The sequence below is a fragment of the Streptomyces sp. cmx-4-9 genome (assembly GCF_046548835.1).
Taxonomy (GTDB): Bacteria; Actinomycetota; Actinomycetes; order Streptomycetales; family Streptomycetaceae; genus Streptomyces.
Genome location: NZ_JAEBEE010000001.1, coordinates 1 through 55,665 on the forward strand (window position 1 = coordinate 1; position 55,665 = coordinate 55,665).

Consider the following 55,665-nt stretch of genomic DNA (forward strand, 5'->3'; position numbering starts at 1 on the left):
TCATGCCCGACCCGAAGCCCAGCTCGGCCGGCAGCCACTCCCACCGGATCCCGGTGTAGAGGACGAACAGAATCCCGCACAGCACCTGACGATCATCCAGAGCCTTCCGGCCCGGATACCGATGCCGACGATGCCGCACCGGCAGCAGAGGCCTGATGCGAGCCCATAACTCGTCGTCCACCACCCACGGCTGAGGATCGCGCTTGCCCACGCACACCCAACGGCGTCACCCAGTCAGAGGACACGCCCAGCCCATTTTGTTAGGAGTTCTAAGCCGCCCACCGTCCACTGCCCTCCGGCGCCCGGCTTGGCGACTGCCGGTCGCCTGGGGTTGGGCATAAACCGCAGTCTCCCCGCTGCCCTCTGCCACTCAGCTTGGCGGCCGCCGGTCGCCGGTGGCTGGGCATAGGCCGCCCACCGTCCGGTGCCCTCCGGCGCCCGGCTTGGCGACTGCGCGTCGACTCGGGTGGGCGCAGGCCGCAGGCTCTCCGCTGCCCCCTGCCACTCGGCTTGGCGGCCGCCGGTCACCGGTGGCTGGGCGGAAGCCGCAGGCTCTCCGCTGCCCCCTACCACTCGGCTCGGCGGCCGCCGGTCGCCGGTGGCTGGGCATAGGCCGCCCACCGTCCGGTGCCCTCCGGCGCCCGGCTTGGCGACTGCGAGTCGACTCCGGTGGGCGCAGGCCGCTAATCCTTCGCGGGTCGTTGCGGCGAGCAGCTGGCGAGCGGGCGGGCGGCGAGCGAATCGATGTGGAAGGTGAACAAGCCACCTCCGGCGCCCATAGGGGCCGTGAACAGCCATCGACCGTTGCGCGAAGGCGCCTGGGGGCTCAATTAGGGGCCCATAAAGCCACGTTGAGAGCAGCGGGCGCTCTGACGGAGTCAGAAGCCACTTCGCTCGCTGTCACACTCCGGCGAGACGCCATCCACGCCCAGACCGGCACCCAAAAGGGACAAACAGGGGGAGGTGGCTCCCCTGGGCCGCGAACGGCCCGTGCCCGCTCACGAACCGCTCGCAGACGCCCGCGACGGGGACCCCACACCCCGCCTACGGCGGCCCGCACCTCGGCCACGGACGAGGTGGCAGCCGCCAAGCCGCGCAGCAGAGGGCAGCGGGCAGCCTGCGGCCTATGCCCAGCCCCAGGCGGCAGGCAGTCGCTACCGGGCGCCGGAGGGCACCGGACCGTAGGCCGCTTATGTCCAGCCCCAGGCGACCGGCAGTCGCCAAGCCGGGCGCCGGAGGGCAGTGGGCGGTGGGCGGTCTATGCCCAGCCGCAGACGACCGGCGGACGCCAAACCGGGCGCCGGAGGGCACCGGACCGTAGGCCGCTTATGTCCAGCCACAGGCGACCGGCGGCCGCTAAGCCGAGTAACAGGGGGCAGCGGGGAGCTTGCGTGCCTATGTACGGCCACAGACGGGGCGCAGACGCTATGCCGAGCCGCAGGGGTCATGGTCTGATGCGTCCCCCGACCTCCCGCCCATCGCTGGCCGGCCCGAATGTTGACCGGTCCCCGGTGAGCGTCCTTTTGGGGGGTTCCCGACAGTCCTTGTCTTTCCGGGGCGGGACGGCCGGTCAAGGGTGGCCGAAGGCCATCGCGCAGCGACGCGACGAAGGAGCGCCCTTGAGGGGACGGCCCGACCCGGAAGGACCCTGGGACTGACGGGAAACCCCCACCCTTCCCTGATACCGCCCAGGCACCACACAGCCCCCCGAAGCCCCCGCCCCACCCACCGACACCGTCCCGCCGCCCCCAACCCCCCGAAGCCCCCGCCCCGCCTCCAGCGCCCCCGCCCCGCGGGCGGCCCCACCGCTCCCCGCCCGCGCCGCGGCCAACCCACCCCACCACCCCCTTGATTGAACTTGTTCAAAAAGAGGGCTACAGTCAGTTCTGCCAGCAAGTTGAACACGTTCAAGGGGGCTGAGGGCCATGGACCTCACCGTGGTTGCGTACGTCATCTACCTGCTCATCAGCATCGCGCTCACCGTGTGGGTGGCCCGGACGCTCAGCCGCAACGGGCGCGTCTTCATCGGGGACGTCCTCCAGGGGAACGAGAAGCTCGCCGACGCCGTCAACCAGCTCCTGGTGGTCGGCTTCTACCTCGTCAACATCGGCTTCGTGACGCTCTACCTGCGCTCGGGCGAGGACATCCTGCAGGCCCGCGACCTCTTCGAGGCGCTCTCGGTCAAGCTGGGCGTCGTCCTGCTCGTCCTCGGCTTCATGCACCTCGGCAACGTGTGGGTGCTGAACAAGATGCGCCGCCGCGGCATCATGGAGCGGCAGCAGACTCCCCCGGCCGCCCCGCAGGGGTGGACCGCACCGGTCGGGGCCTGACCGGTGGCCCCCGTGGCTGCGCAGGCGGTCCGCTCACTGACGGTGCTGTACGACGCCAACTGCCCGCTCTGCGTGCACATCAGGCACTGGCTCAACGTCCAGCACCAGACGACCCCGATCGCCCTGGTCCCCGCCGCGTCCGTCGAGGCGCGGCGGCGGTTCCCGCGCCTCGACCACGCTTCGACGCTGCGGGAGATCACCGTGGTCTCGGACGCGGGGTACGTGTGGACGGGGACGGACGCCTTCATCATGTGCCTGTGGGCCCTGACCGAGCACCGGGCCAGGGCGGTCTGGCTGGCCAGTGCGGCCGGCCGCCCCTTCGCCCGGGCTGCCATGTACACGGCTTCCAAGTGGCGGCAGGCGGTACGGACGGACGGCGTCGGGGAAAAGGCCTGTGACGACCTTTGCCCCGCCCCCCGATAGGCTCATCCACCGTGACTGATCAGAAGGCTCCCAAGAGCGAGCAGACCCGCACGCTCATTCTCGAGACCGCGCTCCGGTTGTTCCAGGAGCGCGGTTTCGACAAGACGACGATGCGGGCGATCGCGAAGGAGGCCGGCGTCTCGGTCGGCAACGCCTATTACTACTACGCCTCCAAGGAACACCTGGTCCAGGGGTTCTACGACCGGATCGGCAGTGCGCACCAAACGGCGGTGCGGCCCATCCTGGACAGTGAGACCGATCTGCAGAAGCGGCTCGCGGGCGTGCTGACGAGCTGGTTGGACATCGCGGCCCCGTACCACGAGTTCGCCTCGCAGTTCTTCAAGAACGCCGCCGATCCGGAGAGTCCGCTCAGTCCCTTCTCCCCGGAGTCGGAGCCCGCCCGCAAAGCGGCGATCGACATGCACCGCGAGGTGCTGGCGGGGGCGAAGACCAAGGTGCCGGCCGAACTGGCCGACGTACTGCCGGAGCTGATGTGGCTTTCGCAGATGGGCCTGGTCCTCTACTGGGTCTTCGACCGTTCGCCGGACAGTGAGAAGACCCGGCGGCTCGCCGAGCGCGGCGCGCAGCTGACGACGCGGGGCATCGTCCTGGCCCGGTTCCGGGTGCTGCGGCCGCTGGTGCGGGAAGTCCACGAGTTGTTCGCGGACTTCCTGCCGGGGATGGCGCAGACGGCCGTGTCGCGCAAGAAGGCCTCGGCCCCGTCCGAGGACGAGGACCAGGACGGCGACGGCCACGGCCACGGCCACGGCGACGGCAACGGCAACGGCAAGGGCAACGGCGACGACGCCCGCTGATAGGCCCGGCGGCCAAGCGGTCAGCGGCCGGACGGCCCGGCGGTCCTAGAGCCAGTTGAGTTCCCACAGGCGCCAGACGCCGGTGCCGTCGGAGAGGTACTGGGCTCCGGCGACGGCCTCGCGGGACATCACGTAGTCCTTCTTCTGCCAGATCGGCACCATCGGGGCCTGCTGGGTGACCAGTTTCTGCAGTTCGCGGAAGTCGGCGGCGGCCTCTCCCCGGTCCGAGTGGGACTGGGTACGGGCGATCAGGGCGTCGATGTTCTTGTCGGAGAAGCCGTTGTTCATGGAGGAGTCGGCTCCGACGAGCGGGGCGAGGAAGTTGTCCGCGTCGGGGAAGTCGGCGATCCAGCCGATGGTGTAGGCGTCGAACTCCCCGGCCGCGTAGGCCTTCTGGAAGTCGCTCCACTCCTCCACCGGTTTGACCGTCAGCTGGAAGAGCCCGGTGGACTCCAGCTGCCGCTTGATTTCCTCGGCTTCGGCGAGGTTCGCACCGCGGGTGTTGACGCCGAGGTTCACGGCGACGGGGGTGGTGATCCCGGCGTCCTTGAGGAGCTTCTTCGCGGTGGCGCCGTTGGGCGCCGGGTAGGTGTCGAAGAACGGCGTGCCGTGGGCGGCGATGCCGGCCGGGACGAGGGAGTAGAGCGGGGTGACCGTGCCCTTGTAGACGCCGGTCGCCACCTTGGACCGGTCGAGGACGGCGGCGACGGCCTGCCGGACGGCGGGGGCGGCGGTGGTGGACCCGGGCCGGACGTTGAAGACCACGGAGCGGGTCTCGGTGCCGCCGGAGGCCTGGTAGCGGGTGTCCTTGAGGCCGGGGTTGAGGGCGGCGAGCACCTCCGGGGGCATGTCGCGGTGGGCGACCTCGACTGCGTGGTCCTTCCAGGCCTGGTTGAGCTGCGCCGAGTCCTTGTAGTACTTGACGGTGACCGGTACGTGGGCGGGCCTGCCCTGGCCCTTGTAGCCGTTGTTGGGCTTGAGTTCCGCGCTCGCGCCCTGCTTGTAGGCGGCGAGTGCGTACGGGCCGGAGCCGTCGACCCGGCCGTCCTCGCGCAGGGCCTTGGCCGGGTACTTCTCCGGGTCGACGATCGAGGCGGCGCCCGTGGCGATCTTGAAGGGGAAGGTGGCGTCGGGGGCGGAGAGGTTGAAGGTGACCGTGCGGCCGTCGGCCTTGACCGAGTCCAGGGTGTTGAAGAGGGGCGCCGGTCCCTGCTCGGAGTTGATCGCCTTGATCCGGTCGAAGGAGTGCTTGACGTCCTCGGCGGTGATCGCGCGGCCGTTGGAGAACTTCAGGTCGGGGCGCAGCTCGCACTGGTAGGTGGTGAGCTTCTGGCCGACGAAGTGGCATTCGGAGGCCGCGTCGGGGACCGGGGTGTCGGAGCCGGGCTTGATGGTCAGCAGGGACTGGTAGACGTTGCTGAACAGGGCCCAGGAGCCGGCGTCGTACGCGCCGGCCGGGTCGAGGGAGGACACGACGTCGCTGGTGCCGACCCGGATGGCGCCGCTGCCGTTGCCGTCTTCGGGCAGAAGCTGCCAGGCGGCCACTCCGGCCAGGCTGAGGACCAGCCCGGCCGCGATGATCTTCGAGCGGACAGACCGCATCCCTGAACCCCACCCCTGTACCGATGACAGCGGTGCGCTGTCCGATTACCGGTCATCCCATCACGGAATTTCGGCCACCGGAAGAGTTCTTGCACGGCCGCAGAGGGTCGTTTGCTCCGCGTCACGCCTGATATGAGGCGAGTTCCACGACGGTGATGTCGGAGGGCGCACCGACCCGGACCGGGGGCCCCCACGCTCCGGCGCCCCGGGACACGTAGAGCTGGGTGTCCCCGTACCGCTCCAGGCCCGCGACCGTCGGATTGGCGAGTTCGGCGAGGTGGTTGCCCGGCCAGAGCTGACCTCCGTGGGTGTGCCCGGAGAGCTGGAGGTCGACGCCGTGCCGGACCGCGTCGTGGATGACGACCGGCTGGTGGGCGAGGAGCACCGCGGCGCGGGTGCGGTCCCGGTCGCCGAGGGCCGCCGCGAAGTCGGGCCCCTGCCCTTCGGCCTCGCCCGCGACGTCGTTCACCCCGGCGAGGTCGAAGTGCGGCAGCGCGCGCCGGGCGTTCTCCAGCGGGGTCAGGCCGAGCTCGCGCACGTGGTCGATCCAGGGCTGCGCCCCGGAGAAGTATTCGTGGTTGCCGGTGACGAAGTACGCGCCGTGGCGGGCGCTGAGGTCGCGCAGTGGTTCGGCGGCGGGCCCGAGGTCGTGGACGGTGCCGTCGACCAGGTCGCCGACGACCGCGATGAGGTCGGGCTGGGTGCGGTTGACGGCGTCCACGATGCGCCGGGTGTGGGCGCGGCCGAGGATCGGGCCGAGGTGGACGTCGCTGACGACGGCGATCCGGAACCCGTGCGCGGCGCGCGGCAGCTTGGCGAGGGGCACCTGGACCCGTTTGACGCTCGGGCCGCGCAGGACCCCGTACGCCCCGTTCCCCACGGTCGCCACGGCGACGGCCGCGGCTGCTCCGCCGACGGTGCGTGCGACGAACCTGCGGCGGGTCAGCCCGGCCGGCTCCGGGTCGGCGGGGGCGTCCGCGCCGGGGTTGGCGGGCTCGGGGGCGGGGGCCGGAGCCGGTTCCCCGGGGCCGGGCTGCGGCGCGCCGGCCGGGACGGCCGGGACGGCGGCGGGTCGGGTCTCGCGGACACCTTCGGAGGGGGCCCGGTGGGCCAGACGGCGGAGCAACAGCGCGCGGATCGGCTCCGCCACCAGCATCGTCAGGGTCAGGTAGAGGAGCACCGCCAGCCAGAGGAACCCCGGCCAGGCCACCGTCTGCTGGAGCCAGAACGGGGCCCCGGCGCGGCCCGTGGTCAGGGCGGCCACAGAAAGGAGGGGCAGGGTGAGGGCCAAGGCCGTGCCGATGCGCCGGGGTGTGCCGCCGGGAGCGGTGGTGTCCCGGACCAGGCGGACCCAGAGCCAGCGGTGCACGAGGACCAGCAGGGCGAGGACCGCCAGCGCGATCAGGACGAAGAGGACCGTCTTCATGCCCCGGCCTCCGTGTTCGATCCCGAGCCCGGGTTCGCGCCCGAACCCGAGCCCGTCCCCGAACCCGAGCCCGTCCCCGAGCCCGCGCCGGGCGCGCGCCGCAGGGCCCGTACCCCGCGCCACCCGATCACCCCGACGGCCGTCCCCAGGAGGAAGGAGGACACCGCGAGTGTCAGGTGCACCCAGAAGTAGGACGTCGGGTCACCCGCCGCATCGAACGCGAGGCCGCTGCCGTTCTTCCACAGGTTCCGGACGAAAGACACCCAGATGAACCAGCTCCACACGCCGAAGGCGAGCAGGAACCAGGAAGCGGCACGGCTGAGTCTCATGCCCTCAGTATCGGATTCCTCCCCGGTGTGGACGCGCCGGGGTGGGCTGTCCCGGCAGTGGTTGCGGCGACTTGGCCGGTCCGCGCCGGTATCCAGCTCATCGGGAGGTACTTTCACCTGCGTGTCTGCAAAGAAGACCGCGCTGACGGTCCTTTCCGCCGCGCTGCTGGTCCCCGCCATGCTCACGGCGCCCGCTCACGCCGCTCCGGGGGCTCCCGTGCGGCCGGCGCCCCCGGCGGACGGCAAGAGCCGGCTGCCGAAGAGGGCCCCGGCGGCTCCCGCACCGCCCGCCTCGATGTCCACCGTCGGCGGATCCCTGCTCGGGCAGCCGGGTACGCAGGTGAACCTGCTGCCGGGTGCGCCCGCGCTGCCGGCGAACCTCTCGGGACGGTCCTGGATCGTGGCGGACGCCGACTCCGGTGAAGTGCTGGCCGCGCACAATGCGCACTGGCGGCTGCCGCCGGCCTCCACGATGAAGATGCTCTTCGCGGACACCGTGCTGCCGACCCTCCCCAAGGACCAGGTCCACAAGGTCACCGACGAGGACATGGAGGGCGTCGGCCCGGGCAGCAGCCTGGTCGGGGTCAAGGAGGACCACGAGTACAGCGTCCACGACCTGTGGCTCGGGGTGTTCCTGAGGTCGGGCAACGACGCGGTGCACGTGCTGTCGGCCATGAACGGCGGCATCGACAAGACCGTCCGGGACATGCAGGCGCACGCCGAGGAGCTCCAGGCCCTGGACACCCATGTGGTCTCCCCCGACGGGTACGACTCCCCGGAGCAGGTCTCCAGCGCGTACGACCTGACCCTGATCGCCCGCTCGGGTCTGCAGAAGCAGGACTTCCGGGAGTACTGCGGGACGGTCGAGGCGAAGTTCCCCGGTCTGCAGCTGGAGGGCAGGGCGCGGGACTTCTTCGAGATCCAGAACACCAACCGGCTGATGACGGGCGCGGGCGGCATCTCCCCCTACAAGGGCATCGCGGGGGTGAAGAACGGCAACACCACGATGGCCGGCTCCACCTTCACCGGCGCGGCCCAGCAGGGCGCCAGGAAGTTGCTGGTCACGGTGATGAACCCGGACGAGGGCGGGGTCAACTCGGTGTACGAGGAGACGGCGGCGCTCTTCGACTGGGGCTTCGCCGCGGCCGGCAAGGTGAAGCCGGTGGGCGAGCTGGTGCCGCCGAAGGGCGCGGACACCAAGTCCCACGGTTCCCCGGCCGAGTCCCACGAGAACAGTGCCTCGTCGGAGGGCGGCGGCGCCGGCGGCAGCGGGGCGGGTACCGCGCTCGGTGTGGCGGGCGGGGCGCTGGCCGCCCTCGCGGGCGGGGCCTTCGTGGTCAGCCGGCGCCGGCCGCGCGGCCGGCGGAACCGGGACGAAGAGCTGGTCTAGTGCGGTGACGGGGAAGGTGTGCCGGTCACGGCACTAGACGGTGCCAGGCCGTGCGGTGCGGCCCGGCGCGGAGTCCGGCGCGGAGTCCGGCCCGCCGCCCGGGCCGGTCCCGGCGGGACGCCCGTCCGGGTCCCGGGTCGCCTCCGGGTCCCGGGTCGCGTCCGAGTCCCGGGTCGCGTCCGGGTCCCGGTCCAGGTCCTTGCCCAGGTCCGTGCCCGGGTCCGGGTCCTTGCCCCGGTCCGGGCCCCCGCCGGTGTCGCCGTCGCGGTCGGTGTCCGCGTCGCCCTCGGTGTCGCCGCCGCCGTCGGCCTCGGCGTCGGCCTCGGCCTCGGTGTCGCCGTCCCCGTTCGTGCGCGTCGCCGTCCAGGACGCCACGAACAGCAGCAGCTTCGCGGTGAAGTTGATCCAGAGCAGCAGGGCGATCGGCACGCCGAAGGCCCCGTACATGCTCTTGGCGGCGACCTCCCGCATGTAGCCGCTGAGCAGCAGTTTCAGCAGTTCGAAGCCGGCCGCGCCGATCAGGGCCGCCTGGATCAGGCGGCCGCGCGGCGGCTCCACGCCGGGCAGCAGGGTCAGTACGTACAACAGCAGCAGGAAGGCGGCCAGGACACCGACGAGGAAGGCTCCGGTGCGCAGCAGGGCCCCTCCCGCCCCCTCGCGCGGGATGCCCAGCCATTCGGCGGTCTTCCCGACCGCGCTGGACCCGAAGATCGAGGCGGCGGCCGAGGCCAGTCCCACGCCGCCGAGGCCGAGCAGGACGAGGCCGTCCTTGCCCTTGCGGACGATCGGGTTGCCCTGGTCCTCGTCGTCCTTGTCCCAGACGGCGCGCAGGCAGTCCCGCATGGAGCCGACCCAGCCGATGCCGGTGAAGAGCAGCAGCGCGCCGGCGACGAGGGTGACCGTGCCCGCGTTGGCGACGAGGGCTTCGAGGTTGAGCTGGTCGGAGATCCCGGGGACCTGTTCGGCGAGGTTCTCCTGGAGCCGGTCGAGCTGGTCCTGGCTGAGCAGGGCCGCGCCGACGGCGGCGGCGACCGTGATCAGCGGGAAGAGGGCGAGGAAGCTGATGAAGGTGATGGCCGCGGCGAGCCGGGTCCAGTGCACGCGGTCGAGGCGTTCGCAGGAGCGCCAGGCATGCGTTTTCATGGCCCGGCCCGCCAGCGGCCCGATCACCGGAATCTTCGTCAGCCAGTCCATGGCGTCACCGTAATTGAGCGGCCGGAAATAGCCGGGATTGTCGGATTCGGGGACTACGGTCGTCGATTGTGACTTTTCGCGAAGCGGACCCGCTGGGCCGCCCGTTCCACGCCCTGGTCCTGCGAGGCCTCAGGTTCCGGACCCGCCGGGCCCTGCGGCCGCTGCGTCAGGAGGGCCGTGCGGTCGCCCCGGCCGGGGCGTCGGCGGCCGAGCCGGTCTGCGGCGGGACACCGGTCGGACCGGTTCCGAAGGGGTACTCGCGCAGTTTGCGCCACACCCCGTCGGGGCCCTGCTCGTAGAGCGCGAAGCCTTCGCAGAGCCACTCGGCGGCGTAGTCGGCGAGGGTCGCGTAGGCCAGGTCCATCGCCTCCTCGGAGATCCCGTGGGCGACGGTGACGTGGGGGTGGTACGGGAAGGCCAGCTCGCGGTCGAGCGGGCCCTCGGCGTCCCGGACCCGGCTCTGCAGCCGGGTGCAGCCCGGGGCGCCCTCGACGACCTGGACGAAGACCACCGGCGAGAGGGGGCGGAAGGTGCCCGTCCCGGCGAGCCGCATCCGGAAGGGGCGGAACCGGGCCGCGACCTCGGCGAGGTGCGCCCCGATCAGCGGGAGCCGCTCCGCGTTCACCTCGGTGGGCGGTACGAGGGTGACGTGCGTGGGGATGCCGTGCGCGGCTGCGTCCCCGAAGCCCGCGCGCAGCTCCTGGAGCTGGCTGCCGTACGGCTCCGGGACCGCGATCGAAACGCCGAGCGTTACGGTCCCCACGAATCTCTCCTCCGCTTGTCTGCTTGGGTGCTGCCGCCCAGTGTGGCGCCAGCACCCCCGGTCCCGCCAGGGTCCTTGTGTCCTCAGTGCTTGGCGGGCAGGAACCCGAGCCGGTCGTACGTCTGCGCGAGGGTCTCGGCGGCGACCGCGCGGGCCTTCTCCGCGCCCTTGGCGAGCAGGGAGTCCAGGGTCTCGGGGTCGTCGAGGTACTCCTGGGTGCGCTGCTTGAACGGTGTGACGAAGTCGACCATCACGCCGGCGAGGTCGGTCTTGAGCGCGCCGTAGCCCTTGCCCTCGTACTGCGCCTCCAGGGCGGGGACGGTCTGGCCGGTGAGGGTGGAGTAGATCGTCAGCAGGTTGCTGACGCCGGGCTTGGCGGCCGGGTCGAAGCGGACCTCGGCCTCGGTGTCGGTGACCGCGCTCTTGATCTTCTTCTCGGTGGCCTTGGGCTCGTCGAGGAGGTTGATCAGGCCCTTGGGCGAGGACGCCGACTTCGACATCTTGATCGCCGGGTCCTGGAGGTCGTAGATCTTGGCGACCTCCTTGACGATGTGCGCGGCGGGGAGGGTGAAGGTGGGGCCGAAGCGCTGGTTGAAGCGCTCGGCCAGGTCGCGGGTCAGCTCGATGTGCTGGCGCTGGTCCTCGCCGACCGGGACGGCGTCCGCCTGGTAGAGCAGGATGTCGGCGACCTGGAGGATCGGGTACGTGAACAGGCCGACGGTGGCGTTGTTGACGCCGCCCTTGGCGGACTTGTCCTTGAACTGCGTCATGCGGCTGGCCTCGCCGAAGCCGGTGATGCAGTTCATGACCCAGCCGAGCTGCGCGTGTTCGGGCACGTGGCTCTGGACGAAGAGGGTGCAGCGCTCGGGGTCCAGGCCCGCGGCGAGGAGCTGCGCGGCGGACAGCCGGGTGTTCGCGCGGAGTTCCTTCGGATCCTGCGGCATGGTGATCGCGTGCAGGTCGACGACCATGTAGAAGGCGTCGTGCGTCTCCTGAAGGGCGACGTACTGGCGGATGGCTCCGAGGTAGTTCCCGAGGTGGAACGAACCGGAGGTGGGCTGGATGCCGGAGAGCGCGCGAGGACGATCAGAAGCCATGGCTTCATTCTCTCAGGTGCGGGGGCGGGCTCGGGCCCGCCGCTGGCCGGATCCCTGCGGGCCGCCCCGGTCCGGCCCGTGCCGCGCACGGGTACCCGGCGGTAGCGGGGCGTCCGGATACCGCCCCGGCCGAGCGACCGCTTACGCGGCGGGCGGGCGGGGCGGGCGGGGCGGCGCCCCGTGGGGCGGGCGCCGCCGGCCGGTGTCCGCAGCCGTGCTCCGGACACCGGCCGCCGCGGGTTCAGGACAGCGGGAGGCCCGGCGCCGGGAAGGCGGCCATCAGGTCGGTGACCTCGGCGCGTACGGCGGCCAGGGCCTGCTCGTCGCCCTTGGCGGCTGCGTCGACCCCCCGCGAGATCCACTCGGCGACCGCGGGCATGTGTCCCGGGGTCAGGCCGCGCGAGGTCAGCGACGGGGTGCCGATGCGGATGCCCGAGGGGTCGAAGGGCTTGCGGGGGTCGAAGGGGACCGTGTTGTGGTTCACGACGATGCCCGCCCGGTCCAGGGCCTTGGCGGCGGTCTTGCCCGGGACGGCCTTCCCGGTCAGGTCGATCAGGATCAGGTGGTTGTCGGTGCCCCCCGAGACCAGGTCGAATCCGCGCTCCAGCAGGGCTTCGGCGAGGGCCTTGGCGTTGGCGACGACCTGGTGTGCGTACGCCGTGAAGGAGGGCTGCGCCGCCTCGTGCAGGGCCACCGCGATGCCGGCCGTGGTCTGGTTGTGCGGGCCGCCCTGCAGGCCGGGGAAGACCGCCTTGTCGATGGCCTTCGCGTGCTCCGCGCGGCACATCAGCATCGCGCCGCGCGGGCCGCGCAGCGTCTTGTGGGTGGTGGTGGAGACCACGTCCACGTGCCCGACCGGGGAGGGGTGCGCGCCGCCCGCGATCAGGCCGGCGATGTGCGCGACGTCGGCGACCAGGACCGATCCCGCCTCCGCGGCGATGGAGGCGAAGGCGGCGAAGTCGATGGTGCGGGGCAGGGCGGTGCCGCCGCAGAAGATCAGCTTGGGCCGTTCGGCGAGCGCGAGGTCGCGCACCGCGTCGTAGTCGATGAGCCCGGTCCCGGCCTGGACGCCGTACTGCACGCCGCGGAACCAGGAGCCGGTCGCGGAGACCCCCCACCCGTGCGTGAGGTGGCCGCCCATCGGCAGGGCCATGCCCATGACGGTGTCACCGGGCTTCGCGAAGGCCAGGTAGACGGCGAGGTTGGCCGGGGAGCCGGAGTACGGCTGCACGTTGGCGTGGTCCACGCCGAACAGCCCCTTGGCCCGTTCCACGGCCAGGGCCTCGACGCGGTCGATGTTCTGCTGGCCCTCGTAGTAGCGGCGGCCGGGGTAGCCCTCGCTGTACTTGTTCTGCAGGACCGTCCCGGAGGCTTCGAGGACGGCTGCGGACACGTAGTTCTCGCTGGGGATCAGGCGCAGGGTCTGCGCCTGGAGGACTTCCTCGGCGGCGACGAAGGACGCCAGCTCGGGGTCGGTGGCCCACAGGGAAGGGTGGCTGTGGGCGGGACGGCGGCTCGCGGACATGGCGGGCTCCTCCGGGGTCGATGTGATCGGTACCCCGCGAAGCCCAGGCGAGCGGCCTTGTGTGCGGTCGAACGCGCACGGCTCCCCCGGAGTTGGTTCCCCGTACGCCAGTCGCCGTGCGTACCGTCCACCATAGCGGGCGTGTCACGGGAGAGGTTTCTGCGTCCGGCATACGAGCGACGATAGGAAGGTGACGCCACTCTCGTCACCGGCCCACCCGGCAAGAAGGACGATCGGAGACCCCGTGTCGACAACTGCTGATGCCATCCGCTCCGCCGAAGCGCACAGCGCGCACAACTACCATCCCCTGCCCGTGGTGGTCGCGTCCGCGGAGGGCGCGTGGATGACCGACGTGGAGGGCCGCAGGTACCTCGACATGCTGGCCGGGTACTCGGCGCTCAATTTCGGCCACGGCAACCGTCGGCTGATCGACGCCGCCCGCGCGCAGCTGGAGCGGGTCACCCTCACCTCGCGCGCCTTCCACCACGACCGCTTCGCCGAGTTCTGTACCGAACTCGCCGCGCTGTGCGGCAAGGACATGGTGCTGCCCATGAACACGGGCGCGGAGGCGGTGGAGACGGCCGTGAAGACGGCCCGCAAGTGGGGGTACGAGGTCAAGGGGGTGCCGGACGGGCACGCCAAGATCGTGGTGGCGGCCGACAACTTCCACGGCCGGACGACGACGATCGTGGGCTTCTCCACCGACCACGACGCCCGCGACCACTTCGGCCCCTACACGCCGGGCTTCGAGATCGTGCCGTACGGGGACCTCACCGCCCTCGCCGCGGCCGTCACGGAGAACACCGTGGCCGTGCTGCTGGAGCCGATCCAGGGGGAGGCGGGGGTGCTGGTGCCGCCGGCCGGCTACCTCCAGGGCGTACGGGAGCTCACCCGCGAGCGGAACGTCCTGTTCGTCGCGGACGAGATCCAGTCGGGTCTGGGGCGAACCGGCAAGACCTTCGCCTGCGAGCACGAGGGGGTCGTCCCGGACGTGTACCTGCTCGGCAAGGCGCTGGGCGGCGGGGTGGTGCCGGTGTCGGCGGTCGTCGCCGACCGGGACGTGCTGGGGGTGTTCCGGCCCGGCCAGCACGGGTCCACCTTCGGCGGGAACCCGCTCGCCTGCGCGGTGGCCCTGGAGGTCGTCGCGATGCTCCGGACCGGCGAGTACCAGCAGCGCGCCACCGAGCTCGGCGAGCACCTGCACCGGCAGCTGGGCCTGCTGGTGCGCGGGGGCGCGGTGACCGCCGTGCGGGGCCGCGGGCTGTGGGCGGGCGTGGACGTCGACCCCTCGCGGGGTACCGGCCGGGAGATCTCCGAGAAGCTGATGGAGCTCGGGGTGCTGGTGAAGGACACCCACGGGTCGACGATCCGGATCGCGCCGCCGCTGGTGATCGACAAGGAGGACCTGGACTGGGGCCTGGACCAGCTCCGGTCGGTCCTCGGCGCCTAGGCCGAATCCGCGCCCGCGCGCGCCCGCCCGCGCCCGCCCGCCCGGGCAGGCGCGGGCCGGGCAGCGCGGGCCGGGCGGCGGCGGCCGGTCGCGGGCCCGGGCGGTCAGAGGATGACGTGGGGCAGGAAGCGGGCGTACTCGTCCGTGACCGGCCCCGCGGATTCGCGGATGCCCAGGCCCGCCGCCTCGTCCTCGACGACCCAGGCGCCGAGCACCACCCGGTTGCCGTCGAAGTCGGGCAGCGGGGCGAGGGCCTGGAAGCAGTACCGCTCCCCCTCCTCGGGCACGAACGGCTCGCCGGCGGCGCCCGCCTCGTGGAGGGTGACGCCGGCGCCCTCCCGGCCGAGCAGCGGCTTCGCGACGTAGCCGGGGCCGCCGGGCTCCGCCAGTTCACGGGGGCCGTCGAGGTAGGCGGGCAGCAGGTTCGGGTGCTCCGGGAACAACTCCCAGAGGATCGCCAGGAGCGCCTTGTTGGACAGCAGCATCTTCCACAGCGGCTCGATCCAGCAGGTGGTGCCGGAGCCCCCGCCGTGGTCGTAGGTGCCCAGGACCTGCGGGCCGAACTCGTCCGTGGCCAGCCACTCCCACGGGTACAGCTTGAAACAGCTGCGGATGAAGCGGAGCTTCTCGTCCACGAACCGGCCGGAGAGGCTGTCCCAGCCGATCCGCTCGACGGACAGCGCATCGGTGTCCAGACCGGCCTGCTCGGCGGTCTCCTGGAGGTAGGCCACCGTCATCAGGTCCTCGCCGAGCTCGTCGGTCTCGGAGTGCGCGAAGTGCACCGGCCCGGCCGGGAGCAGTTCGGCCTGGCGGCGCCAGGCGTCGACGAGCCGCTCGTGGAGGGAGTTCCACTGGTCGGCGCCGGGGAAGCGCTCCTCCATCCAGAACCACTGCGGGCTGGCCGCCTCCACCAGGGAGGTGGGGGTGTCGGCGTTGTACTCCAGCATCTTGGCCGGGCTGGCGCCGTCGTAGCGCAGGTCGAAGCGGGCGTACAGGGAGGGCTGCTCGGCGCGCCGCCGCCACGACTCGGCGACCTGCGCGGCGAGGGCCGGGTCGGTGATGCCGAGGTCCGCGAAGCGGTCGTGCTCGACGATGTGCGCGGCGGCGGCCAGGCACATGGCGTGCAGCTCCTCCACGACGTTCTCCAGCGCCTCGACCTCGGGGAGGGAGAAGGAGTAGTAGGCGCTCTCGTCCCAGTAGGGGCGCAGGGAGTCGTCGGGGTAGCGGGTGAGGGGGTAGATCAGCCCCTGCTCCTCGACCGTCTTCTGCCAGTCGGGGCGGGGTTCGATGGTGTGCCGCTTCATCAGTGCGCAGTTCCCTCGGGTTCGCTCAGCCGCCGCTGGAGCCGGAGTGGCTCTTGCCTATGCCGCCGCGGGTGACGGCGGACTTGTCGAAACTCCCGCCGGACGCCCTGCCGTTCACGACGGAGCCGCCGTAGTAGTAGGCGCCGGTGCCGCCCTTCTTGCAGTCCTTGTCCCTCAGCTTCTCCATCGTGGAGCGGGACACGCACCTGCGGTCGGGCTCGTCGCTGCTGCCGCAGGCCACGAGCGTGGCCGCGAGCAGGCCCATCCCGCCGAGGACGACGGCGCCGGACCGCATGCGGCGCGTGTTGGTGCTGCTGCTGTCCATGTCTGCTGCTCCCCCTGGTTGCGTGTGCCGAACAGAGTAGATCGCGGCCCCCTGCCGATGGAATCCGGCCGCCGTGAGACCGGTGACCTAGAGTCGCTTTGTGCTGATTGGGATGATGTGCGCACTCGGTGCGGCGGTCTGCTTCGGTACGGCGTCCGTCCTCCAGGCCATGGCGGCGCGGGCCGCCGAGCCGGGGACGGGCTCCGGCGTCGACCCGGCGCTGCTGCTGCGGGCCGCCCGGCAGTGGCGCTATCTGCTGGGGCTCGGCCTCGACGCGGCGGGGTTCGTGCTGCAGATCATCGCCCTGCGGCACATCCCGATCTACGCGGTGGGGGCCGCGCTGGCCGCCAGCCTGGCCGTGACGGCCGTGGTCGCCGCCCGGCTGCTGCGGGTGCGGCTCTCGGGTACGGAGTGGGCGGCGGTGGCGGTGGTGTGCGCCGGGCTGCTGATGCTGGGGCTGGCCTCCGGGGAGGAGGGCTCGGGGACCGGTACGCCCGCACTGGAACTGGGCCTGCTGGCGGTCGCGGTCCTGGTGCTGCTGGTCGGCGCGGCGGCGGGCCGGCTGCCGGAGCGCTGGCGCCCGCTGGTGCTGGGGTTCGCGGCGGGCACCGGCTTCGGGGTGGTGGAGGTGGCGGTCCGCCTCATCGACGGGTTCTCCCTCGCCGAACTGCGCAGTCCGGCCCTGTACGCCCTGCTACTGGGCGGGGGCGCGGCCTTCCTGCTGCTGACCTCGGCCCTGCAGCGCGGCTCGGTCACGGCGGCGACGGCCGGCATGGTCCTCGGCGAGACGGTCGGGCCTGCGGTGGTGGGGGTGGTCTGGCTGGGCGACCGCACCCGGGAGGGGCTGACCTGGCTGGCGGTGGCGGGCTTCACGGTGGCCGTCGCCGGAGCCCTGTTCCTGGCCCGGTTCGGTGAGCCCCCGCCGCCGCGGCCTGCGGAAGCCCCCGACCCGGTCTGACCGGGCGGGGCGCCCGCTACGGCAGGACCGCGGACAGGGCGGCCAGGGTCGGGGCCCAGGCGCTGTCCGGGGGTGTGCCGTAGCCGACGACCAGCGCGTCCCGGGGCGGCAGGTCGGCGTCCGGGTGCCGGAAGGCGGACAGGCCCTGGAGGGCGAGGTCCTGCCAGGCCGCGGACTGCAGGGCGGTGCGTTCGGTGCCGGGCGGGAGGTCCAGTACGGCGTGCAGGCCCGCCGCGATCCCGGAGACGGCGACGCGGCCCGACACGGCCGCCACCATCGCGTCCCGGCGCCGCCGGTAGCGCAGCCGCATGCCGCGCACGTGCCGGTCGTACGCCCCGGAGGTGAGGAACTCCGCGAGGGTGAGCTGGTCCAGGACGCCGGGGGTCCCCCCGAGGCCGCCCATGGCCGCCGTCACCTCGTCCAGCAGCCCCGGCGGGACCACCATCCAGCCCATGCGCAGCCCCGGCGCCAGGGACTTGCTGGCCGTCCCGAGGTACACCACCCGGTCGGGGTCGAGCCCTTGGAGCGCCCCGACGGGCTGGCGGTCGTAGCGGAACTCCCCGTCGTAGTCGTCCTCCAGGACGAGCCCGCCGGTGCGCCGGGCCCAGTCGACGGCCGCCGCCCGGCGGGCGGGGGTCAGCGCGGCGCCCGTCGGGAACTGGTGGGCGGGGGTGAGCAGGACCGCGCCGGGGCCGGCGCCCAGGTCGCCCGTGCGGGCTCCCTCCCCGTCGACCCCGAGGGGGCGTGTCCGCAGCCCCGCGCGGGCCACCAGGTCCCGGTGGATGTCCAGGCTGTACGCCTCCACGGCCACCTCGCGCACCCGCCGGGCCCGCAGCACCGCGCAGAGCACGCGCAGCCCGTGGACGAACCCCGCGCACAGCACGATCCGCTCGGGGTCGGCGTACACACCGCGGGCCCGGGCCAGGTATCCGGCCAGCGCCTCGCGCAGCTCGATCCGCCCCCGGAGGTCGGCCGCGTACCCGAAGGCCTCGTTGGGTGCGGCGGTCAGCGCCCGGCGGGCCGCCGCCAGCCAGGCGGTGCGCGGGAAGCCGCCGAGGTCCGGGGAGCCGGGCAGCAGGCTGTACGCGGGCCCCCGGCGGGCGGGGCGGCGGACCCGGGCACCACCGGCGGGCCGGAGCGGCGTGGCCCGTTCGGCGACCCGGGTGCCGGAGCCCTGGCGGGCCGTCAGCCATCCCTCGGCGACGAGTTCGGCGTAGGCCTCGGCGACCGTGTTGCGGGCGATCCGCAGATCGGCGGCGAGGGTGCGGGAGGACGGCAGCCGGGTGCCGGGCGCCAGCCGCCCGCTGCGGGCGGCCTCGCGCAGGGCGTCGGCGAGCCCCGCCTTCAGACCGCGGCCGGCGGACAGCTCCAGGTGCAGGTCGCCACCGGAAGTGGCCCAGGATTCCGTCATGGAGATGGACCATATCGGCGGGCCGCCCGGCTCGTACGGTGGGGCCATGACGACGACTGCCGAAACCCCCGTACACGCCCCTGAACAGCCTTCCCGCCTGCAGTGGCACCAGCTCGCCCCCGCGGTCTACAAGGCCATGGTGGCCTTGGAGACGGCGGCCCGGAAGGGCTTGGACCCGGTGCTGGTGGAGCTGGTGAAGATCCGGGCCTCGCAGGTCAACCACTGCGCGTTCTGCCTGGACATGCACACGAAGGACGCCTTGGCGGCGGGTGAGAGCGTCGAGCGGATCGTGCAGTTGGGCGCCTGGGAGGAGTCGCGGCACTTCTACACGGAGAAGGAGCTCGCGGCGATCGAGCTGACGGAGGCCGTCACCGTCCTGACGGACGGCTTCGTGCCGGACGAGGTGTACGAGAGGGCCGCCCGGCAGTTCGAGGCGGCCGAACTGGCCCAGCTGATCGCGGTGATCACGACGATCAACGCCTGGAACCGGTTCGCCGTCTCCACCCGCATGGTGCCGGGCCACTACACGCCGGGCGCGGGCAAGCCCTGAGCCGTGGACGCGCCGGCCGTCGTGCGCTGTGGCGCGTGCGTCACGGCTCACGCGTTACGGCGCGTGCGGCACGGCTCGCGTCGCGGCTCGCGCGTCACGGCTCACCCGCTGTGGGAGACCGCCGCCCGAGCCGCCCAGGACACCGCTCGATGACCCGGTCGCGGTAGGCCGCGTCGAGGTAGGTGCCGGCGCACAGCAGGCGCCCGGCTTCGCTCAGGGACGGCTCCACCGGAGCTCTGCCACCCGCCGTGTCTGTCACCGAATCCCCCTTCCGGTGTGCGGAGGGAAAATGTAGAGGCCGCCGGGCCCCTACGACAGGCGTGAACACGCCAAAAGGCCCCGGCGCGCTGCGCCGGGGCCTTGGGGGCCGGATCGGCCCGTGGCTCAGATCAGGCCGAGCTCGCGCACCGCGTCGCGCTCCTCGACGAGCTCCTGCACGGACGCGTCGATGCGCGTACGGGAGAACTCGTTGAGGTCCAGGCCCTGGACGATCTCGTACGAGCCGTCCTTGGTGGTGACGGGGAAGGAGGAGATGATGCCCTCCGGGACGCCGTAGGAGCCGTCCGACGGGATGCCCATGGAGGTCCAGTCGCCCGCCGCGGTGCCGTTGACCCAGGTGTGCACGTGGTCGATGGCGGCGTTGGCGGCCGAGGCGGCGGAGGACGCGCCGCGGGCCTCGATGATCGCCGCGCCGCGCTTGGCGACGGTCGGGATGAAGGTGTCGGCGAGCCACTGCTCGTCGCCGACGACCTCGGCGGCGTTCTTGCCGGCGATCTCCGCGTGGAAGATGTCCGGGTACTGGGTGGCCGAGTGGTTGCCCCAGATGGTCAGGCGCTTGATGTCGGTGACGTCGGCGCCGGTCTTCTTCGCGAGCTGCGAGATCGCGCGGTTGTGGTCCAGGCGGGTCATCGCGGTGAAGCGCTCGGCCGGTACGTCCGGGGCGGCGGCCTGCGCGATGAGCGCGTTGGTGTTGGCCGGGTTGCCGACGACGAGGACCTTGATGTCGTCCGCGGCGTGGTCGTTGATGGCCTTGCCCTGCGGCTTGAAGATCCCGCCGTTGGCGGAGAGCAGGTCACCGCGCTCCATGCCCTTGGTGCGGGGGCGCGCACCGACGAGCAGGGCGACGTTCGCACCCTCGAAGCCCTGGTTCGGGTCGTCGAAGATGTCGATGCCCTTGAGCAGCGGGAACGCGCAGTCGTCGAGCTCCATGGCGGTGCCCTCAGCGGCCTTCATGCCCTGGGGGATCTCCAGAAGACGGAGCTTGACCGGCACGTCCGCGCCGAGCAGGTGACCGGAGGCGATGCGGAAGAGCAGCGCGTAGCCGATCTGGCCGGCAGCGCCGGTCACGGTGACATTCACGGGAGTGCGGGTCATGGCCTTCTCCGTTAGACAGCTGGCGGTGGGGCGTCCCCGCCCCATGTGCTGGGAGGACGCCGCTTCCCGGTGAATCTTGACGTGAAGAGACATCCGCGGTCAGGCTATCCGACCCGCAGGCGGCCGAATCCCCCGGTCCCTGTGGTGCGCCGCACACGCGCCCCGGGTTTCGAAGGCCCGGGTGCGTTCCGGGCCGTCATTCGACGCGGAAGACCTCGCCCGTGCGGTGCCCTTCGATCGACTTCACGTAAGCGCGCGCCGCCCGGCCCACCGGTACGGGGTCGCATCCCGCGAAGGTCTCCCCGTACGCGTCGAGGGACTCCTCGAAGACGGTCGGGCTGACCGCGTTGATCCGCTGGCGGCCGGGGAGTTCGACGGCCGCGGCCCGTACGAAGGCCTCGACCGCGCCGTTGACCAGCGAGGCGACCGCGCCGGTGCGCAGCGGCTCGCGGGCCAGGATGCCGGTGACGAGGGTGTACGAGGCGTGCGCGGGCAGCCGGTGGAGGCCTTGGCGGACGAGCTCGATCTGGCTGACGGCCTTGCCTTCGAGGCCTTGGCGGACCTCGTCGGCGGTCAGGTCCTCCAGTGGGCGCCAGGGGACGCTGCCCGCGGCGACGGCCACCGCGTCCACCGCCTCCGCGGGGTCGGCGGCGGCCCGGGCGTCGAGGGCGTCGTACATCGCCCGGACCGAGGCGGGGTCGGTGATGTCCAGGGTGATGTCGGCACGGGTGCGGGAGGCGGTGACGACACGGTGGCCGCGCTCGCGCAGGGCGGTGTGGACCGCCGTGCCGAGGGTTCCGTGCGCTCCGATCAGGACGATGTTCATACGGAGAGCCTCTCGCGGCGCCGTCCGTGCAGTCCAGCTACTCCTTCTTCACGGATGTTTAAGATGAACTCATGCTGGATGTGAAGCGGATGGTCATCCTCCGGGACCTGGCCGCACACGGACGGGTGACCGCGGTCGCCGACCTGCACGGCGTCACCCCCTCCGCGGTGTCCCAGCAGCTGCGGACGCTGGAGGCGGAGGCGGGGGCCGTCCTGGTCGAGCGGGAGGGCCGGGGGCTGCGGCTCACCGCGGCCGGCGCGGCCCTGGCTGCGGCCTGCGAGCCCGTGCTGGCCGCACTGGAACGGGCCGAGGGCGCGGTCCGGGCCCTGGACGCGGACCTGCGCGGGGAGGTCGTCATCGGGTGCGCCCCGAGTGCGCTGGCCACGGTGGCCGCGCCGCTCGTCGCCGAGCTGGCGGCGCGCCACCCGCGGCTGCGGCCGCGGATCGTGCAGGCCGACCCCGAGGAGGCCGTGCCGCGGCTCCGCGCCCGCCGGCTGGACCTCGCGGTGACCTACGCCTACCCGCTGCTCGGCGCCCCGCCCGCGGAGGGGACCCATGCGGTGCGGCTGTTCGAGGACCCCCTGTGCCTGGCGCTGCCGCGGGCACTGCTGCCCGCCTGGGAGCGGGAGGGGCTGGCCGCCCTGCGGGAGGCGGACTGGGTCTCGGCCCCGGCCCCGAGCAGCTGCCGCGACATGCTGCTGCACGCCTGCCGCAACGCCGGCTTCACCCCGCGGGTCGCGCACGAGTGCGCGGACCTGCGGGCCGGGCTCTGGCTGGTCGCCACCGGCCACGCCGTGTCGATCCTGCCGCGGCTGATGTGCGGGGATCCGCCGGCCGGCGCCGTCGTACGCGAACTGCCCGGCCCGGGACGGACCCTGGACGCCGTGGTCCGGGCAGGCACCGAGACCCGGCCGGCCGTCGCGGCCACCCTCGCGGCGCTGACCGCGGCGCAGCCGGGCGGCGGCTGCGGGTCCTGACGGTCCGCCGACGGCCGGCGCCGGACGGCGGCCGGTCAGCGGACGGTGGCGGTCGGCGGACGGCGGCGGCCAGCGGACGGTGGCGGTCAGCGGATGGTGGCGGTCGGCGGTCAGCGGACCGTGAAGCGGACCGCGGACTCCAGGAACGGGATCTCCAGCAGCGGGTTCGGCTCCATGACCAGCGCGAGCAGCGTGATCACCAGACCCAGCAGCCCGTAGGTGACCATGTCGGTGAAGCGGGAGCGCACCGCGAGCATGCCCACCGACGGGAGCAGTCGCCGCAGCACCGCGGCCAGGATCAGGGCCACGCCCATCACCAGGCAGCCGGCCCGGGGCTGCCCCAGGGCCGTGACCAGCAGTCCGACCGCGGTGGCCGTGAGCACGGCGAGCATCGGCCACTGCCGGACGGGTGTGGACACGGCTCCGGGGACGGCCCGGCCGCTCCCCTCGGGCCGGGCGGTGTCCCGGGTCACGGACGGGAACCGGCGGGAGCGGCCGGGGCCCGCCTCGGCGGCTTTGGAACCCGCGGCCGGCGTCGGGGCCGGCCTGCCGGGGGCCGGCGTGGCGGCGGCCGTGCCCGCGGGGGGCGTGGCGGCCGCCGCGGGCTCCGCGCCGGGGTCCGCCCCGGGTTCAGCCCGCACTGGGAATCCGTTCCGCCGCCTCGACCACGTTGACCAGCAGTTGGGCGCGGGTCATCGGGCCGACGCCGCCCGGGTTCGGGGAGATCCAGCCCGCGACCTCGGCCACCCCGGGGTGCACGTCGCCGACGATCCTGCCCTGCTCGTCGCGGCTGACGCCGACGTCGAGCACGGCCGCGCCCGGCTTCACGTCCTCCGGCTTGACCAGGTGCGGGACACCGGCCGCGGCGACGACGATGTCCGCCTGGCGCAGCAGCCCGGACAGATCGCGCGTACCGGTGTGACAGAGCGTCACGGTGGCGTTCTCCGACTTGCGGGTCAGGAGCAGGCCGATGGACCGGCCGACGGTGATGCCGCGGCCCAGGACGACCACGTGGGCGCCGTTGATCTCGACGCCGTGGTGGCGCAGCAGTTCGACGATGCCGTACGGGGTGCAGGGCAGCGGGCCGGGCTCGTTCAGCACGAGCCGGCCCAGGGACATGGGGTGCAGGCCGTCGGCGTCCTTCTCCGGGTCCATCAGCTCCAGCACCCGGTTGGTGTCGATGCCCTTGGGGAGCGGGAGTTGGACGATGTAGCCCGTGCACTCCGGGTTGTCGTTGAGTTCGCGGACGACCGCCTCGATGTCCTCCTGGGAGGCCGTCGCGGGCAGTTCGCGCTGGATGGAGGCGATGCCGACCTCGGCGCAGTCCTTGTGCTTGCCGTTGACGTACCAGCGGCTGCCCGGGTCGTCGCCGACCAGGAGGGTGCCGAGGCCTGGGGTGGTGCCCCGGGCCTTCAGGGCCGCCACGCGGGCGGACAGTTCGGACTTGATCGCGGCCGCGGTGGCCTTGCCATCGAGAATCTGGGCGGTCATGACCCCATCCTCCCGGATGGGGTGGCGTCTGTTCCAGTCAAGGGTCTCGGGAGAGCGCGCGGTTCATTGCACTTGCACAACAAGTGACCGCCCCCGGCACAACCGGCTGGACAAGTCCGGGCCGGTCCGACGACGATGCAGCGAAAGAGTGCCGCGGGCAGTGCCGGGGGGCGGACCGCATCATCGAAGAAACTCCTCCGCGCGTGCCGTGCGTCCCCGCACTTCCACGGAGGAACCACCCAAGATGAGCTTCGGCGACCCGAACAACCCGTACGGACAGCAGCCCCAGGCCCCGCAGGGCGGCCAGCCCGGGTACGGCTACCCGCAGCAGGCCCCGCAGGGCGGCCAGCCCGCCTACGGCTACCCCCAGCAGGGCGCGCCCGCCGGCTACCCGGCCGGCCCCGGCGGGTTCCCGGGCGGGCCCGTCGAGATGCCGGGCGGCGTCAAGGCTGCCCGCATCATGCTGTACATCCTCGGCGGTCTCCAGGTGGTGCTGGCCCTGATCGCCATGATCGCCTCCGCCTGGGTCGCCGACATGATCTCCGGCGCCGACACCTCCAGCTCGGGCCTGAACGGCACCGAGGCCGACCAGGCCGCCGCCATCGGCGTCGGCGTCATGATCGTCCTGGGTGTCCTCATCCTGGGCTTCGCGCTGTGGGCCATCCTGACCGCCGTGAAGCTGCCCAAGGGCCGCGGCGGCATCCGCGTCTCGGGCATCATCTACGGCTCCGTCACCGCGCTGTTCAGCCTGCTGAGCCTGCTGACCGCGAACGTGTTCGCGCTCATCAGCCTGGTGCTCGGCATCCTCATCATCGTCTTCCTGGCCAAGAGCGACGCGAGCCAGTACTTCAGCCGCCCGCAGTACTAGGCGGCAGCGCGGCAGGGCCCGGCCGGGCCCTGCCGCCGCAGTGAACGGCGAAGGCCGCGTCCCGCAGTGCGGGGCGCGGCCTTCGCCGTGTGCGCAGGGGTCCGGTCAGTGGAAGAAGTGGCGGGTCCCGGTGAAGTACATCGTCACGCCGGCCTTCTCGGCCGCCTCGACCACCTGTTCGTCGCGGACGGAACCGCCCGGCTGGACGACGGCCTTGATGCCCGCCGCCGTGAGGATCTCCAGCCCGTCGGGGAAGGGGAAGAACGCGTCGGACGCGGCGTACGAGCCCTGCGCGCGCTCGGCGCCCGCCCGCTCGACGGCGAGCTTCGCCGAGTCGACGCGGTTGACCTGGCCCATGCCGACGCCGACCGAGGCGCCGTCCTTGGCCAGCAGGATCGCGTTGGACTTGACGGCCCGGCAGGCCTTCCACGCGAAGGCCAGCTCGGCGAGTTCCGCGGCGGACAGCGCGTCACCGGTGGCCAGGGTCCAGTGCGCCGGGTCGTCGCCCTCGGCCTGGAAGAGGTCGCTCTGCTGGAGCAGCGCGCCGCCGCTGACCGGCTTGAGGTCGCCGGGCTGGTGCGGGGTGCCGTCCACCTTCAGGACGCGGATGTTCTTCTTCTTGGCGAGGACCTCGACGGCGCCGTCCTCGTAACCGGGCGCCGCGATGACCTCGGTGAAGATCTCCGCCACCTGCTCGGCGAGCTCGACGCTCACCGGGCGGTTCACGGCGATGACCCCGCCGAAGGCCGACAGCGGGTCGCAGGCGTGCGCCTTGCGGTGGGCGGCGGCCACGTCGGCGCCGATCGCGATGCCGCACGGGTTGGCGTGCTTGATGATGGCGACACAGGGCTCGTCGTGGTCGTAGGCGGCCCGGCGGGCGGCCTCGGTGTCCACGTAGTTGTTGAAGGACATCTCCTTGCCGTGCAGTTGCTCGGCGTTGGCGAGCCCGCCCGGCCGGCCGTCCGTGTACAGCGCGGCGGCCTGGTGCGGGTTCTCGCCGTAGCGCAGGGTCGACTTGCGCTCCCAGGCGCCGGCCAGGAACTCGGGCAGCACGGCCTCCGGCTCCGGGGCGTACGCATTCGTGAACCACGAGGCGACGGCCACGTCGTAGGCGGCGGTGTGCTGGAAGGCCTCGGCCGCCAGGCGCTTGCGGGCGGTCAGGTCGAAGCCGCCGTTCTGCGCCGCCGCGAGGACGTCGGCGTAGCGCTCGGGGCTGGTGACGACGGCGACCGACGGATGGTTCTTGGCCGCGGCGCGGACCATCGAGGGGCCGCCGATGTCGATCTGCTCCACGCACTCGTCCGGGGTGGCGCCCGACTGGACGGTCGCGAGGAAGGGGTACAGGTTGACGACGACCAGGTCGAAGGGCTCGACGCCCAGCTCGGCGAGCTGGTTGCGGTGGTCCTCCAGCCGCAGGTCGGCAAGGACGCCCGCGTGCACCCGCGGGTGCAGGGTCTTGACCCGGCCGTCGAGGCACTCGGGGAAGCCGGTGAGCTCCTCGACCTTGGTGACGGGCACCCCGGCCGCGGCGATCCTCGATGCGGTGGAGCCGGTGGAGACGAGGGCGACGCCCGCCTCGTGCAGGCCGCGGGCCAGCTCTTCCAGTCCCGTCTTGTCGTAGACGCTGACGAGCGCACGCCGGATCGGCCGCTGGGTCGTGGTCGGGTCGTTGCTCTCTACGGCGGTCACTGGATTGTTACCTTTCGTCCCTCAATGCGGTAGCCGTGCCGGGCCAGGCGCCCCACGACATCGACGAGCAGCGCGCGCTCGACTTCCTTGATGCGCTCATGGAGAGCGGCTTCTTCTTCCCCGTCCCGGATCTCGACCACACCCTGGGCGATGATCGGACCGGTGTCCACGCCGCCGTCCACGAAGTGGACGGTGCAGCCGGTGACCTTGGCCCCGTAGGCCAGGGCGTCCCGTACCCCGTGCGCGCCCGGGAAGGCGGGGAGCAGCGCGGGGTGGGTGTTGACGAACCGGCCGCCGAAGCGGTCCAGGAACGCCGCGCCGACGATCTTCATGAAGCCGGCGGACACGACGAGGTCCGGCGCGTGGGCCTCGGTCGCCGCGGTGAGGGCGGCGTCCCATTCCGCGCGGCTTCCATAGGCCTTGACGGGGCACACGAAGGTGGGGATGCCGGCCTTCTCGGCCCGCTCCAGGCCCGCGATGCCGTCGCGGTCGGCCCCCACGGCGACGACTTCGGCACCGAAGCCCTCGGCTCCGCCGGGGTGGGCGTCGATGGCGTCGAGCAGGGCCTGGAGGTTGGTGCCGGATCCGGAGACCAGCACGACCAGGCGGGAGGCGGCCATGAGCGGCCCTTTCTGGCGGGAAAAACAACGTTCGTCTTGTGTGTTCATACGAAAGTTGGGGGCACCGATATACGGGGAACCATACGAAGCCACCGACCGCCTGCAACGATACCGGCACACCGGACGGCCCCCGAGGGACGGGGGGACGGCCGAGAGGTAGCGTCTGGCGTACAAGCCGCAAACAGGCCTCACCTCGCCCGGACGCCACCACGGCGTCCCTGACACAGGGGAAGAAACGCACCCGATGCCGGACCGCCGCCAGCCCGACTCCTCCACCGACGACAACCCCTTCGCGGCGCCCCCGGAAGGTCGGCCCGACCAGCCGTGGCAGCCGCGCAGCGGTGGTGACGGCCGCGGCGGGGACGGCCCGGGCGGGGAGGCCCCGAAAGCACCGGAGGGCCGGGGCACCGGCCCGGCCCGCTGGGACCCGACGGACCCGATCCAGCGCCGCGCGCGCTACGCGCTGCTCGCCGGCATGTGGGGCTTCTTCTTCGGGATCTTCGGCATCCCCTCGGTGGGCCTGCTGCTGGGCGCGCTCGCCCTCTACTGGGGGATCAGCGCCCTGCGGGTGAAGCCGGCTCCGGCTGCGGCCGCGGCCGGAGCCCCGGCGGGCGGCGCGGCCGCGGCCACCGCCCCCGCGCCGGGCGGCCTCGCGGCGCTCGGCCCCGCGGCCCGGCCGCAGCGGACGGCCGCGGTGAGCGGCCTGGTGACGGCCTCACTGGCGATCCTGCTGGCCATGACCTCGTACGGGCTGCAGCTCGCCTACAAGGACTTCTACGTGTGCCGCGACGACGCCCTCACCAAGACGGCGGAGCTCCAGTGCAACACCCTGCTGCCCGACAACCCGGTGGGCGAGGTGCTCAAGGTCCAGCGCTGACGGGCCCGCCCCCGGGAAGCCGGGGGCGGCCCGCCCGGGCCCGGCTCAGGGCTTGCGGCGGGGCACGACCCGGGCGCCGGTCACGGGCGGGACCAGGGGCGCAGCCCCGGCCGCCGACGCGGGTTCCGGCCGCGCCGTGAGCGGGATCGGGGTCAGGTCCAGGCCCGACACCACCCGTACGGGGCGGGGCGCCCGCGGCCGCTCGGGTACGGGAACACGTACGGGAACCGGTGCCGCGGCCGCCTCCGGGAGGGCCACCGCCGCCGCCGGGTCCGCGGCCGCTTCCGGGAGGGTCGTGGCCGGGTCCGGGTCCGCTTCCGGGAGGGTCGTGGCCGGGAGGGTCGTGGCCGCCCCCGCCCCCGTCGGGGCGGCCGGGACCGGTCGGGGCGCGGGGTTCGGCGCCGGGGCGGGCGGGGGCTCCGGGGAGGGTGCCGCCGGGAACTCCGGCACCAGCGTGCCGGCGGCCCGGCGCAGCGCCGCCCAGCGGACCTCCCGTACGCCGCTGTCGTGCCAGTCGTCGTCCTGCGGCCCGGCCACGTCGTCCAGGTCGGCCCCGGCGAAGCCGCCGGCCGGGCGGGTGCGCCAGACGTGCACCGCCACCGCCAGCGCGACCGCCGGCGGCAGGGTCCAGCCGAGGGCCGCCGCGCCGGCCGCCCACCACAGCGGCCCGAACGCCGACAGCTCGTGCGAACCCAGGGGTCCCGCGGAGGCCGCCGCCAGCCCGGCCGTCGCGAGGGCGCACACCAGCGCGCCCAGGGCCGCCGTCAAGGCGGTCTCCCCACACGAGACCTCCCGCGCCCGGCGCACCGCGAACCAGCCGACCGCCAGCCCGGCCGCCACCGGAATCGCGGCGACCGCCCAGGTCAGCGGCGTGCCGGGCCCCTCGGCGGGGAGCGCGGCCAGCAGGGGGAAGCGGGGCAGCGCGGGCGAGCCGGTGAAACCCAGCGGGGTCGCCGTCGCCCCGGCGCCCAGGGCGAAGCCGGGGCCGAGGGCGTAGGCGGCGGCCCACACCATGGCGTTCGGGATCAGGGCCACCGCCAGCAGCAGGACCGCGAACCGCCCCGACCACACCCCGGTCAGCGTCAGGAACGAGCCCTGCACCTCCGCCCCGTGCCAGGTCAGCGAGGCCCCGACCAGCAGCACCCCGCCGCCCAGCAGGACGAGCGCACCGCCCGCACCGGAGCGCAGCGCCAGCGCGTACCGGGGGCGCGCCACGGCCCTGCGTACGCCGTCCGGCACCCACGAGGGCAGCGGGCCCAGCGGGCGCCCCCGGGCCGCCCAGACCCCGCCGCCGGCGGCGAAGGCGGCGACCAGCGGTACGTGCCAGGCGGCGCTGATCGGGTCGGCGGGCATGGGTCCGCCCGCCGCGTACACGACGGCGAGGGCCGCGACGGACAGGTAGCCGCAGAGCACCGCGGAGAAGACCGCCCCGGCGGGCAGGACCGCCTCGGCCGCCTCCTCCTCGCCGCCGGACTCCCCGGCGGCGGCGCCCAGCCGGGCGGCGCGCCGCATGAGCAGGACCGGCAGGGCCACCAGGAGCAGGGGCGTCAGGCCGACGGGGGCGGGCACGCCGGAGAGGGTCTCGTAGCGCACCAGCTCGGTCCCGTGGGCGAGCAGCCACAGCCCGGCGGCGAGGTGCAGGGCCCCGCCGGGGCCGCTGTCGGGATAGGGGGAGCTGATCCACAGCACGATGACGAGCACGGCCAGGAAGCCGAGCCCGAGGCCGGCCGCCACGGCGCCGCCCAGCACGCAGGCGGCGGCCGCCGGTGAACGGCGCCGCCGGCCGGTCGGGAGGGCCGTCGGCAACGGAGTGCCGCGTTCGGTCACTTGGGTCACCCCGCCATGGTGCCAACGACACGCGCTATGGGCGGGTAACAGGCGAATGACCGTGGTGTCGCTCAATATACGTTTATGTACTTTTTTGCCCAGGACTGGCGGGTCGCGGGGAGTGTGGCATGACACAAAGCGTCGAGGAGCTGGGCCTGCCCTCCCCGAAGGAGCGGCGCAGACTGCGCGAAGCTGCGGCCCTGACGCACGAGCAGGTCGCCGCGGCGGTGGGCGTCGCCCCGGCCACCGTGCGCTCCTGGGAGACGGGGCGTACGGACCCCCGGGGGCGAAAACGCGAGGTCTACGCCCGCTTCCTGCGAAGTCTGGCGCCGCCGGAACCGGTGCGCCCGAAGCATTCGCACGTCCCCCAGGACGGGGCGGGCCGGGGAGCGCCGCCGCGGCCGGCCGGTTCCCCTCGGGCCTCCGCGGGCGGCGGGCAGGGCCGGGCCAAGGCGGCGGCCAAGCGCGCGGCGAAACCGGCGTCCGACCGTACCCGCCACGCGCCGGCCACGACCGCGGACGGCACCGGGCACGGGGGGCCACCCGCGGCGCAGGCGGCCGTGCACCTGAAGGGCGCGGAGGGTGCGGAGGGCGCGGAGGGGGCGGTTCTGGAAGGCGAGGCCGCGCTCCGTACGGAGGCCGGTGCGCGGGGCTGCGTGCACCCGGCGGAACCCGCTGCGAAGCCTGCTGCCGAACCCGCCGCCCCGCCTGCCGCGGGCCCCGCTGCGGAACCCGTCCCGCCGCCGTCCGCGCAGAGCCACCCACAGCCCCCCTCCGGGTCCGCTGCCGATTCCACGGCCGGTTCCGCTGCCGGGGCTTCGGGCGCGTCCCGCCCCGGCCCGTCCCCCGAAGCGCCCGCAGCTCGGGCCCCCGGGGGCGCCGCCGGGACGGTGGCGGAGCCGGTCGCCGGGCCGGTTTCGGAGCCGGTCGCCGGGCCGGCGGTCGTCGACCCGGCCCCCGCCGAGGCCGAGGCCGAGGCCTGCGCCGAGCCGTCGGCGGAGGCGGTCGCGGAAGAGGCCGCCGAAGAGGCCGCCGCAGGGAGGGCGGCCGAGGAGGGCGCCGCAGCGGTGGCCCCGGCCGTGCCCGCAGCGGGTGCCGCGGCCGCGTTCGACGCGCTCTACGATCGCGCGGCCCCCGCCCTCACCCGGCAGGCGTACCTGCTCACCAGCAGCCGGGCGCTGGCCCACCACGCCGTGGAGCGGGCGTTCCAGCACGCCTGGGCCCGGTGGCCCGAGGTGGCCGTCGACCCCGATCCGGTGGGATGGGTGCGCGCCGCCGCCTACGAGTACGCCCTCTCGCCCTGGCACCGGCTGCGCCGCAGCCACCGGAGCCCCGACCCGCAGGACAAGCTGCCGGCCGAGCCCGCCGACCGGATCCTGCTCGACGCGATGCTCACCCTGCCCCCGGCGCACCGGCGCACCGTCCTGCTCTACGACGGAGTCGGTCTCGACCTGCCGGACACCGCCGCCGAAACGGAGGCCAGCACGCCCACCACCGCGCTGCGGCTGCTCCACGCGCACGAGGAGCTGTCCGACCTGATCCCGGAACTGGTCGACGTGGCGCCCGAGAAGCAGTCCGCGCTGCTGCACGACCGCTTCGGCTCGCTCCGGCCGGCCGTCCGCCTGGAGCCGCGCCCGGCGGTCGAGGTGCGTGTCGCCGGCGAGAACCGGGCCCGGCGGTGGACGCGTGCGGTACTCGGGCTGACCGCGGTGATCGCCGTGGCGACCACGTACACGGTCACGACCGCGCCCACCGCCTACGCTCCGCCGCCGGCCCCCGGCAGCAGCGTCTCCGGCGTGCCCCCGCTCAGCGGACCGCCGCGGCTGACCGAGCAGAGCCGCCAACTCCAGGAGAAGCTGCGCTCCGATCCGGCCGCGTCCGGGCCGGGCCGGCTGGTCCCGATGGGCGCATGAGAACGGGCGTGGCCCGCACCCGAGGGGTGCGGGCCACGCCCGTGCTGCCGGTAGCGGCAGTACCGCGTCTGACTACTGCGCGGCGTTGAGGATCTCGCGCGCCAGCTTGGCGGTCTCGGTCGGCGTCTTGCCGACCTTGACGCCGGCGGCCTCAAGGGCCTCCTTCTTGGCCTGCGCGGTGCCGGAGGAGCCGGAGACGATGGCGCCGGCGTGGCCCATGGTCTTGCCCTCGGGGGCGGTGAAGCCCGCGACGTAGCCGACGACCGGCTTGGTGACGTTCTTCGCGATGAAGTCCGCCGCACGCTCCTCGGCGTCGCCGCCGATCTCACCGATCATGACGATCAGCTCGGTCTCCGGGTCGGCCTCGAAGGCCTCCAGGGCGTCGATGTGCGTGGTGCCGATGACCGGGTCGCCACCGATGCCGACGGCGGAAGTGAAGCCGATGTCACGGAGCTCGTACATCATCTGGTAGGTCAGCGTGCCCGACTTCGACACGAGACCGATCTTGCCCGGCTTGGTGATGTCGCCCGGGATGATGCCGGCGTTGGACTGGCCGGGGGTGATCAGACCCGGGCAGTTCGGGCCGATGATCCGCGTCTTGTTGCCCTTGGCGGTCGCGTACGCCCAGAAGGCGGCGGAGTCGTGCACCGCGATGCCCTCGGTGATGACGACGGCCAGCGGGATCTCGGCGTCGATGGCCTCGACGACGGCGGCCTTGGCGAAGGCCGGCGGGACGAAGAGGACGGAGACGTTGGCGCCCGTCTTCTCCATCGCCTCGGCGACGGAGCCGAAGACCGGGATCTCGGTGCCGTCGAAGTCGACGGTGGTGCCGGCCTTGCGCGGGTTCACACCGCCGACGATGTTGGTGCCGTCAGCCAGCATCAGCTTGGTGTGCTTCATGCCCGTGGCACCGGTCATGCCCTGGACGATGACCTTGCTGTCCTTGTTGAGGAAGATAGCCATGTGAGTCTGTGACCTCTGCCCTTACTTCGCAGCCGCGAGCTCGGCGGCCTTGTCGGCCGCGCCGTCCATGGTGTCCACGCGCTGGACCAGCGGGTGGTTGGCGTCCGAGAGGATCTTGCGACCCAGCTCGGCGTTGTTGCCGTCGAGACGGACGACGAGCGGCTTGGTGACCGCCTCGCCCTTGTCCGCGAGCAGCTGCAGCGCCTGGACGATGCCGTTGGCGACCTCGTCGCACGCGGTGATGCCGCCGAAGACGTTGACGAAGACGGACTTGACGTCCGGGTCGCCGAGGATGATCTCCAGACCGTTGGCCATGACGGCGGCGGAGGCGCCACCGCCGATGTCCAGGAAGTTGGCGGGCTTGACGCCGCCGTGGTTCTCACCGGCGTACGCGACGACGTCGAGGGTGCTCATGACGAGACCCGCGCCGTTGCCGATGATGCCGACCTCACCGTCGAGCTTCACGTAGTTGAGGTTCTTCGCCTTGGCGGCGGCCTCAAGGGGGTTCGCGGCCGCGTGGTCCACGAACTCCTCGTGGCCCGGCTGGCGGAACTCGGCGTTCTCGTCGAGCGAGACCTTGCCGTCGAGCGCGATGACGGCGCCGGAGGCGACCTTCGCGAGCGGGTTGACCTCGACGAGGAGCGCGTCCTCGGCGATGAAGGTGTCCCACAGGGTCACGAGGACCTCGGCGACCTGCTCCGCGACCTCGGCCGGGAACTGCGCCAGGGCGACGATCTCGCGGGCCTTCTCGATGGTCACGCCCTCGTTGGCGTTCACCGGGACCTTGGCGAGCTTCTCCGGGGTCTCCTCGGCGACCTGCTCGATGTCCATGCCGCCCGCGACCGAGGCCATGGCCAGGAAGGTGCGGTTGGTGCGGTCGAGGAGGTACGAGACGTAGTACTCCTCGAGGATCTCAGGGGCCGTCTCGGCGATCATCACCTTGTGGACCGTGTGGCCCTTGATGTCCATGCCGAGGATGTCCGTCGCCCGGGCGACGGCCTCGTCCGGGGTGGCCGCCAGCTTCACGCCGCCGGCCTTGCCGCGGCCGCCGACCTTCACCTGCGCCTTGACGACCGACTTGCCGCCCAGCCGCTCGGTGGCCTCGCGAGCCGCCTCAGGCGTGTCGATGACTTCACCGGCCAGCACCGGTACACCGTGCTTGGCGAAGAGGTCCCTCGCCTGGTACTCGAACAGGTCCACGCGCGTCCGTCCCTTGTCTTCAAAGATTCGCAGTGATTCGCGGTTTTCTGCTATCTGCGTGGGCGTGCCGCGGAGGGCAACGTGACGGCGCTGTCACAAGGAAGGCGCACACGGTGACCGTGGACGCGGCATGTCCGTCCCGCAGGTTATCCCCGCGGGACGTAGGTCCCTAAATTGCAGATCACACCTGAGCGGTGATACCTGTCACAGAACGCCTCACGGTTGAGCTGGAAGTTCGTGCGATCAGCCCCTTCCCAGCGGGGGCCGTCACGGCACCGGCAGAGGCCGCTTCTCCAGCGCGGCGGCCATCACCTCAGGGAACAGGTCGGGCGTGCAGGCGAAGGCCGGAGCGCCGAGCGCGCCGAGGGCGGCGGCGTGCTCCCGGTCGTAGGCCGGGGCGCCCTCGTCGGACAGGGCGAGCAGGGCGACGAACTCGACGCCCGCCGCCTTCATCGCGGCCACCCGCTTCAGCATCTCGTTGCGTATGCCTCCCTCGTAGAGGTCGCTGATCAGGACGACGACCGTGTCCGCGGGGCGGGTGATCTTCGACTGGCAGTAGGCGAGGGCCCGGTTGATGTCGGTGCCGCCGCCCAGCTGGGTACCGAAGAGCACGTCCACGGGGTCGTCGATCTGGTCCGTCAGGTCGACGACGGCCGTGTCGAAGACGACGAGGCGGGTGGCGATCGAGTGCATGGAGGCGAGGACGGCGCCGAAGACGGAGGCGTAGACCACGGAGGCCGCCATGGAACCCGACTGGTCGATGCACAGGACCACCTCCTTCTTCACCGACCGGGACGCCCGGCCGTACCCGATCAGCCGCTCGGGGACGACGGTGCGGTACTCGGGCAGGTAGTTCTTCAGGTTGGCCCGGATGGTGCGGTTCCAGTCGATGTCGTGGTGGCGGGGGCGGCTGATCCGGGCCGAGCGGTCGAGCGCGCCGGTGAGGGTGGCCCGGGTGCGGGTCGCCAGGCGCTTCTCCAACCGGCCCACCACCGTGCGGACGACGGCCCGTGCGGTCTCCCGCGTCGTCTCCGGCATCGCCTTGTTGAGGGACAGCAGGGTGCCGACCAGGTGGACGTCCGGTTCCACGGCCTCCAGCATCTCCGGCTCCAGGAGCAGGGCCGACAGGCCGAGCCGCTCGATCGCGTCCCGCTGCATGACCTGCACCACCGGGCCGGGGAAGTAGGTCCGGATGTCGCCGAGCCAGCGGGCCACCTGCGGGGCGGAGCCGCCCAGCCCCGCGGAGCGCTCCCCCGTCGTCCGGCGCCGGCCGCCGGCGGCGCTCCCGCCGTAGAGCGCGCCGAGCGCCGCGTCCATCGCCGCGTCCCGGCCGCTCAGCGCGCATCCGGTGCCGTCGGCCTCTCCCCCGCCGAGCACCATCCGCCACCGCCGCAGCCGCTCCTGCGCGGCGGGCCCGGCGCCGGCGCCCCCGTCCCGGCCGTCACCATCGGCGTCGCGGGCGGGGTCCTGCCCCGCCGGCCCGTGCCCGGTCCCCCCTGCCGGGTCCCCCGCCTGCGCGGAACCGTCGGTCGTGGTCGTCATCTGCCCGTCCCCTCTGCTCGTCGTGCCGTACTGGTGGCGTGGTGCCGTACTGGTGGCGTGGTGCCGGTCGTGCCGTGGCGGCTGCGTCGCCTGCTGCCGGACGGCGGGTGCTGCCGGACGGCGGCCGCCTCAGGCCACCGCGGCGTTCTCGTCGGGCGGCGGTCCGGCGAGCAGCAGCCGGACCAGGGCCACCACCGCGTCCGCCCGCCGTGGGTCCGGGTCCGGGGCGAATCCCTGCGGGGCCGCGCCGTGGCCGGTGCCCGCCGCCGGTGCGCCGGGGCCGCGGCGCACCAGTTCGCCCAGGGCCCGCTTCACCCCGGGCTCGTACGCCCCGAAGGTCCGCCGCAGCAGGGGCAGTACGTCGACGAAGGCGCGCTCCGGTACCCCCAGGAGCCAGGTGTCGATCAGGCCGAGCAGCCGCTCGTCGTGGACCAGCAGCGTGCCGCCGCCGGAGCTGCCGCCCGCGAAGCCCTCGATCCACCCGGCCGCTTCGGCCGGGGACGCCGCCGGTGACAGGGCGAGCCCCATCAGCCGGGCGCTCTCCCCGGCCGCCAGCCGTCCCTCGTCGAGCAGCAGCCGGGTCGCGCGGCCGCGGATCAGGCCCGGTACCGCCTCCCGTCCCGCGAGCGCCCGCAGTACCGCCGACCAGCGCTCCCGCAGCCCTGCCTGACGGTCCGCCAGCAGCGCCACCGCCCCGTGCACCCCGTCCACGTGGCCCCGCAGCTCCGCCGCCGCGTCGGCATCGAGGCCGACGGAGCAGGCCGGCGGCAGGGCCACGCAGATCCGCTCGGCGAGCCCGGCCGCGACCGTGCCCAGGGCCGCCGCGTCGGTGCCGCGGACGTCGCCGTACCGCAGGGAGCGGGCCAGGGCCGGCAGGGCCTTCGCCAGCCGTGCCACGTCGGTGTCCAGGGCGGCCCGGTCGGCAAGGGCCCGCAGGACGGCGGGCAGCGCGTCGGACAGCCCGGCCAGCAGGCACCGTTCGGCCAGGGCCGTCACCTCGCCCAGCTCCGTGGCGGCAGCTGCGTCGCCCTCGGCGCGGGCGGTGGCGGCCGCGAGGACGGTGGTGCCCCACACCCCGGCTTCGGCGACCCGCACGGACAGCTCCGGCTCCCAGCGCAGCCGCCACGTCTCGCGGAAGGTCCCGGTGCTGCCCCGGGAGGCGGTGGGCACGCCCCAGTCGATGCCGAGCAGCCGCAGCCGGTGCAGGAGCAGCGACCTGGCCGTGTCGGTGTCCTTGCGCAGGTCCAGTTCGAGTTCGCGGTCCTGCGCCTCGGCCTTGAGCCGGAGCGAGCGCTGCTGCCGGGTCAGGTCGCGCTGGAGGGGGACGACGGGCGCCGCGTCGGGGACCGCCCCGAGCACGTCCCCCACGACCAGGCGGTCGTGGACCAGCGCGAGCGGTATGTCGGAGCCGTCGCACATCACGGCCCGGACCGCTTCCAGGGTCTCGGTCAGTCCGGGCAGCGGCCTGCCGCGCAGGGCGGCCAGGGTGTCGGCCAGTCGCACCGCTTCGATGACGTGGGCCGGGGACACCTGCCGGTCCTCTTCCCGCAGCAGTGCGGCCACTTTGGCCAGCCAGCGTTCCACGGGCCGGTCCGGGGCCGCGAACAGGTGCGCGTACCAGCCCGGTGAGACGATGCCCGCCCCGTACCCCCCGGCGCGGGCGAGGCGGCGGTGGGTCCAGGGCACCCAGGTGGTCTCCACCTTGGTCTTGGGCAGTCCGGTGAGCAGGGCCTTGTCGGCCGCCACCGTGCTCTTGGCCCGGAGCGCCGGGACGTGCCAGGCGCCGCACACCACGGCATAGCCGTCGCCGAACTCGCGGCGGGCGGCCCGCATCCGCTGCCGCATGTACGCCTCGCGCACCAGGTCCCGGGGGTGGCCGCCGTCCCCGTACGCCTCGCGCAGGGCTGCCATCGCCTCGCCGAGGGCCTCGAAGGCGGCGGGCGCGGCCTGCTGTGCGCCGCCGCCCCGGTGCTCGACCACGTCCTCCCACCAGCGCTCGGGGTCGTCGTACCCGGCGGTCTCGGCCAGGACCCCGAGCGGGTCGATCCGGACGGCGCCGGGCCGGCCGGCGCCGGCGGCCCCGTTCCCGTCGCCGCCCTCTTCCGGGGCGGGGTCCGCGGCGCCGGCCAGGGAGTGCGCGGCGGGGAGGTCGATGAAGCGCACCGGTACGCCGGCTTCCTGGGCCCAGCGGATCGCGACCCACTCCGGGGAGAACTCGGCCAGCGGCCAGAACGCGGCGCGGCCGGGGTCGTCCGCGGCGTGGGCGAGCAGGGCCACGGGGGGCCGCATCCCGGGATCGGCGGCGAGTTCGAGGAGCGCGTCCCCCTCGGGCGGCCCCTCGACCAGGACGGCCCCGGGCCGCTGCGCGTCCAGGGCGGCCCGCACCGCGCGGGCCGATCCCGGCCCGTGGTGCCGTACGCCCAGCAGGAGGGGGCCCGGCGGTGGTGCGCTCACGCCGTCACCTCCCGGCAGGCACGGTAGAAGTCCTTCCAGCCGTCCCGCTCGCGGACCACGGCCTCCAGGTACTCCTGCCAGACGACCCGGTCCGCGGCGGGGTCGCGGACCACGGCGCCGAGGATGCCCGCCGCCACGTCGGAGGGGCGCAGCACGCCGTCCCCGAAGTGGGCGGCCAGGGCGAGGCCGCCGGTCACCACCGAGATGGCCTCGGCGGTGGAGAGGGTTCCGCTGGGCGACTTCACCTTCGTCCGGCCGTCGTCGGTGACCCCGTCGCGCAGCTCCCGGAAGACGGTCACGACGCGGCGGATCTCCTCCAGCCCCTCGGGGGCGGCGGGCAGGTCCAGCGCGCGGCCCATCTGGTCGACGCGGCGGGCGACGATGTCGACCTCGGCGTCGGCGGTGGCGGGCAGCGGCAGGACGACGGTGTTGAACCGGCGGCGCAAGGCGCTGGAGAGTTCGTTGACCCCGCGGTCGCGGTCGTTGGCGGTGGCGATGAGGTTGAAGCCGCGCACGGCCTGCACCTCCTCGCCCAGTTCGGGTATCGGAAGGGTCTTCTCGGACAGGACGGTGATGAGGGTGTCCTGGACGTCGGCGGGGATCCGGGTGAGCTCTTCGACGCGGGCGGTCCTGCCCTCGGCCATGGCGCGCATGACGGGGCTGGGGACGAGGGCTTCGCGGCTGGGCCCGTGCGCGAGGAGGCGGGCGTAGTTCCAGCCGTACCGGATGGCCTCCTCGGGGGTGCCGGCGGTGCCCTGCACGAGGAGGGTGGAGTCTCCGCTGACGGCGGCGGCGAGGTGTTCGGACACCCATGTCTTGGCGGTGCCGGGGACGCCGAGCAGGAGCAGGGCGCGGTCGGTGGCGAGGGTGGTGACGGCGACTTCCACGATCCGGCGCGGTCCCACGTACTTGGGCGTGATGACCGTCCCGTCGGGGAGCGGGCCGCCGAGCAGGTAGGTGGCGACGGCCCACGGGGAGAGCTTCCAGCGGGCCGGGCGGGGCCGGTCGTCGGCGGTTGCCAGGGCTTTCAGTTCGTGTGCGAAGGCGTCTTCGGCGTGCGGTCGCAGCGCTTCGGCACCGGTGGCGTTCCCGGGCGTGGTCATGGTCCCCCTCCAAGGCTCGGCAGCCGGTTCCGACTGCTGTTCCCACGGTGCACCACCCCACTGACAACACCCCTTCCTTCTGGTGTTGTTGCAGGTCAGCGTGATTGTCAGTGGGGGTCTCTACGGTGGGACACATGACTGAGCAGGGGGTCCGCTGGACGGCGGAACAGGTACTGGCTCTGGCTCCTGACGATGCCTCACGCACGGCGGGAAGCAGACTCGGCGGGGCTGGGCCCTGGTCGCAGATCGGAGGTTCCGCTTCCGGTTCGTTGTGGGGGGTGTGCAAGGGCAGCAGCAGGACGCCGTACCGGACGGTCGTGGACCTCTCCGGGCCGGCGTACACGTGCTCGTGCCCGAGCCGGAAGTTCCCGTGCAAGCACGCGCTGGGGCTGCTGCTGCTCTGGTCCGCCGAGGGGGTCGGCGAGCTGGTCGAGGCGCCCGACTGGGCGGCGTCGTGGCTGGCGGAGCGGGCGGCGCGGGCCGCACGCACGGCGGCCGGCACGGGGCGGCCGGCAGACGAGGAGGGAGCCCGCCGGCGGGCCGAGCGCCGGGCCGCCCGGATCGGCGCGGGCGTCACCGAGCTGGAGCAGCGGCTGGCCGACCTGCTGCGCGGCGGGCTCGCGGGACAGGAGCAGGCGGGGTACGCGGCGTGGGAGGAGACCGCCGCCCGCATGGTCGACGCCCAGGCACCCGGACTGGCGGGGCGGGTGCGGGAGTTGGGGACGATACCCGGTTGCGGTCCCGGCTGGCCCGCCCGGATGCTGGAGGAGGCGGCGCTGCTGCACCTGCTGGACCGGGCCTGGCTCGGCGTGGCCGGGCTGCCCGGTCCGCTGGCGGCGACCGTGCGCAGCCGGGTGGGACTGCCGGCCTCCGGGGAGGGGGAGGCCGTACGGGACCGGTGGCTGGTGCTGGCCCAGAACGACGCGGTGTCGCCGGACGGCCGGCTCACCACCCGCCGGACCTGGCTGCGCGGCCTGACGGTTGGGCGCCCCGCTCTGGTTTTGGACTTCGGACCGCCCGGACGGGCGCCGGGGCCGGGGCTGCCGGTGGGGCTGGTGCTGGAGGCGGAAGTCCGCTTCCGGCCCGGTTCGGCCGGGCTGCGGGCCGATGTCGGGGAGCAGTCCCCGGTGGTCGGGCCTGGCCCGGGCGCGCCGTCCGGGGTGGGCGCGGAGGCCGCTCTGGAGGGCTACGGGGCTGCGTTGCGGGAGGACCCGTGGCTGGAGTCCTGGCCGGTGGTGCTCGGCCCGGTCGTCCCGGTGCCGGGTGAGCTGGGTTGGCAACTGGCCGACGCGGACGGGGGGTTCGCCCTGCCGGTCCCCCTCGCGGGGGGCCGGCCGCGGGCGGGGCTGTGGCAGCTGGCCGCGCTGTCGGGCGGGGGCCCGGTGACGGTGTTCGGCGAGTGCGGCCACCGCGGGTTCACCCCGCTGACGGCCTGGCAGCCGGACTCACCCGAGCCGGTCGCCCTGGCCTGAGCCGGGCGGGCGTACAACAAGGAAATCCGGGGGCCTGGGGGCCCGTATGCCGTCCGGCAGGGCGGCGGGAAGGAGTGCGGGGAGAGCTGGGGAGGGACGCGGAGCCGCGGGGGCGGCGCCGCGGGGCAACGAGCAGCCGGGGGGCTTTCGTGAGTGACAACCATGCCAGCTGACGGCGTGTGAGGACAGCAGCCGAACGGGCGCAGCAGCCGATCCGGTCCCGCGGAGGGGGCGGGACCGGGTCGGCGCCGCCCCGTTCGCAGGACCGGTGACGAGGGAGGGGCCTGATGGACGACAAGGGTGATCAGGGGTACGGGAACTGGGAGGAGCTCGTCGGCGCCGCGCTGCTGGGCACCGACCGGCGCCCCGGCAGCGGCCCGGCGGGCTCGCCGGATTCCCTGCTGGACGCGGCGGCCGTGCACACCGTGCGGCGCCGGGCCGGGCTGAGACCGGCCCGGGCGCAGGCCCGGCCGCAGCCCGCGGCGCACGATCCGCGTCCGGTGCCCCCCGAGGCGGCCCGGCGGCGGCTCGCGCAGCTGCTGGCCGGGCGCACGGGTGCGGGCAGCGGCAGTGGGCGGCGGGGGGCCGCCCCGGATCTGACCGAGCTGCTGCCGCAGTGGCTGGCCGCGGCCGGCCGGCACGGCTATCGTGCGCCGGCCGCGCTCGTACCGGCGTTGCTGGACGCGGCCCGGGCGCGCACGGACCTGCGCCCGCCCGCCCTGGCCCTGGCCGGGGCGCGGGGGTTGTGGCTGGCCCGGCTCAATCCCGACTGGCGTTTCGCGCTGCGCGGCGGGAGCGGCGGAGCCGGCGAGCTGCCGGATCCGGCAGACCGGGCCGGGGTGGAACAGCTGTGGCAGGAAGGCCTGTTCGCGGAGCGGGTGGCCCTGCTGGGCGCCGTACGGGCGCACGAGGCGGCGGCCGCGCCCCGTCTGCTGGAGACGACCTGGTCCACCGAACGGGCCGAGGACCGGCTGATGTTCCTGGACTCGCTGCGGGTCGGACTGTCGGACGGGGACGAGGAGTTCCTGGAGGCGGCCCTGGGCGACCGGAGCCGCTCGGTGCGGGCGACCGCGGCCGAGCTGCTGTCGGCGCTGCCGCGTTCGGCGCTCGCGGGGCGCATGGCGCAGCGCGCCCTGGCCTGCGTGGGCCCCGAAGGGGTGACTCCGCCGGCCGAGTGCGATGCGGGGATGCTGCGTGACGGTGTGGTCAAACGGCCGCCCGCGGGGCGCGGGGAGCGGTCCTGGTGGCTGGGCCAGCTGGTGGAGGCGGCTCCGCTGGACTGCTGGCGGGAGCGGTTCGGGGGCCGGGGTCCGGCGGAGATCGTGGCGCTGCCGGTGGCCGGGGGCGAGGGCTGGGCGGAGGAACTGCATGCGGCCTGGTGCCGCGCAGCGGTGCGCCAGCGGGACGCGCCCTGGTCGCGGGCCCTGCTCGGGCCGCCGTCCGCACCTCCTGCGGCGGGCCCGGCCACGGCTTCGCTGGCGGAGCGGGCGAAACTGCTGGAGACCCTGCCCGAGGGGGAACGGGCTCAGTGGATAGCCGGGTTCATCCGGGCTCACGGCCTGTCGGAGGCTTTCCAACTGCTCGGCGTGTGCGTGGTGCCCTGGGCGGGGGTGCTGGGCCGGGCGGTGGTCGACGCGCTGGAGGACGCCCGGGACACGGGGAGCTATCCGTGGAGCTTCAGCGGGGTGATGGGCCTGGCGGAACGCTGCCTCGACCCCGCGGAAGCCGACCGTCTGGACGCCCTGACCGCCTCGGTCGAGGATCCGCCGGAGACGTCCCCGGGCGCAGCCGCCTACTGGGCCGAAGCCTTCCAACGCCTGGTGGCCACCCTCCGTCTCCGCGGCACCATGTTGTCGGAGCTGACCCCGCCCTGACGCACAGGACCGCCGGCCCGTCCCGGCACCTGCCCGGCACGGGGTCCCCGCTCCGCCGGGCGCGGCTCAGCGCCCGACGCAGCCCCCGCACCCGGAAGGACCGCGGCAGGAGGGTCGCCCTCGGAGGCGGCCTCGGCGTGAGTCGGCCGGCGCCGTCCGGGATCGACGGGGCTGTGCGCAGGGGCACGGGTCGGGTCGGGTCGGGACGGGGCCGGGGTCAGGGCTCCTGGCGGACGTTCGCGCGGACCCAGTCCACGATCGCGGTGGTCGTCGCGCCGGGGGTGAAGATCTCCGCCACGCCCTTCTCCTTGAGCGGGGCGATGTCGTCCTCCGGGATGATCCCGCCGCCGAAGACCCTGATGTCCTCCGCGTCCCGCTCCCGCAGGAGCTCCAGGACCCGGACGAACAGCGTGTTGTGGGCGCCGGACAGGATCGAGAGGCCGATGGCGTCGGCGTCTTCCTGAATGGCGGTGTCCACGATCTGCTCGGGGGTCTGGTGGAGGCCGGTGTAGATGACCTCCATGCCCGCGTCCCGCAGCGCCCGCGCGATCACTTTCGCTCCGCGGTCGTGGCCGTCGAGACCCGGCTTGGCCACCACCACACGGATCGGACCGGTCACACCCATCGCACTGCCTCCCGAGTGAACGAACGTTAAGTACAGCATCGCGCACGCCGCCGTTTCGCGGTCCACCACGAGGGGGAAATCACACGTGGGACGGCATTGCGCCACCGTGCCGACAGCCGCACGGCACGGTGGCGCGACCGGCCGCAGTCCCACAGGGCTCAGGGGAGGCCGCCCGTGGGGCTGTCCGTGCCATTCTTCGTGCCGTTGTCACTGCCTTTGTCCGCTGCCGCGCTGCGGGCAGGCCTGTTGGAGGCCGTCGTGCTCGGCGGGCACCTCCTCCTCTACCCCACCGGGATGCGCCAGGAGAGGACGGCCCCGGCCAGAGCGCATCCGTACGCGCCCCCGCCGCCTCCCGCACCCGCACCCACGCCGACCCCAGCACCCGCACCCGTACCCGCACCCGCGCCGACATCCGCCGCCCGCCCGCCGGCGCTCCTCCTCCACGGGTTCACCGACAACCGGTCCGTCTTCGTCCTGCTGCGCCGCGCCCTCGGGGCCGACGGCCTGCGCCATGTCGAGGCGTACAACTACTCGCCCCTCACCCGGGACCTGCGTGTCACGGCCCGCCATCTCGCCCGGCGCGTCGAGGAGCTGTGCGAGCGGACCGGGCAGGAGCGGGTGGACCTGGTCGGGCACAGCCTGGGCGGCCTGGTCGGCCGGTACTACGTCCAGCGACTCGGCGGTGACACCCGCGTCCGCACCCTCGTCACCCTCGGCACCCCGCATTCCGGGACCCGGGTCGCCCCCTTCATGGACGCGCACCCCCTGGTCCGGCAGCTGCGCCCGGATTCCCCGGTACTGGCCGAGCTGGCCGGGCCCGCGCCGGGTTGCACGACGCGGTGCGTGGCGTTCTGGAGCGAGTTCGACGCACTGATGACTCCCGTCGGGACGGCCCGCATCGAACACCCGGACCTGCTGGTGGAGAACGTGCAGGTCACCGGGATCGGGCACCTCGCCCTGCCTGCCCACCCCGCCGTGATCGCAGCCGTCCGGCGCGTCCTCGACGGGCCCGGACCGGCCGCCGCGGCGCGTCCGGGAGCGGCTTCCGTCGCATAGACAGCACCCGGATGGAAGTCGAACGAATTTCGAACTCAAGGCCAAGGCTGTGCATTTCGGCGACCGAAAGACGGCTGAATGCCCGGTTCCGCAGCTACGGAAAGCTCGGGAAGATTGTCGTTGCGAGTAACCGCCGGGTACAGTCACGCCACTGCTCTCCTCCGGGGAACCTCTCATTCCCCGGCCACCCAGGCCCCCCACTGCCGAGGCGAAAGAGAAGTTGGTGAACGACCGCCCCTCGTCGGGCCAGTACCCGGATCCCGGGTATGACGGCCTGAACACCACCAGTTTCGCTGGTGAATCGGCCTATGTTTCCTACGAAACGCAGGGCCAGGGCGTCAACTACGCGGCCTACGACTCGTACGACACGGGTGCGTACGACACCACCGCGTGGACCGCGCAGGACAGTTACGCGCCGACGATCCCGAGCCAGGGCGCCCCCGCGGACACCACCGGCCAGTGGGACGCGAGCGCTTGGACGACGCCGGATGCGGACCACCCCGGCTACCCCGAGTACCAGCCCGCCTCCTTCGGCTACGACGCCACCGGCGAGCAGACCGGCCACTGGGCGATCCCGGGCTACGGCACCACCGGTACCGAGACCGGCGCCTACGACGCCACGGCCTGGAACACCGTCACGCAGAGCACGGCTGAGGCCGCGTACCCGCAGGCGTATGCGTACGACGCGTACCCGTCGCCGCAGCAGTACCCCGACGGCCCGTACGAGCAGCAGCACCAGCCGTCCTACACCGACTACGGCCACGACTACGCGCCCGCAGCCGAGGCCGCGGCGGAGGGCGAGGCCGGGGCCGAGTCCCCCGACACGCCCGAGGCGTACAGCGAGACCGCCGTCTTCGAGGCCGTCCCCGAAAGGGAGCCCGCGGCCGAGCACTCCGCCCTGGTGCACGACCTGCCCACCCAGGCGATGCCCGTGACTCCCCCGGCTCCGGCGGGTGAGCCGCGTTCCGCGCGCCGCACCGCCGCCAAGGCCGGTGCCAAGTCCGGTGCCAAGTCCAGTGCCAAAGCGGCCGCCACGGCGGGCGGCAGCCGGGCGAGCAGCCGTCGCCGCACCCCGGCGAAGCGTTCCGCCCTGCTGACCGTGGCCGTCCCCTCCGCCTGCGTGATGGGTGTCGCCGGTGTCGCGGCGGCCTCCGTGGGCGGGCTGACCGGTAGCGAGAAGCCGGCCGAGGACACCACCACGATGGCCGCCCCCGATCCGGCCTCGGTGCAGCCGGTCGCGGCGAACACCAAGCTCGACACCCAGCTGGCTGCGCTCAGCGCCGACGCGGGCGACTTCGCGGACCGCGCGAGCCGTACGCAGGAGCGGCTCGACCTGCACCAGCGCCAGGAGGACGAGAAGAAGAGGAAGGCGGAGGAGGCGGCGGCCAAGGAAGCGGCCCGGCCCAAGTTCGCCATCCCCGTCGCCCAGCAGGGCCTCAGCGCCAGCTTCGGCCAGGCCGGCGGCATGTGGATGTCGGTGCACACCGGCATCGACTTCCCGGTGTCCTACGGCACCCCCGTCATGGCCGCCACCGACGGCACCGTGCGCACCCAGTACAACAGCGCCTACGGGAACATGGCCATAGTGACCTCGCCCGACGGAATCGAGACCTGGTACTGCCACCTGAGCAGCACCAAGATCCGAGGCGGCAAGGTCAAGGCCGGCGAGGTCATCGCCTACTCCGGCAACTCCGGCAACTCCACCGGCCCGCACCTGCACTTCGAGGTCCGGCCGGGCGGCGGGGCGGCCATCGACCCGCTGCCCTGGCTCCGCAGCCACGGCCTGAACCCGGCGTAGCGACACCCGCCCGCACCGGCGCCCTCCCCGCACCCGGGCCGGTACGCCGGCACGCGGCGGCCGGTACGCCCGCGCACCGCGGTACCACTGCGCCGCCGGACCAAGCCCCCCAACTGCCGTGCGCTGCGCGCCGGGGCGCGCGGCCCCCGGCGGCGCCCCGCCCCCGGCGCCCCGGCCCGGCCCCCGGTTAGAGCTTCTGCACCGGTGCGTACCGCAGCAGCAGCCGCTTCGGCTTCTCGTCCCCGAAGTCGATGGTCGCCTGCGCGTCCGCGCCCGCTCCCTTGACCTCCATCACCGTGCCGAGCCCGAACTGGTCGTGCGTGACGCGGTCCCCGACCACCAGCGCGATGACCGGCTTGTCGGCGGCCCGGCGCGTGGCGAAGCCGGACGGTCCCGCCTTCGTGCGCGACGAGGACAGGAAGGCCTCCGGTGAGGTGCCGAACGTGCTCTTGCCGCCGCCCGAGCCCGAGGACCCGTAGCCGGAGCTGCGCATCGGGCCCGCGGGCTTCTGTGCGGCCCCGGTGCGCTTCCACTGGAGGTACTCGGTCGGGATCTCCTCCAGGAACCGCGACGGCGGGTTGTAGGAGGGCGTGCCCCAGGCGCTGCGCATCGAGGAGCGGGTCAGGTAGAGCCGCTCGCGCGCCCGGGTGATGCCGACGTAGGCGAGCCGGCGCTCCTCTTCGAGTTCCTTGGTCTGGCCCAGGGCCCGCATGTGCGGGAAGACCCCGTCCTCCATGCCGGTCAGGAAGACCACCGGGAACTCCAGGCCCTTCGCGGTGTGCAGGGTCATCAGCGTGATGACCCCCGAGCCGTCCTCGTCCTCGTCCGGGATCTGGTCGGAGTCGGCGACGAGCGCGACCTGCTCCAGGAACTGGGCGAGGGTGCCGGGGCCGGCCGCCGCCGGCGCGCCGTCCTCGTCCGCGGCCGCATCCCCGGCTGCCCCGTCCCCGGTCGCGGCACCGGCGTCCCCGGTCGCCGCCGCCTCGGTTGCCGCCGCCTCGGTTGCCGCCGCCTCGGTCGCCGCTGCCTCACGTGCCTGCTCGAACTCCAGCGCCACGGCCGCCAGTTCCTGCAGGTTCTCGATCCGCGTCTCGTCCTGCGGGTCGGTGGAGGCCTGCAGTTCGGCGAGGTACCCGGTGCGCTCCAGGATGGCCTCCAGCACCACGGCCGGGCCGGCGCCCGAGTCGACGATCGTCCGCAGTTCCTCCATCAGCACGTTGAACCGCTTCACCGCGTTCGTCGAGCGGGCCGCCATGCCGAAGGCCTCGTCCACGCGTCGCAGCGCCTGCGGGAAGGTGATCTTCTCCCGCATCGCGAGGGCGTCGATCATCGCCTCGGCCCGCTCGCCGATGCCGCGCTTGGGGACGTTCAGGATGCGGCGCAGCGGGACGTTGTCCTCGGGGTTCGCGAGGACCCGCAGGTATGCGAGGACGTCACGGACCTCCTTGCGCTCGTAGAAGCGGACGCCGCCGACGACCTTGTAGGGCAGGCCGACGCGGATGAAGATCTCCTCGAACACGCGGGACTGCGCATTGGTCCGGTAAAAGATCGCCACGTCGCCCGCCTTGGCGTCGCCCGCGTCCGTCAGCCGGTCGATCTCGTCCGCGACGAACTGTGCCTCGTCGTGCTCGGTGTCCGCGACGTAGCCGGTGATCACGGCGCCGGTGCCGGCCTGGGTCCACAGGTTCTTGGCGCGGCGGTTCTCGTTGCGCTCGATGACGGCGTTGGCGGCGGACAGGATCGTCTGCGTGGAACGGTAGTTCTGCTCCAGCAGGATCGTCTTGGCGTCCTTGTAGTCCTCTTCGAACTGGAGGATGTTGCGGATGGTCGCGCCGCGGAAGGCGTAGATCGACTGGTCGGCGTCACCCACCACGCACAGCTCGGCCGGGGGCAGGTCCGGGTAGCCGGTGCCGACGAGCTCGCGCACCAGCGTGTACTGGGCGTGGTTGGTGTCCTGGTACTCGTCCACGAGGACGTGCCGGAAGCGGCGCCGGTAGTGCTCGGCCACGTCCGGGAACGCCTGGAGCAGGTGGACGGTGGTCATGATGATGTCGTCGAAGTCGAGCGCGTTGGCCTCGCGCAGCCGGCCCTGGTACATCGCGTAGACCTGGGCGAGGGTCTTTTCGAAACCGTCGGCAGCCTGGCCGGCGAAGGCTTCCTCGTCTATCAGCTCGTTCTTCAGGTTCGAGATCTTCGCGCTGAAGGCCTTGGGCGGGAACTTCTTCGGGTCCAGGTCCAGGTCCCGGCAGACGAGCGCCATCAGGCGCTTCGAGTCGGCCGCGTCGTAGATCGAGAACGAGGAGGTGAAACCGAGGCGCTTGGACTCGCGGCGCAGGATGCGCACGCACGCGCTGTGGAAGGTGGAGACCCACATGGCGTTGGCGCGCGGGCCGACCAGGCTCTCCACGCGCTCCTTCATCTCGCCGGCGGCCTTGTTGGTGAAGGTGATCGCCAGGATCTCGCCGGGGTGGACGCGCCGCGCGGACAGCAGGTGCCCGATGCGGTGGGTGAGCACCCGGGTCTTGCCGGAGCCGGCGCCGGCCACGATGAGCAGGGGCGAGCCGGCGTGCACCACCGCCGCGGCCTGCTCCTCGTTCAGCCCGTCCAGGAGCGCGGCCGGGTCGATGACCGGCCGGGGCGCGCCGTCGCGGTAGTACGCGTCCCTGCCCACGGGCGCGTCGAACCGGCCCCCGAAGAGGTCGTCCGCGCCCGGCTCGGGGGCGGGGTGCTCCTCGGGCGGCGGGGGGACCTCGTCGGAGGGGGTGAAGTCCGCCAGGAAACTGTCGTCAAAGAGGCTGCTCATCGCATTCCGAGTCTAGGGGGCGGGACCGACAGCCGGTTCCGGGGCGGCGAATTCGCCGGTGACCAGGGACAGCAGCCCGGGGAACCGGCGCTCCAGGTCCTGGCGGCGCAGGACGAGGTGGAGCTTGCGCCCCGCGGGGCTCTGGCGGATCACCCCGGCCTCGCGCAGCGTGCGCAGGTGGTGGGTGACGGTCGAGCGGGGCAGCCCCTGGGCCACCAGTGCGCAGGAGAACTCCGTCGGGGCTCCGGCGAGGGTCCGGACGATCTCCATCCGGACGGGGTGCCCGAGGGCGGCCAGCACCTCGGTGAGGTCGATGCGGTCGGCATCGGGGTGGTGGAGTTCTGCGGCGGCCATGAGGAAACTGTACGCAAAACCCGAACTGATCCGGACCGTGCGCGGAGCCGGCCGCCGCGGCCCCGTACCGCAGCGGCAGGCCCGCCCGCAGGGGCGGCCGGGGGTCCTCGTACGCTCGGGGCCATGGACGTACTCATCGATGTCTTCGTCGGCCTGCACATCATCGGGATCGCCTCGCTCCTCGGCGGCTTCCTGACCCAGATGAAGGCGATGAGCGCGGGCACCGCCCGCTTCGTGCCCGCCATGCTGCACGGGGCCCTGACCATGCTCGTCACGGGCGTGCTGCTGGTCGGCTTCCGCGAGATGGACGGCTCCGCCGTCGACAACGTCAAGATCGGCGTGAAGCTGGCGATCCTCTTCGTGATCCTCGCGCTCGTCTACGTCAAGCGGGACGAGGAGCACGTGGAGAAGGCCCTGTTCGGGGCGGTGGGCGGCCTGACCATGGTCAATATCTTCATCGCCGTCCTCTGGCACTGATCCGGACCGGTCCGAGCCGACCATCCCCGGTCGCATCAGGACACTTGCGATCATCTCGTCATCTGCCCGTGACCTGCGGGTCTAGCGTCCTCCTCCAAGCACCGGAAGAGGAAGGACGTGAGGCCCTCGTGGCCAGTCATCGAAAGCCCAGGCAGCGCCCGCTCTCCGGCGGCACCGTCCGGACCGCCGCCACCCTCGCCCTCGCGGGCGCTGCCACCGCCACCGCCTTCGAAGGCACGTCCCAGGCCGAGCCCCGGCAGACACCCGCCCAGGTCAAGGCCGAGGTGGACCGGCTCTACGAGGAGGCCGAAGCCTCGACCGAGCGGTACAACGGGGCCAAGGAGAAGGCCGACGAGGCCGAGCGGGCGCTGAAGGACCTGCGCGACGAGACCGCCCGCAGGGCCGACCGCCTCAACAGCGCCCGCAGCGCCCTCGGTTCCCTCGCCGCGAGCCAGTACCGGCTCGGCGGCACCCTGGGCGCCGCCGTCCGCCTCGCGACGGCCGACAGCCCGCAGGAGTACCTGGCGCAGGCCTCCTTCATCGCCCGCACCGGGGTCCGCAACGCCGCCGGGGTCTCCTCCGTACGCCGCCGGCTCGACGAGGTCGGGCGGATGCGGGACGAGGCGGCGGGACGGCTGGCGGAGCTGCGCTCCCGGCAGGCCGAGGTCGCCGGGCACAAGGCCGACGTCGAGGACAAGCTGGAGGCCGCCCGGCGCCTGCTGGCCAAGCTCACCGCGGAGGAGCGCGCCGCGTACGAGGCCCGGTCCGCCCCGGCTGCCGCTCCGGCCGGCCCTGCTGCCGGCCCTGCTGCCGGCCCGCAGTCCGCGCCGCTGCCGCCCGCCGACGGCTCCCGCGCCGCGCAGGCCGTCGCCTTCGCGCACGGGGCCGTCGGGAAGCCGTACGTCTGGGGTGCGACGGGCCCGGGGTCCTTCGACTGCTCGGGGCTGACCCAGGCGGCCTGGCGCTCGGCCGGCGTCTCGCTGCCCCGCACCACCTACACCCAGATCAATGCCGGGCGGCGCGTCTCCCGCGACCGGCTGGCCCCCGGCGACCTGGTGTTCTTCTACTCGGGCGTGACGCACGTGGGCCTGTACATCGGCAACGGCCAGATGATCCACGCCCCGCGTCCCGGCTCGACGGTGCGGGTGGCCCCCGTCGACTCGATGCCCTGGGCCGGCGCCTCCCGCCCGGCATGAGCACCGGCGCGGACGGCGGGCGCAGGGCCGGCCCGTCCCGCCGGACCGCTACGGCGCCTTGACGATCCTGCTCAGCCAGCCGAAGGTCTGCGGCAGCTGCTTCGACCAGGAGTCCAGATTGTGCCCGCCCGCCACCTTCTCGGCGTGCACCACCGTCGGGTTCTGCGCGAGCGCCTTGAGGTCCGTCCCGGACAGGTAGCCGTCCTGCTCGGCGCCCGACAGCCACAGCGACACCGGCGGCGGCGTCGGCGCGGACTTCAGGAGCTCCTTCAGGTTGTGCGTGCGGCGCAGCTCGGGGTCCTGGCCGACCAGCGACGAGGGCTCCTGGCCCGGGTCGTTGTAGCCGGACAGGGAGACGGCCGCGCTGTAGCGGTCGGGGTGGGCGATGGCCAGCTTGGCGGCGCAGTACGCCCCGGCCGAGTAGCCGGCCACGCCCCAGCTGCGGGCCTCGTCGGATGCCCGAAAGTTGTCCACGACCATCCTGCGGACGTCGACGCTGAACCAGCTGTCCGCATTCACCTTGCCGGGGAGGTTGGCGCAGCCGGTGTCGGCGTTGCCGACCAGCATGGCGCGCGGCGAGACCAGGATGAAGGGCTGCACCTTGCCCTCCTTCATGAGCGGCTCCAGCACCTCGTGCGCCTTGAGCCCCTGGAACCAGGACTTGCCCGTCCCCGGTATGCCCGGGATCAGCTCCACGACCGGGAATTTCCTGTCCTTGTAGGCCGGGTCGTCGTACTGCGGCGGCAGCCACACCATGACGTCGCCCCGGACCCCGGAGATCTTGCCGTCGAGTTCGGTCTTCCGGACCCGGCCCCCGAGGCCCTCGACGGGCTGGAACTGCTGGCGGACCTTGGGGACGTCGGCGGCCTTCTTCCCGCCGAGTCCGTCCGGGCCGAGGTCGGGGGCGGCCGTGACGTACTTCCCGGTGCCCAGGAGGTCACCCCAGGAGGTGTAGAAGGTCATCTCCCGGTTGAGCCCGATGAAGACCAGCGCGATGGCGGTGACCTGCGCGAACACCACCATCAGGCCGCGGGAGGCAAGGCGGACGACGGCGGGCCCGCGCACCTTGCCCCACACGGCCAGCGGCAGGACGACGGCGAGCACGGTCAGGACGACCGCCGTCGCGAACAGGGGGGTACCGGTCAGGCTCATCACGGAACCCAAGAGTGCCAGGCGCCTTCCGGCGGTTGCCGCCGCCCCCTGCGGTGTGGATCACACCTGGTCGGTCACACCTGGTCAGACCAGGCGCCGCGCCGTCGCCCAGCGGGTCAGCTCGTGCCGGTTGGACAGCTGCAGTTTGCGCAGCACCGCCGAGACGTGCGACTCCACCGTCTTGACCGAGATGAACAGCTGCTTGGCGATCTCCTTGTACGCGTATCCGCGCGCGATCAGCCGGAGCACCTCGCGCTCGCGCTGGGTGAGGCGGTCCAGGTCCTCGTCGACCGGCGGCGCGTCCGTGGAGGCGAAGGCGTCGAGGACGAAGCCGGCCAGCCGCGGCGAGAACACCGCGTCGCCGTCCTGCACCCGGAAGACGGAGTCCACGAGGTCGGTGCCGGTGATGGTCTTGGTGACGTACCCGCGGGCCCCGCCCCGGATGACCCCGATGACGTCCTCGGCCGCGTCGGACACCGACAGGGCCAGGAAGCGCACCGGGTTCTCGGCCGCCGCCATCAGCGGGGCGCAGCGCCGCAGCACCTCGACGCCGCCGCCGCCGGGCAGGTGCACGTCCAGGAGGACCACCTCGGGCCGGGTGGCGGTGATGACGGTGACGGCCTGGTCGACGTCGGCGGCCTCGCCGACGACCTCGACCCCGGTGCGGGCGGTTTCGCCGATCTCGGCCTGGACGCCGGTGCGGAACATCCGGTGGTCGTCGACGAGGACCACCCGGACCCGCCGGGTGGGTGCCGTGCCTGCGTTCTGTGCGTCCTCGGTCATGCTGTGTTCGCCGCCCTCTCCATCTCCAGCTCGACTTCCGTGCCGCCGTCGGGCGCGGACCGCAGCCGTGCGGTCCCGCCGTTGCGCTGCATCCGGCCGATGATCGATTCTCGTACGCCCATGCGGTCGCCGGGTACCGCGTCGAGGTCGAAGCCGGGCCCCCGGTCCCGTACGGACACGAACACCGCCTGTCCCTCGACTTCGGCGTACACCTGCACCGGCCCGCCCTCGCCACCGTACTTGGCCGCGTTGACCATGGCCTCGCGGGCGGCCTGGACCTGGGCCGCGAGGCGTTCGTCGAGCGGGCAGTCGCCGACGACGACCACCTCGATGGGGACGCCGTGGTGGTCCTCGACCTCGGCGGCGGTCTTCTTCACGGCCTCCGCGAGGGTGGCCGGCCCCTCGGCCTCGTCCTTACCGGTGCCCTCGGGCTTGTACAGCCAGTTCCGCAGTTCGCGCTCCTGGGCGCGCGCGAGGCGGCGCACCTCGGCGGCGTCCTCGGCGCCCCGCTGGATCAGGGTGAGGGTGTGCAGGACGGAGTCGTGGACGTGGGCGGCGACCTCGGCGCGCTCCTGCGCGCGGATGCGCATCAGCCGCTCCTCGGACAGGTCCTGGGTCATCCGGATCAGCCAGGGCCCGGCGAGCAGGGCGATGCCGACGAGGACGGCGAGGGTGGCGGTGAGGACGTTGCCGAGCTGCGCCGCCGAGCCCCGTACGACGAGGAAGACGGTCAGGCCCACGCCGACCAGCAGCACGCCCGCGAGGGCGCGGGCGACCTGGAGCAGGCTCCGGTTGCGTCCGGCGGCCTCGTTCCAGTGGGCGCGGCGGGCGTTGTCGGCCTGCCGCCAGACGAGCACCACCCCGGCCCCGACCAGCAGCGTCGGCCACACGTACCGGCCGGAGGTGCCGCCGAGCTGGACCTTGGAGACGAAGATGCCGGCCCCGATGCACAGCGCGATCAGGGCGGTGACCTGCCCCCGGTCGGGTGTGCGCAGGCGGCGGCTGCCGTCGGACAGGGTCTCGAACCAGGAGCGGTGGCCGCTGCGGCCGCCGACGCCGAGCGGGACGAACACCCAGAACGCGGCGTACAGCAGCACGCCGAGCCCGTCCCCCCACAGGAACAGCCCGAGGAAGGCGAGGCGGACCCAGACCACCGGCATCCCGAGGTGCCCGGCGAGGCCGCGGGCGACACCGCCGAGCATCCGGCCGTCGGCGCTGCGGTACAGCCGGCGCTGGGGCGTGTCGGTGCCCGGCGGCGGTTCCGGTGCGTGCGGGGTGCGGGGAGCGGCGGCTACGGGCATGGCACCGATGGTCACACGGGTGGGGGCGCCCGGGCATCAGGGCATCCCCCCAGACCCACCGGGGGGATATCAGGGTTGTGCCAGGGTCGGGCCGGATTCCGCGGGCCCGCGCCGCCCGTCACCATGGACCCATGACCGAAACACACGAAGCCCCGCCCGGGGGATCCCCCGACGCGGGGCCGGGGCAGGAGCCCGGGGCCCGGCACCCGGGGGACGTCCGGCCGCTCCTGCGCCGCAGCAGGCGGGACAAGGTCCTCGCCGGTGTGTGCGGCGGCCTCGGCCGGTACTTCGGGCTGGACCCGGTGGTCTTCCGGGTGGTCCTCGGCGTCCTCGCGGTCACGGGCGGCGTCGGCCTGATCTTCTACGGCTTCGCGTGGCTGCTGGTGCCGCAGGAGGGCGAGGACGACAGCGAGGCGAAGAGGCTGCTGACGGGCCGGGTCGAAGGGGCCACTCTCGCGGCGGTGTTCGCCGCGCTGGTGGGCTGCGCCCTGTTCCTGTCGATGCTGGACAACGGCGGCCTGGCGGTCTTCTCCGTCCTGGTGGTCCTGGCGCTGGGCGCGGCCTCGTACTGGTCGCAGCGGCGCCGGCACACCTGCGCGCCGCAGGCGCAGGCCCCGGCCGCGCACCGCGGCCCGCTGTCGCCGGCCCCGCCGGAGACGCAGGCGCCGCCCGCGCCCGGCGGCCCGTCCTGGTGGCGGGACCCGCTGGTCAAGGACGGCACGACCGGGCCGGTCGGCTCCACGGGGTACCTGTGGGGGCCGGACGACGCCGCGCCGCCACCGGCGGGCGGCGGGGCGGCGGTGGCGCCGGACGCCGTCCCGGCCGGCCGGCGGGGCGGCATCGGGGGCCGGGTGTTCCTGCTGGCACTGCTCGCCGGGGGCGCGGCGAGCGCCGCGCAGTGGCAGGGCCGGCCGCTGGGCGAGGCCCTGCAGGCCGGGCTCGCCGTGGCGCTGGTCGTCTTCGGGCTGGGCCTCGCGGTCAGCTCCCTGCTCGGGCGCACCGGCTTCGGCACGATCGTGCTGGCGGTGCTGACCTCGGGGCTGCTCGCGGTGGCCGCGGCGCTGCCCCGGGACATCGGCACGGACTGGCAGCGCGTCGCATGGCGTCCGGCGGCGGTGGCCGACGTACGGCCGGGGTACGAGGCGGGCACCGGGCTCGCCACGCTGGACCTGAGCCGCCTGGACGTGCAGAAGGGCACGACCGTCGTGGTGCGGGCCTCGCTGGATGCGGGCCGGCTCAAGGTGGTCGTCCCCCGGGAGGTGACGGCCGAGGCGGACGTCTCGGTCCGTCTGGGTGACATCCAGCTGCCCGGGGAGACCGGTGAGGACTTCCGGGTCCGCAGCGGCGGCGAGACCCGGCGGGCGACGCTGCCGCCCTCCCCCGGCACGGAGGCCGGTGGCACGATCGAGCTGCACCTCGACACGGGTGTGGGACAGGTGGAGGTGGCCCGTGCGGCGTCATGAGTTCCAGCCGGGACGGCTGGTGGCGGGAGCGGCCCTGACGGCTGCGGGCGTGCTGTACCTGCTCGACGGCTCGGGCGGGGCGGACCTGCCCTGGTTCGCCGTCGTCCCGATCGCCGTGGGCGGCCTGTGCCTGGCCGCCCTGGTCGGGTTGGTGACCTACGCGGTGCGCCGCGACCGCCGGGACCGGATCAGCGCGTCGAGGGACAGGTAGGGCGCCCCGGCCAGGACGACCGGGATCCAGGCCATCAGGTAGACCAGGTCCTGGCTGTAGTAGTAGCGGGGCACCGCCCAGGAGACGGTGAGCCACAGGGTCAGCGAGATCAGTGCGCCGCCGAGGGCGGCGAGGCGGGTCAGCAGCCCGGCCAGGACGCCGAGGCCGACGAGGAGCTCGCCGACGGCCAGGGCGACGGCGAAGCCCACCGGCGACTCCAGGCCCAGGTCGACCAGGGCGGGGATCGCGGCGGCGTCGCGGGAGGACTCCATGGTCTGCCCGATGGAGCCGTCGCCGGTCGCGGAGAGGAACGCGGGATCGGTCAGCTTGTCCAGACCCGCGTAGACGAAGGTCGCGCCGAGGAAGATCCGCAGGGGCAGCAGGGCGTAGTGGGTGGCCTGTTCACGCAGTCTGGGGAGTACGTCAGTTCGGGTCACGGAGCATGTCTACCCCGATCACTCGGCCACGTCGATCGTGCAGCGGT

The 55,665-nt window shown here is 73.5% G+C and carries 48 protein-coding genes, 2 pseudogenes and 1 riboswitch (1 of these 51 only partly in view); of the genes and pseudogenes, 19 read left to right on the forward strand and 31 right to left on the reverse strand.

Annotated features, from left to right (window positions below; all coding sequences use genetic code 11):
- The coding region (locus ACLJTM_RS00005; protein WP_411101259.1) for a transposase at window positions 1-211 on the reverse strand (211 nt) is incomplete at its 3' end.
- A 1,714-nt stretch (window positions 212-1,925) separates the two neighbouring features.
- Here ACLJTM_RS00005 and ACLJTM_RS00010 point away from each other — a divergent pair.
- From ACLJTM_RS00010 to ACLJTM_RS00020, 3 genes are read left to right on the forward strand one after another with little or no spacing between them, the layout of a single operon-like run.
- A complete protein-coding gene (locus ACLJTM_RS00010; RefSeq protein WP_411101260.1) occupies window positions 1,926-2,330 on the forward strand; it encodes a hypothetical protein in 405 nt (134 codons plus the stop codon).
- Between the two features lie 3 nt (window positions 2,331-2,333).
- Window positions 2,334-2,753: a thiol-disulfide oxidoreductase DCC family protein gene (locus ACLJTM_RS00015; RefSeq protein WP_411101261.1), complete on the forward strand. Its 420-nt coding sequence runs from the start codon at window positions 2,334-2,336 to the stop codon at window positions 2,751-2,753.
- Between the two features lie 11 nt (window positions 2,754-2,764).
- Window positions 2,765-3,568 (forward strand): TetR family transcriptional regulator, encoded by an 804-nt coding sequence (locus tag ACLJTM_RS00020; RefSeq protein WP_411101262.1) that lies wholly within the window; start codon window positions 2,765-2,767, stop codon window positions 3,566-3,568.
- Between the two features lie 45 nt (window positions 3,569-3,613).
- On the opposite strand, the gene ACLJTM_RS00025 is transcribed toward ACLJTM_RS00020, so the two are convergent.
- The 3 genes and pseudogenes from ACLJTM_RS00025 to ACLJTM_RS00035 all read right to left on the reverse strand — a co-directional run.
- Window positions 3,614-5,170, reverse strand: coding sequence for an ABC transporter substrate-binding protein (locus tag ACLJTM_RS00025; RefSeq protein WP_411101263.1), 1,557 nt, complete (start codon window positions 5,168-5,170; stop codon window positions 3,614-3,616).
- A 121-nt stretch (window positions 5,171-5,291) separates the two neighbouring features.
- Window positions 5,292-6,596: a metallophosphoesterase gene (locus ACLJTM_RS00030; RefSeq protein WP_411101264.1), complete on the reverse strand. Its 1,305-nt coding sequence runs from the start codon at window positions 6,594-6,596 to the stop codon at window positions 5,292-5,294.
- A gap of 98 nt (window positions 6,597-6,694) precedes the next feature.
- Window positions 6,695-6,925: pseudogene (locus ACLJTM_RS00035) on the reverse strand (SCO4848 family membrane protein); the annotation flags it as partial.
- A gap of 121 nt (window positions 6,926-7,046) precedes the next feature.
- Here ACLJTM_RS00035 and ACLJTM_RS00040 point away from each other — a divergent pair.
- Window positions 7,047-8,315, forward strand: a complete 1,269-nt coding sequence (locus ACLJTM_RS00040; RefSeq protein ID WP_411101265.1) for a D-alanyl-D-alanine carboxypeptidase family protein — start codon at window positions 7,047-7,049, stop codon at window positions 8,313-8,315.
- 276 nt (window positions 8,316-8,591) lie between these two features.
- Here the strand turns inward: ACLJTM_RS00040 and ACLJTM_RS00045 are convergent.
- From ACLJTM_RS00045 to glyA, 4 genes and pseudogenes are all read right to left on the reverse strand, one after another.
- Window positions 8,592-9,509 (reverse strand): annotated as a pseudogene (locus tag ACLJTM_RS00045) (YihY/virulence factor BrkB family protein); the annotation flags it as partial.
- A 166-nt stretch (window positions 9,510-9,675) separates the two neighbouring features.
- The gene (locus ACLJTM_RS00050; RefSeq protein ID WP_411101266.1) at window positions 9,676-10,272 is read right to left on the reverse strand and encodes a 2'-5' RNA ligase family protein; all 597 of its coding nucleotides are present in this window, start codon (window positions 10,270-10,272) and stop codon (window positions 9,676-9,678) included.
- Window positions 10,273-10,355: 83 nt separating this feature from the next.
- Window positions 10,356-11,369 carry a tryptophan--tRNA ligase gene (trpS, locus tag ACLJTM_RS00055; RefSeq protein WP_411101267.1) on the reverse strand — a complete coding sequence of 338 codons (1,014 nt, stop codon included), beginning with the start codon at window positions 11,367-11,369 and terminating at the stop codon, window positions 10,356-10,358.
- A 241-nt stretch (window positions 11,370-11,610) separates the two neighbouring features.
- A complete protein-coding gene (gene glyA, locus ACLJTM_RS00060; RefSeq protein ID WP_411101268.1) occupies window positions 11,611-12,894 on the reverse strand; it encodes a serine hydroxymethyltransferase in 1,284 nt (427 codons plus the stop codon).
- A 34-nt stretch (window positions 12,895-12,928) separates the two neighbouring features.
- A riboswitch (ZMP/ZTP riboswitch) is annotated at window positions 12,929-13,019 on the reverse strand.
- Window positions 13,020-13,138: 119 nt separating this feature from the next.
- Here glyA and rocD point away from each other — a divergent pair.
- The gene (gene rocD, locus ACLJTM_RS00065; protein ID WP_411101269.1) at window positions 13,139-14,344 is read left to right on the forward strand and encodes an ornithine--oxo-acid transaminase; all 1,206 of its coding nucleotides are present in this window, start codon (window positions 13,139-13,141) and stop codon (window positions 14,342-14,344) included.
- A 104-nt stretch (window positions 14,345-14,448) separates the two neighbouring features.
- Here the strand turns inward: rocD and ACLJTM_RS00070 are convergent, their stop codons facing one another.
- Both ACLJTM_RS00070 and ACLJTM_RS00075 read right to left on the reverse strand, forming a co-directional pair.
- Window positions 14,449-15,648, reverse strand: coding sequence for a glutathionylspermidine synthase family protein (locus tag ACLJTM_RS00070; RefSeq protein ID WP_411101270.1), 1,200 nt, complete (start codon window positions 15,646-15,648; stop codon window positions 14,449-14,451).
- A 25-nt stretch (window positions 15,649-15,673) separates the two neighbouring features.
- Window positions 15,674-15,973 carry a hypothetical protein gene (locus ACLJTM_RS00075; RefSeq protein WP_411101271.1) on the reverse strand — a complete coding sequence of 100 codons (300 nt, stop codon included), beginning with the start codon at window positions 15,971-15,973 and terminating at the stop codon, window positions 15,674-15,676.
- 112 nt (window positions 15,974-16,085) lie between these two features.
- On the opposite strand from ACLJTM_RS00075, the gene ACLJTM_RS00080 reads away from it, so the two are divergent.
- Window positions 16,086-16,931 carry a hypothetical protein gene (locus ACLJTM_RS00080; RefSeq protein WP_411102226.1) on the forward strand — a complete coding sequence of 282 codons (846 nt, stop codon included), beginning with the start codon at window positions 16,086-16,088 and terminating at the stop codon, window positions 16,929-16,931.
- Between the two features lie 16 nt (window positions 16,932-16,947).
- Here ACLJTM_RS00080 and ACLJTM_RS00085 read toward each other — a convergent pair whose 3' ends face one another.
- Window positions 16,948-18,342, reverse strand: a complete 1,395-nt coding sequence (locus ACLJTM_RS00085) for a PLP-dependent aminotransferase family protein (RefSeq protein WP_411101272.1) — start codon at window positions 18,340-18,342, stop codon at window positions 16,948-16,950.
- Window positions 18,343-18,388: 46 nt separating this feature from the next.
- Between ACLJTM_RS00085 and ACLJTM_RS00090 the strand changes: the two genes are divergently transcribed.
- A complete protein-coding gene (locus tag ACLJTM_RS00090) occupies window positions 18,389-18,892 on the forward strand; it encodes a carboxymuconolactone decarboxylase family protein (RefSeq protein WP_411101273.1) in 504 nt (167 codons plus the stop codon).
- 384 nt (window positions 18,893-19,276) lie between these two features.
- Here ACLJTM_RS00090 and ACLJTM_RS00095 read toward each other — a convergent pair whose 3' ends face one another.
- Window positions 19,277-20,266 (reverse strand): malate dehydrogenase, encoded by a 990-nt coding sequence (locus ACLJTM_RS00095; protein ID WP_411101274.1) that lies wholly within the window; start codon window positions 20,264-20,266, stop codon window positions 19,277-19,279.
- 196 nt (window positions 20,267-20,462) lie between these two features.
- Window positions 20,463-21,092, reverse strand: a complete 630-nt coding sequence (locus tag ACLJTM_RS00100; protein WP_411101275.1) for a short chain dehydrogenase — start codon at window positions 21,090-21,092, stop codon at window positions 20,463-20,465.
- Window positions 21,093-21,163: 71 nt separating this feature from the next.
- Between ACLJTM_RS00100 and ACLJTM_RS00105 the strand changes: the two genes are divergently transcribed.
- Window positions 21,164-22,069, forward strand: a complete 906-nt coding sequence (locus tag ACLJTM_RS00105; protein WP_411101276.1) for a LysR family transcriptional regulator — start codon at window positions 21,164-21,166, stop codon at window positions 22,067-22,069.
- A gap of 110 nt (window positions 22,070-22,179) precedes the next feature.
- Here ACLJTM_RS00105 and ACLJTM_RS00110 read toward each other — a convergent pair whose 3' ends face one another.
- Together ACLJTM_RS00110 and ACLJTM_RS00115 are read right to left on the reverse strand one after the other, a co-directional pair.
- Window positions 22,180-22,710 (reverse strand): DUF3017 domain-containing protein, encoded by a 531-nt coding sequence (locus ACLJTM_RS00110; RefSeq protein ID WP_411101277.1) that lies wholly within the window; start codon window positions 22,708-22,710, stop codon window positions 22,180-22,182.
- Window positions 22,700-23,560, reverse strand: coding sequence for a bifunctional methylenetetrahydrofolate dehydrogenase/methenyltetrahydrofolate cyclohydrolase (locus tag ACLJTM_RS00115; protein ID WP_411101278.1), 861 nt, complete (start codon window positions 23,558-23,560; stop codon window positions 22,700-22,702). The genes ACLJTM_RS00110 and ACLJTM_RS00115 overlap by 11 nt, the downstream gene beginning before the upstream one ends.
- 244 nt (window positions 23,561-23,804) lie before the next feature.
- On the opposite strand from ACLJTM_RS00115, the gene ACLJTM_RS00120 reads away from it, so the two are divergent.
- On the forward strand, window positions 23,805-24,428 hold the full coding sequence (locus ACLJTM_RS00120) for a hypothetical protein (RefSeq protein WP_411101279.1): 624 nt from the start codon (window positions 23,805-23,807) through the stop codon (window positions 24,426-24,428).
- 105 nt (window positions 24,429-24,533) lie between these two features.
- Here the strand turns inward: ACLJTM_RS00120 and purH are convergent, their stop codons facing one another.
- Window positions 24,534-26,117, reverse strand: coding sequence for a bifunctional phosphoribosylaminoimidazolecarboxamide formyltransferase/IMP cyclohydrolase (gene purH, locus ACLJTM_RS00125; RefSeq protein ID WP_411101280.1), 1,584 nt, complete (start codon window positions 26,115-26,117; stop codon window positions 24,534-24,536).
- Window positions 26,114-26,737, reverse strand: coding sequence for a phosphoribosylglycinamide formyltransferase (gene purN / locus ACLJTM_RS00130; protein WP_411101281.1), 624 nt, complete (start codon window positions 26,735-26,737; stop codon window positions 26,114-26,116). The genes purH and purN overlap by 4 nt, the downstream gene beginning before the upstream one ends.
- A gap of 244 nt (window positions 26,738-26,981) precedes the next feature.
- On the opposite strand from purN, the gene ACLJTM_RS00135 reads away from it, so the two are divergent.
- Window positions 26,982-27,614, forward strand: coding sequence for a hypothetical protein (locus ACLJTM_RS00135; protein WP_411101282.1), 633 nt, complete (start codon window positions 26,982-26,984; stop codon window positions 27,612-27,614).
- Window positions 27,615-27,659: 45 nt separating this feature from the next.
- On the opposite strand, the gene ACLJTM_RS00140 is transcribed toward ACLJTM_RS00135, so the two are convergent.
- Window positions 27,660-29,450 carry a DUF6350 family protein gene (locus ACLJTM_RS00140; RefSeq protein ID WP_411101283.1) on the reverse strand — a complete coding sequence of 597 codons (1,791 nt, stop codon included), beginning with the start codon at window positions 29,448-29,450 and terminating at the stop codon, window positions 27,660-27,662.
- Between the two features lie 119 nt (window positions 29,451-29,569).
- On the opposite strand from ACLJTM_RS00140, the gene ACLJTM_RS00145 reads away from it, so the two are divergent.
- Window positions 29,570-31,354: an RNA polymerase sigma factor gene (locus ACLJTM_RS00145; protein ID WP_411101284.1), complete on the forward strand. Its 1,785-nt coding sequence runs from the start codon at window positions 29,570-29,572 to the stop codon at window positions 31,352-31,354.
- 72 nt (window positions 31,355-31,426) lie between these two features.
- Here the strand turns inward: ACLJTM_RS00145 and sucD are convergent, their stop codons facing one another.
- From sucD to ACLJTM_RS00170, 5 genes are all read right to left on the reverse strand, one after another.
- Complete coding sequence (gene sucD, locus ACLJTM_RS00150) at window positions 31,427-32,317, reverse strand: succinate--CoA ligase subunit alpha (protein ID WP_411101285.1); 891 nt, start codon at window positions 32,315-32,317, stop codon at window positions 31,427-31,429.
- A gap of 21 nt (window positions 32,318-32,338) precedes the next feature.
- Window positions 32,339-33,517, reverse strand: coding sequence for an ADP-forming succinate--CoA ligase subunit beta (gene sucC, locus ACLJTM_RS00155; RefSeq protein ID WP_411101286.1), 1,179 nt, complete (start codon window positions 33,515-33,517; stop codon window positions 32,339-32,341).
- A gap of 267 nt (window positions 33,518-33,784) precedes the next feature.
- Entirely contained in the window at window positions 33,785-34,897 is a 1,113-nt protein-coding gene (locus ACLJTM_RS00160; RefSeq protein ID WP_411102227.1) for a VWA domain-containing protein, read from the reverse strand.
- Between the two features lie 291 nt (window positions 34,898-35,188).
- On the reverse strand, window positions 35,189-37,513 hold the full coding sequence (locus ACLJTM_RS00165) for a DUF5682 family protein (RefSeq protein WP_411101287.1): 2,325 nt from the start codon (window positions 37,511-37,513) through the stop codon (window positions 35,189-35,191).
- Entirely contained in the window at window positions 37,510-38,616 is a 1,107-nt protein-coding gene (locus tag ACLJTM_RS00170) for an ATP-binding protein (protein WP_411101288.1), read from the reverse strand. Before ACLJTM_RS00170 ends, ACLJTM_RS00165 begins: the two co-directional genes overlap by 4 nt.
- Before the next feature lie 134 nt (window positions 38,617-38,750).
- Between ACLJTM_RS00170 and ACLJTM_RS00175 the strand changes: the two genes are divergently transcribed.
- Window positions 38,751-40,088, forward strand: coding sequence for an SWIM zinc finger family protein (locus ACLJTM_RS00175; protein WP_411101289.1), 1,338 nt, complete (start codon window positions 38,751-38,753; stop codon window positions 40,086-40,088).
- Window positions 40,089-40,375: 287 nt separating this feature from the next.
- On the forward strand, window positions 40,376-41,962 hold the full coding sequence (locus tag ACLJTM_RS00180) for a DUF5691 domain-containing protein (protein ID WP_411101290.1): 1,587 nt from the start codon (window positions 40,376-40,378) through the stop codon (window positions 41,960-41,962).
- Between the two features lie 217 nt (window positions 41,963-42,179).
- Here ACLJTM_RS00180 and ACLJTM_RS00185 read toward each other — a convergent pair whose 3' ends face one another.
- Complete coding sequence (locus ACLJTM_RS00185; protein WP_411101291.1) at window positions 42,180-42,587, reverse strand: cobalamin B12-binding domain-containing protein; 408 nt, start codon at window positions 42,585-42,587, stop codon at window positions 42,180-42,182.
- Window positions 42,588-42,785: 198 nt separating this feature from the next.
- On the opposite strand from ACLJTM_RS00185, the gene ACLJTM_RS00190 reads away from it, so the two are divergent.
- Entirely contained in the window at window positions 42,786-43,643 is an 858-nt protein-coding gene (locus ACLJTM_RS00190) for an esterase/lipase family protein (protein WP_411102228.1), read from the forward strand.
- 223 nt (window positions 43,644-43,866) lie between these two features.
- A complete protein-coding gene (locus ACLJTM_RS00195) occupies window positions 43,867-45,441 on the forward strand; it encodes a M23 family metallopeptidase (protein WP_411101292.1) in 1,575 nt (524 codons plus the stop codon).
- A gap of 187 nt (window positions 45,442-45,628) precedes the next feature.
- Here the strand turns inward: ACLJTM_RS00195 and ACLJTM_RS00200 are convergent, their stop codons facing one another.
- Window positions 45,629-48,244, reverse strand: a complete 2,616-nt coding sequence (locus ACLJTM_RS00200; protein ID WP_411101293.1) for an ATP-dependent DNA helicase — start codon at window positions 48,242-48,244, stop codon at window positions 45,629-45,631.
- Window positions 48,245-48,256: 12 nt separating this feature from the next.
- The gene (locus ACLJTM_RS00205; RefSeq protein WP_411101294.1) at window positions 48,257-48,598 is read right to left on the reverse strand and encodes an ArsR/SmtB family transcription factor; all 342 of its coding nucleotides are present in this window, start codon (window positions 48,596-48,598) and stop codon (window positions 48,257-48,259) included.
- 123 nt (window positions 48,599-48,721) lie between these two features.
- Here ACLJTM_RS00205 and ACLJTM_RS00210 point away from each other — a divergent pair, with 123 nt between their 5' ends.
- Together ACLJTM_RS00210 and ACLJTM_RS00215 are read left to right on the forward strand one after the other, a co-directional pair.
- A complete protein-coding gene (locus tag ACLJTM_RS00210; protein ID WP_411101295.1) occupies window positions 48,722-49,075 on the forward strand; it encodes a hypothetical protein in 354 nt (117 codons plus the stop codon).
- A 128-nt stretch (window positions 49,076-49,203) separates the two neighbouring features.
- On the forward strand, window positions 49,204-50,271 hold the full coding sequence (locus tag ACLJTM_RS00215) for an NlpC/P60 family protein (RefSeq protein WP_411101296.1): 1,068 nt from the start codon (window positions 49,204-49,206) through the stop codon (window positions 50,269-50,271).
- Between the two features lie 48 nt (window positions 50,272-50,319).
- Here ACLJTM_RS00215 and ACLJTM_RS00220 read toward each other — a convergent pair whose 3' ends face one another.
- The 3 genes from ACLJTM_RS00220 to ACLJTM_RS00230 form a co-directional block, all read right to left on the reverse strand.
- Entirely contained in the window at window positions 50,320-51,423 is a 1,104-nt protein-coding gene (locus ACLJTM_RS00220) for an alpha/beta hydrolase (RefSeq protein ID WP_411101297.1), read from the reverse strand.
- 84 nt (window positions 51,424-51,507) lie between these two features.
- Window positions 51,508-52,206: a LuxR C-terminal-related transcriptional regulator gene (locus ACLJTM_RS00225; protein ID WP_411101298.1), complete on the reverse strand. Its 699-nt coding sequence runs from the start codon at window positions 52,204-52,206 to the stop codon at window positions 51,508-51,510.
- Window positions 52,203-53,507 carry a PspC domain-containing protein gene (locus ACLJTM_RS00230; protein WP_411101299.1) on the reverse strand — a complete coding sequence of 435 codons (1,305 nt, stop codon included), beginning with the start codon at window positions 53,505-53,507 and terminating at the stop codon, window positions 52,203-52,205. The genes ACLJTM_RS00225 and ACLJTM_RS00230 overlap by 4 nt, the downstream gene beginning before the upstream one ends.
- Window positions 53,508-53,638: 131 nt before the next feature.
- On the opposite strand from ACLJTM_RS00230, the gene ACLJTM_RS00235 reads away from it, so the two are divergent.
- Both ACLJTM_RS00235 and ACLJTM_RS00240 read left to right on the forward strand, forming a co-directional pair.
- Window positions 53,639-54,970 (forward strand): PspC domain-containing protein, encoded by a 1,332-nt coding sequence (locus tag ACLJTM_RS00235; protein WP_411101300.1) that lies wholly within the window; start codon window positions 53,639-53,641, stop codon window positions 54,968-54,970.
- On the forward strand, window positions 54,957-55,181 hold the full coding sequence (locus tag ACLJTM_RS00240; RefSeq protein ID WP_411101301.1) for a hypothetical protein: 225 nt from the start codon (window positions 54,957-54,959) through the stop codon (window positions 55,179-55,181). Before ACLJTM_RS00235 ends, ACLJTM_RS00240 begins: the two co-directional genes overlap by 14 nt.
- On the opposite strand, the gene ACLJTM_RS00245 is transcribed toward ACLJTM_RS00240, so the two are convergent.
- Both ACLJTM_RS00245 and ACLJTM_RS00250 read right to left on the reverse strand, forming a co-directional pair.
- Entirely contained in the window at window positions 55,127-55,618 is a 492-nt protein-coding gene (locus ACLJTM_RS00245; RefSeq protein WP_411101302.1) for a DoxX family protein, read from the reverse strand. The genes ACLJTM_RS00240 and ACLJTM_RS00245 overlap by 55 nt on opposite strands.
- A gap of 18 nt (window positions 55,619-55,636) precedes the next feature.
- A protein-coding gene (locus tag ACLJTM_RS00250) for a hypothetical protein (RefSeq protein WP_411102229.1) crosses the window boundary here: on the reverse strand, window positions 55,637-55,665 show its 3' portion. The gene runs 1,213 nt beyond the window's last position; only the last 29 of its 1,242 coding nucleotides appear in the window; its start codon lies off the right edge, out of view — the gene reads right to left on this strand; its stop codon occupies window positions 55,637-55,639.

Bases quoted from the DNA above. Each gene is read 5' to 3' on its own strand.
- ACLJTM_RS00010 (WP_411101260.1), top strand. From the start codon at position 1,926: ATGGACCTCACCGTGGTTGCGTACGTCATCTACCTGCTCATCAGCATC.
- ACLJTM_RS00075 (WP_411101271.1), bottom strand. From the start codon at position 15,973: ATGGACAGCAGCAGCACCAACACGCGCCGCATGCGGTCCGGCGCCGTC.
- ACLJTM_RS00200 (WP_411101293.1), bottom strand. From the start codon at position 48,244: ATGAGCAGCCTCTTTGACGACAGTTTCCTGGCGGACTTCACCCCCTCC.
- ACLJTM_RS00210 (WP_411101295.1), top strand. From the start codon at position 48,722: ATGGACGTACTCATCGATGTCTTCGTCGGCCTGCACATCATCGGGATC.
- ACLJTM_RS00205 (WP_411101294.1), bottom strand. From the start codon at position 48,598: ATGGCCGCCGCAGAACTCCACCACCCCGATGCCGACCGCATCGACCTC.
- ACLJTM_RS00225 (WP_411101298.1), bottom strand. From the start codon at position 52,206: ATGACCGAGGACGCACAGAACGCAGGCACGGCACCCACCCGGCGGGTC.
- ACLJTM_RS00085 (WP_411101272.1), bottom strand. From the start codon at position 18,342: ATGACGGAATCCTGGGCCACTTCCGGTGGCGACCTGCACCTGGAGCTG.
- ACLJTM_RS00095 (WP_411101274.1), bottom strand. From the start codon at position 20,266: ATGACCCGCACTCCCGTGAATGTCACCGTGACCGGCGCTGCCGGCCAG.
- ACLJTM_RS00025 (WP_411101263.1), bottom strand. From the start codon at position 5,170: ATGCGGTCTGTCCGCTCGAAGATCATCGCGGCCGGGCTGGTCCTCAGC.
- ACLJTM_RS00090 (WP_411101273.1), top strand. From the start codon at position 18,389: ATGACGACGACTGCCGAAACCCCCGTACACGCCCCTGAACAGCCTTCC.
- ACLJTM_RS00220 (WP_411101297.1), bottom strand. From the start codon at position 51,423: ATGAGCCTGACCGGTACCCCCCTGTTCGCGACGGCGGTCGTCCTGACC.
- ACLJTM_RS00135 (WP_411101282.1), top strand. From the start codon at position 26,982: ATGCCGGACCGCCGCCAGCCCGACTCCTCCACCGACGACAACCCCTTC.
- ACLJTM_RS00030 (WP_411101264.1), bottom strand. From the start codon at position 6,596: ATGAAGACGGTCCTCTTCGTCCTGATCGCGCTGGCGGTCCTCGCCCTG.
- sucD (WP_411101285.1), bottom strand. From the start codon at position 32,317: ATGGCTATCTTCCTCAACAAGGACAGCAAGGTCATCGTCCAGGGCATG.
- ACLJTM_RS00105 (WP_411101276.1), top strand. From the start codon at position 21,164: ATGCTGGATGTGAAGCGGATGGTCATCCTCCGGGACCTGGCCGCACAC.
- ACLJTM_RS00080 (WP_411102226.1), top strand. From the start codon at position 16,086: ATGATGTGCGCACTCGGTGCGGCGGTCTGCTTCGGTACGGCGTCCGTC.
- ACLJTM_RS00120 (WP_411101279.1), top strand. From the start codon at position 23,805: ATGAGCTTCGGCGACCCGAACAACCCGTACGGACAGCAGCCCCAGGCC.
- ACLJTM_RS00235 (WP_411101300.1), top strand. From the start codon at position 53,639: ATGACCGAAACACACGAAGCCCCGCCCGGGGGATCCCCCGACGCGGGG.
- ACLJTM_RS00180 (WP_411101290.1), top strand. From the start codon at position 40,376: ATGGACGACAAGGGTGATCAGGGGTACGGGAACTGGGAGGAGCTCGTC.
- ACLJTM_RS00175 (WP_411101289.1), top strand. From the start codon at position 38,751: ATGACTGAGCAGGGGGTCCGCTGGACGGCGGAACAGGTACTGGCTCTG.
- glyA (WP_411101268.1), bottom strand. From the start codon at position 12,894: ATGTCCGCGAGCCGCCGTCCCGCCCACAGCCACCCTTCCCTGTGGGCC.
- ACLJTM_RS00145 (WP_411101284.1), top strand. From the start codon at position 29,570: ATGACACAAAGCGTCGAGGAGCTGGGCCTGCCCTCCCCGAAGGAGCGG.
- purN (WP_411101281.1), bottom strand. From the start codon at position 26,737: ATGGCCGCCTCCCGCCTGGTCGTGCTGGTCTCCGGATCCGGCACCAAC.
- ACLJTM_RS00115 (WP_411101278.1), bottom strand. From the start codon at position 23,560: ATGACCGCCCAGATTCTCGATGGCAAGGCCACCGCGGCCGCGATCAAG.
- ACLJTM_RS00070 (WP_411101270.1), bottom strand. From the start codon at position 15,648: ATGAAGCGGCACACCATCGAACCCCGCCCCGACTGGCAGAAGACGGTC.
- trpS (WP_411101267.1), bottom strand. From the start codon at position 11,369: ATGGCTTCTGATCGTCCTCGCGCGCTCTCCGGCATCCAGCCCACCTCC.
- ACLJTM_RS00100 (WP_411101275.1), bottom strand. From the start codon at position 21,092: ATGAACATCGTCCTGATCGGAGCGCACGGAACCCTCGGCACGGCGGTC.
- ACLJTM_RS00170 (WP_411101288.1), bottom strand. From the start codon at position 38,616: ATGACCACGCCCGGGAACGCCACCGGTGCCGAAGCGCTGCGACCGCAC.
- ACLJTM_RS00185 (WP_411101291.1), bottom strand. From the start codon at position 42,587: ATGGGTGTGACCGGTCCGATCCGTGTGGTGGTGGCCAAGCCGGGTCTC.
- ACLJTM_RS00230 (WP_411101299.1), bottom strand. From the start codon at position 53,507: ATGCCCGTAGCCGCCGCTCCCCGCACCCCGCACGCACCGGAACCGCCG.
- ACLJTM_RS00160 (WP_411102227.1), bottom strand. From the start codon at position 34,897: ATGGTGCTCGGCGGGGGAGAGGCCGACGGCACCGGATGCGCGCTGAGC.